The following is a 57,487-nucleotide window of genomic DNA, read 5'->3' as shown; positions in this document are numbered from 1 at the left end:
GAGCTCTTGAATTCGGCTGATGTGACCAGCGCCTTGCAGCCGACCTTGTTCAGCGCATAGTCCAGCTCGACCAGCCGATAGGCTGGGTTGATGTTGACCAGGATAAGGCCGATGCGCGCGGTGGCGAACTGCGTCACCAGCCATTCCCAGCGGTTGGGTGACCAGATGCCGACCCTGTCGCCTTTTGCCAGGCCGAGCGCCAGGAAGCCGGCGGCCAGCGCGTCCACCGTGTCTGAAAGCTCGCTCCAGGTGAAGCGCTTGTCCTGCTCGACGAAGACGGCGGCATCGAGCGTGCCGTATTTGCTGACGGTGTCGGAAAGCAACGCCGGGATCGTCTGCTGCAGCAGCGGCACGGTGCGCTCGCCCGACACATGCGCCCTGCCGTCTACCGGCGCGACAAACGAGGCGCCATTGCGCGGGTGGCGGCTGCGCAGATTGGTGGCATTCTTCAACTCGTCGAGATTGATCGGCATCGCCGTCTCCTCCGCAGGCGACCGAGTCTATCAGCCTGCCGGGGTGGTGGAAATCCCGTCGATGGTATGGCCGGAGCTTCGAAGTCAGGTCGCGCCGCCAAGTTGGTGCGGAGTCCGGTGAGGATAGCTCCGGAAACAAAAAACCCGCCTCGATGGCGGGTGGCGGCGCAGATCAGCACCATGCGGGGTTTGGTAGCATAAGTGCCGGCACAAAGCAAGAACAAATATGCTCTGCCCCAGGACGATCCTTCCCACCCCTCTGCCGCAGCTCCCCACAAGGGGAAGAGATTTACGCCACCGAAGCCATCTTCGCAGCGATGTCGCGCAACACTGCTTCATCCGCAGCCGCACGCGTCTTCCTCGATGAAACAAGGCAGGCCTGCGAGCGCAGGATGACGCCGTCGGCCAGCACCTTCAGATGGTTGGCGCGCAGCGTCGAGCCTGATGTGGTGATGTCGACGACGATATCGGCCAATCCCGCCGCCGGCGCGCCTTCGGTGGCGCCCAGGCTCTCGACGATGCGATAGACCTGGATGCCGTGCTTTTGCGAAAAGAACTGCTGGGTCAGCCGCCAGTATTTGGTGGCGATCCTGAGTCGCCGGCCATGGCGCTGGCGAAAATCGGCGGCGACGTCGTCGAGATCGGCCATGCTGTCGACGTCGAGCCAGATGTCGGGCACCGCCACCACGACATCGGCGTTGCCGAAGCCGAGGCGGGCGACGATTTCGGCGCGCGCCTCCCAGTCGGCGAGGCTTTCGCGCAACAAATCCTCGCCGGTGATGCCAAGATCGACCGAGCCCTGGCCGATCTCGCCTGCGATTTCGGACGCCGACAGGAACGCCACCTCGACGGCTTCCTCGCCTTCGATACGGGCGCGGTATTTGCGCTCGTCACCGGGCAGGCTGACGGCGAGCCCGGCCTGAGCCAGCATCTCCAGCGCCTGCTCCTTCAGCCGACCTTTCGACGGGATCGCCAGCGTGATCATTGCGCCGGCTCCCGCAACGCTTCGATGCGGTCGAGCCAGACGGAAAAGCCGACGCCGGGGATCGGCGTTTTCGCGCCGAGCAGTGTCAGCAGCCGGTCATAGCGGCCGCCGCCGGCCAGCGGCCGGTCGCCGTCTTCCGCCGCGATCTCGAACACCAGACCGGTGTAGTAGTCGAGCGGGCGGCCGAAGGCGGCATCGTAGCGGATTTTTTTGACTGGCAGGCCATGCGCTTCGATCGCCTTGGCGCGGGCCGCGAAACTGTCCAGCGCCGCTCCCAGCGAGAGACCAGAACCGGCCGCGAAGGTTTCGAGCGCTTTTGCTGCGCCGTCGAGCGGCACGTCGATCGCCAAAAAAGTCTTCAGCGCCGAAAACGCCTCGTTCGACAGCCGCACGCTGCGCAACTCGGCCTTCTCGATCAAGCGCCGCGCAATGTCGGATGGCGAGCGCCCGGCCGACGCCGACAGCCCGGCCTGCTCCATGCCGCCGGCGATGTGCGTCGAAAGCCCTTCCAGATCGCCATCGAGCACAAGGGCAGCGACCGCACCGGCGAGCTGGCCGTTGCGCGGCGGGTTGGCGAGGTCGGCAAGCGCTGCCTCCAGCATCGCCGCCGAGCCGAAGGCGCGGGCCAGCCGCATGCGCCAGCCACGCGGCAGGCCGAGGGCTGCCAGCACCGCTTCGAATATGGTCTGGTCGCCGAGCGTGACCGCCAGAACTTGACCCGGCAGCACCAGGGAAAGCAGCGCATGTGCATCGGCCAGCGAGCGGGCATCGGCTTGCGGCATATCACGATCGCCGAGATCCTCGATGCCGGCCTGGAAAAACTCATTGCCGCCCTCGCGGCGCTGGCGAAACACCTCGCCGAGATAGGAGTAGCGGCGCGGCGTGCCGGCCTGGCTGGCAATGTGGTCGAGGCAGACCGGAATGGTGAATTCGGGCCGCAGGCAAAGCGTCTGGCCGGTTTCGCTTTCGGTGAGAAAAATGCGGCGGCGCAGATCCTCTCCCGCCATGTCGAGGAACGGGTCGGCCGGCTGCAGCACCGCGACTTCCACCGCATGGGTGTTGCGCGCGGCGAAGAGATTGGTGATGTCTGATGCGATGGCGGGGTAGCGGGAGGTCACGAGACGCCACCTTGCCTTCTCCCCCTGTGGGAGAAGGTGGATTGGCGCGCAGCGCCAAGACGGATGAGGGGTGCTGGAAGAAATGAGGCGTCGGCGTTCCCTGGAACACCCCTCATCCGACCGAGCTTCGCTCGGCCACCTTCTCTCACAAGGGGAGAAGGGAGCGGCGCCCTACTTGCCACGCGCCCGCTCCTCGGCCTGCGCCGCCAGTATCTTCCTCACCTCGGCAACCAGCTCGCTTTCCGCCACCGTCACCTGCGCTGGCCGCGCTGCGCGCCATTCGGCGTTGTCTGATATCTCGGCCGACATGCGTGCGCCTTCGATCAAATCCTTGATCTGCACCTCGCCCTTGGCGCGCTCGTCGCCGCCCTGGATGATGGCGACGGGGCTGCCACGGCGGTCGGCATATTTGAGCTGCGCCTTCATGCCGGCGCCGCCGAGATACATTTCGGAACGGATGCCGGCGGCACGCAGCTCGGCGACCATCTTCTGGTAGCGGCCGAGGCTTTCGGTGTCCTTGTCCATGGTGAGCACGACGACCGGAGCGACGACATCAGAGGTGTCGAGCTTGCCGAGGTTCTTCAGCGCGGTCATCAGCCTGGAGACGCCGATGGAAAAGCCGGTCGCCGGCACCGGTTCGCCACGAAAGCGCGAGACGAGACCGTCATAGCGACCGCCGCCGCCGACCGAGCCGAAGCGCACGATCTGGCCATCCTCATTGGGGATTTCAGCCAGAAGCTCGGCCTCGTAGACCGGGCCGGTGTAGTATTCTAGGCCGCGGACGACGGAACGATCCATAATTATGCGGTCTTCGCCATATCCAGCTGCCCTTACCAAGTCTTCAATGATTGATAGTTCGGCAACGCCTTCGTTGAAGGACTGGCTGGCTTTCACCGTGGAATCCGGGTGCCCTAAATCACCTAGCTGAGGCTTCGCCGTAGCGTAAAGAACGGCCTCAGCTTGAACGTTGTCCAGCCCGGCGCCCTTGGTGAAATCACCGCTCTCGTCCTTGCGTCCGGTGCCAAGCAGTAGGCGCACGCCTTCGACACCCAATTTATCCAGCTTGTCGATCGCCCGCAGCACGGTCAGCCGGCGTCCGATGTTCTCGTCGCCACCAAGGCCGATCGCCTCCAGCACGCCGTCCAGCACCTTGCGGTTGTTGACCCTGATGACGTAGTCGCCGCGCTTGATGCCGAGCGCTTCCATCACGTCGGCCATCATCATCGCCATTTCGGCATCGGCCGCGACGCCCGGCGTGCCGACCGTGTCGGCGTCGAACTGCATGAACTGGCGGAAGCGGCCGGGACCGGGCTTTTCGTTGCGGAACACCCAGCCGGAGCGATAGCTGCGATACGGCTTCGGCAGCCTGTCATAATTCTCGGCGACGAAACGCGCCGTCGGCGCGGTCAGGTCGTAGCGCAGCGACAGCCACTGGTCGTCATCGTCCTGGAACGAGAACACGCCTTCGTTCGGCCGGTCCTGATCAGGCAGGAATTTGCCCAGCGCATCGGTGTATTCGATCAGCGGCTGCTCGACGGGCTCGAAGCCGTAAAGCTCGTAGACGCCACGGATCGTCGCCATCATCTTTTCGACGGCGCGGATGTCGTCGGCGCTGCGGTCGGCAAAGCCGCGCGGCAGCCGCGCTTTCGTCTTTTCCGATTTGTCGGCCATGGCATGGGTACTCGGTGTTTCGTGGCGCTCCGTGGATCGGCAAAACTCCTGAACTCCACAGCGCGGGTGTCCTAACCGATGCAGCCGGGAGCGGCAAGCGTTTGCACGTTTCCTGAAACAAACCGGACCCAAAACGAAACAATTCCGCCATAAGCGCGGCATCGTGCCGACACAATCGCAGCCGATAAAGCGCGCCGAAACAAGGGGTTCGGGCCATGACCACGGCACGGCAATTCGATATCATCGACAGTGGCGCCCGCGAGCTGCCCGCTCGTTTGCGGCCGGCCGACGGCCATGCGCCGAGACCGGCAGGCCAAACGGCGGGACCATTCGAGGTCGCGGCGGACGAGCGCAAGGGACCGACCATGCGTGATGCGCTGGTGACCAGCCTGCTAGTGATCTATCCGGCTTTTGCCACGCTTGCGGCCATTGTCGCCGGACTTTTCCTGGCCGGCGCCAGCGGCGCTTGAGTTTTTGAGCGCCCCTTTCCTTCTCCCCCTGTGGGAGAAGGTGGCCGAGCGAAGCTCGGTCGGATGAGGGGTGTTCCAGCTTGGCTGCGACAGCACTCCGTCCAACACCCCTCTTCCGTCTCGGCGCTGCGCGCCGATCCACCTTCTCCCACAAGGGGAGAAGGAAAGAAGGAGCTCACTTCGGCCGCTTGAACGCATTCCGTTCCGCCTCGACCTGCTCGCGGCAGACGCAGCCTTCAAGGTGGTCGTTGACCAGCCCCATGGCCTGCATGAAGGCGTAGACGGTGGTCGGGCCGACAAAGCTCCAGCCGCGTTTCTTCAGCTCCTTCGAAATCCGCACAGAAACCGCCGTGGACGGATTGGCGCGCAGATGGGCGAGATCGACGATTCCGGGCCGTTCGTCCGGGCCGGGTTCGAACTTCCAGAACCAGGCGGCCAGCGAGCCGGCCTCGTCCGCCATTTCACGCGCGCGCGTGGCGTTGTTGATGGTGGAGACGATCTTGCTGCGGTGGCGGATGATGCCGGCATTGCCGAGCAGGCGCTCGACATCCTCGTCGGTGAAGGCGGCGATCTTGTCGATATCGAAGCCGGCGAACGCCTCGCGGAAATTCTCGCGCTTGCGCAATATGGTCAGCCAGGACAGACCCGACTGAAAGCCTTCGAGGCAGATCTTTTCGAACAGTCTGCGGTCATCGGTGACCGGCCGGCCCCATTCATGGTCGTGGTAGTGCAGATAATCCGGCAGATTGCCGTGCCAGAAGCAGCGCGCGATACCATCGGGGCCGGCGAGCAGGCCTGTCTTCTCATCCATGGCGGAATTCCATTCGTTAATGCGCCTTAGCGCGCCTTTTACTCCGGCTTTACCAGATTCCTGAACCGGCCAGTAACCACACCGAAAGGTTTACTGACAATGGAGCATTTTACGCATTCCGATTCACGTTTCGGTTGCCGCTCCGCGCCCAATGTCCACGAAATCGGGGACGCTTTTGCGCCCCTGGATGTTCGACGATCAAGGTGCGTTCCAATGAAGACATTTTTGTTTCCGCTGCTCGGCGCCGCAGCCGCGCTGGCCGCTACCGCTACATCCTCCAGCGCCAATGACCGTTATGCCGACAGGCCGCCGGTGATGGTGAGCCCCGACCTTTCGGCGCCTTGGGTGCTGCAGCTTGGCCGCGCGCCGGGCATCGTCCGCCAAAACCGGCAAGAGATGCAAAAGCCGCAGCGCCGTTCTCAACGGCAGGCGCAACCGGCTCAGCTGCATACGGCCGCGGTGCAGGCGCCGTCCAAGAAGCGCATGGTCGCGCGCCCGCAGATCGACCCGATCTACCTGCCGCAGGAAGTCGCCTATGACGGTCCGCACAAACCGGGCACGATCGTCATCGATACGACAGAGAATTTTCTCTATCTGGTCGAGAACAACGGCAAGGCACGGCGCTATGGCGTCGGCACCGGCAAGCCGGGCTTCGAATGGGCCGGCAAGCACAAGATCTCGCAGAAGAAGGTCTGGCCCGAATGGCGGCCGCCGGCGGAGATGATCACGCGCGAGGCCGCCAAGGGCCGTTATCTGCCGACCTATGTCGCCGGTGGCAGCGAGAACCCGCTCGGCGCACGCGCGCTTTATCTTGGCTCGACACTCTACCGCATCCACGGCACAAACCAGCCATGGACGATCGGCGGCGCCGTGTCGTCGGGCTGCATTCGCATGCGCAACGAAGATGTTGTCGACCTCTATGAACGGGTCAATGTTGGCACAACGGTTGTGGTGATATAGTTGCGGTCACGAATCATCTCGGCTAGAAAGACATTAGCTTTGGCTTTTTGAGGCCGGACGAAAGAACAACGGGGGACGGGCCGTGTGGGGATGCGGCCAGTCACGAAAGGGCAGCGCGGCAAGCCGTGCTGCCCTTTTTGTTTCTGCTGACATCCCTTGGCGGGCATATCTTCGCGCCGGTACGTCGCGCGACAGTCATAGCGGTTCGCTTTCGAGCTGCCATTATCCCAAGAGTTTTGCTATGTCGGCAGCAACACTTTCAGACAGAAGGTTCACGCATGTCCCTGTCCGATGACAACCGCTATCTCAGGGGCGGCCCGGTCGCCCAACGCATCATCGCCTCGGTGCGCGTGGATGCAGCGATCGCCACCGCCGAAGGCTTTCCGCCCAAACTGATATCGATCACCGTCGGCGACACAGCTGCGGTGGATGTCTATGTCCGGAACCAGCGCGCCAAGGCAGCATTGGCCGGTATCGGTTTCGAGGAAAGGCGCTTTCCCGCCGACATCACCGCCGGCGAACTGGAAGCGGCGATCCACGGCCTTAATGCCGATCCGCGCGTCACCGGCATCATCATCCAGCGGCCGGTGCCGGCGCATATCCCGATCAAGACGCTGCAGGCGGCGGTGCATCCGCTCAAGGACGTCGAGGGCATGCATCCAGCTTCGATCGGCAACATCGTCTACAACCAGCTCGACCTCGCGCCGTGCACGGCCGCCGCTTCGGTCGAGCTGCTTAAGGAAACCGGTCTCGATCTCAAGGGGCTCGAGGTCGTCATCGTTGGCCACTCCGAGATCGTCGGCAAGCCGATCGCCTTCCTGCTGATGAGCGAGGGCGCGACAGTGACGGTCTGCCACCACATGACGCGCTCGGTGGCAGCGCATGCCCGCCGCGCCGACGCGCTGTTCGTCGCGGTCGGCAAGCCGCGGCTGATCAAGGCCGACATGGTCAAGCCCGGGGCGGCCGTCATCGACATCGGCATCAATGCCGAGACGGGACCCGACGGGGAGAGCCGCATCGTCGGCGACGTCGATACCGAGAGCGTCAAGGAGGTGGCGTCCTGGATCACACCGGTGCCGGGCGGCGTCGGTCCGATCACCGTGGCGATTCTTTTGCGCAATACGATGGTGGCGCTCAGCCGCCAGCGCGCACGCTACCAGGCGACCTACGGTGTGGTGGACAAGCTCGCTGCTGAGTAGAAAGCAGCCTGAACCACGTCATTCCGCTGCCACGACTGCCCTGCTGTCCGTAACGCCCTCCGGCTGCGGTCCGCCATAGGCCCAGTCGAGCAGTTTTATCGTGTGCACCACCGGCATCTTCGCCGCCGAAGCGATCTGGGTGATGCAGCCGATGTTGCCGGTGGCGACGATTTCAGCACCCGTTGCCTCGATATTCCTGACCTTGCGGTCACGCAGTTGAACCGAAATCTCGGACTGCAGGATGTTGTAGGTGCCGGCCGAGCCGCAGCAGAGATGGCCCTCGCGCGGCTCGCGCACGACGAAGCCGGCTTTGGCCAGAAGCTCCTTCGGCTGGCGGGTGATTTTTTGGCCATGCTGCATCGAGCACGCGGAGTGATAGGCGACGATGGTGCCCGGCTTGCGAACGGGTTCCGGCAGGTCGAGGCTCGCCAGATATTCGGTGATGTCCCTGGCCAACTCCGATACCCGCGCCGCCTTGTCGGCATAGGCCGGATCGAGGCGCAGCATGAAACCATAATCCTTGATCGTGGTGCCGCAGCCGGACGCGGTAATGACGATGGCGTCAAGGCCGCCTTGGTCGATGGCTCGCGTCCAGGCGTCGACATTCTGCCTGGCCGAGGCAAGCGCTGCCTCCTCGCGGCCCATGTGATGCACCAGCGCGCCGCAGCAGCCCTCGCCCTCGGGGACCACGACCTCGACGCCCAGCCGCGTCAGCAGCGCGATCGTCGTGTCGTTGATGGCGGGATCGAGCACGGATTGCGCGCAGCCGGTGAGTATGGCGACGCGGCCTATTTTTCTCGTGCCCTGCCCGGCATGGATGCCCGGCGAAGCCATTGGCGAGGCCGCCGGGACTGATGCCGGAGCGAGCTTGAGCATCGCGCCCAGCGGCTTCAGCGCCGGGATCTTTTCGAACAGTCCGGCGAATGGCTGGCCGAGCTTCGCCAGCTTGAGCGCAGCGCGAAAGCGCTTGGGATAAGGCAGGACAAAAGCCAGCATGGCGCGTGTCAGGCGATCGAGCAGCGGGCGCTTGTAGGTCTCTTCGATATGGGCGCGGGCATGATCGACCAGATGCATGTAATTGACGCCCGACGGACAGGTGGTCATGCAGGCGAGGCAGGACAGGCAGCGGTCGATATGGGTGACGATCTCCTTGTCGGCGGGGCGACTGTTCTCCAGCATGTCCTTGATCAGGTAGATCCGCCCGCGCGGCGAATCCAGCTCGTTGCCAAGCGTCACGTAGGTCGGGCAGGTGGCTGTGCAGAAGCCGCAATGCACGCATTTGCGCAGGATCTTTTCCGATTCCGCGACATGCGGATCGGCAAGCTGGGCAAGCGAAAAATTGGTCTGCACGCAAAGAGTCCTTACCGTTTGAGCATGATCTTTTCCGAAAACCGGTTCCCACTTTTCGGGATCATGCTCTAAAGTCCGAGGAACCAGCTTTCCGGGTTTTTGACCGGCTCGCCGCGCTGCAGCGCCTGCAGGCCGAGAATGCAGCGGGCGATGAACCAGACGGCGACGGCGAACATCAGCACGACGCCTATCGCCACCATCATCAGCACAACCGAGATCAGCGCGTAGAGCAGGCCGATCCAGAAGGTGCGGATCAGGAATGTGTAGTGGCTCTCGACGAAGCCGCCCGATTTGCCGCGGTTGATATAGGCAAGAACGATGCCGACAAGGCCGGTGACGCCGATCACCAGGCCGGCGAGATACAGAATGTAAATGATCAGTGCGTTGGTCGGACCGGGCTCCAGCCAGCGGTCGGTCTGGCGCGGCGCGGGTTTGCTTGAGTCGGTCGGGCCTGGATTGATGTCGCTCATGATGCTCCTCCCTCGGTTGCCGGGCCGAGAGTAACAGAGCTTGCAGCCGACGCCATACGGCCGGGATTGAGGATATTCTTAGGATCGAACTCGGCTTTGAGCCGCGCCGCCAACGCCGCCAGTTGCGGCGCCTGCGGCTCGAACACCGGCAAAGCGGCGCGATGCGACGGGGCGGCGCGCACCAGCGTCGCATGGCCGCCGCCATGCTGTCTCACCAGTCCGCGCAGAAGATCGGCTTCGGGATCGCCATGCTCCATGCGCAGCCAGATCAATCCGCCCTGCCAGTCATAGAAGGCATCGACCGCCGCCTGCATGCGCAGCGCCAACACCATCTGGTGGCCTTGCGCCGGCGCCATCGAGACGCGCCATACCGGCTTTGCCAGGCCGTCGACGAAAGGCGCACAATCTCTGATATCGCGCCAGACAGAATGCGAGATATCGCCCGAAATTTCCTCGAGCGGGCCGGCATTCCTGAGCAGATCTTTCAGCGCAGTAATGCGGTAGGCGACCGACGGACCGAAACCCTCGACGCGCAGCAATGTAGCGGCAGCGCTGCCGAGACTGCCACCGGCGACCCGTCCGGCAACGCGTTCGGGAAGATGGGCAGCGCTCGACACTTCGGCACTGGAGCCGAGCGCCAGCGCCATGGCGGCTGCGGCGTGATCGTCGAGCAGGCCGCGCAGAGTGAGCGTGACTTCGGTCTCGGCGGCTGGCAGCACCTTGAAGGTGACGTCGGTGAATACAGCCAGCGTGCCCCAACTGTTGGCCATGAGTTTGGACAGGTCATAGCCGGTGACGTTCTTGACCACGCGGCCACCGGACTTGAACGCCTCGCCGCGACCAGAGACGGCTGCTATGCCGAGGATGTGGTCGCGCGCCGCCCCCGCCTTCAGCCGGCGCGGGCCGGACAGGTTCGAGGCCAGCACGCCGCCGATCGTGCCTTTTCCCTTTTCGCCGCCGAGCAGCGGGCCATAGTCCAGCGGCTCGAAGGCCAGCTGCTGGCCGTTTTCGGCAAGCAATTTTTCGATCTCGGCGAGCGGCGTGCCGGCCTTCGCCGACAGCACCAGTTCGGCCGGCTCGTAAAGCGTGACGCCGGACAGTTTCGACAGGTCGAGCGTGTGCTCGGTCTGCAGCGGACGGCCGATGCCGCGCTTGGAGCCATGGCCGAGGATTTCGAGCGGCGATTCTTCTGCCGCAGCCCAGGCGACGGTGGAGAGGGTTTCGGTTGCGGTCGAAGGGGTGAAGATGGTCATGGCGATCTCTGGTTCCTCGCCCCCGCGAAGCGGGGGAGAGGTGGCTCGGGCGAAGCCCGAGACGGAGAGGGGGCAATCATAGAGCGCCACCCCCAACCTTCTTGGCCGCAAAAACGAACCTCAGGTCCGAGGCGATCACGTCTTCGGCCAATCGCCCTTCCAGCACCGCAAGGATAGTCTCGCAAACGCTCGTCCGGCCCTTGAGTACGTCGACATTCCAGAACCGCACGACCGAGAACCCTTCGCCACGCATGAATTCGTCGCGTCGCCTATCGTAGGAACTCCCGGCATGCTGACTTCCGTCCAGTTCAACGACCAGCTTTTCGCTTCGGCAGGCGAAGTCGGCGAAATATGGCCCGATCGGCATCTGACGCACGAATTTGTATCCGCCCAGCTTCTTGGCCTTCAGCTCGTTCCAGAGGGTTGCTTCCGCCGGATTGTTGCCATGGCGAAGCGCGCGGGCACGCGCGATCCTTTCAGGTGAGCGTCGGCTTGGCACGTCGGCCGCAGGCCCCCTCTCCGTCTCGGGCTTCGCCCGAGCCACCTCTCCCCCGCTTCGCGGGGGCGAGGAACCGTCATTTTGAGACGTTGCCATCAAAACCTCGGAATGTCCGGAAACGCCATTTGCCCGCGATGCACGTGCATGCGTCCGAGCTCGGCGCAGCGGCGCAGCTGCGGAAACACCTTGCCCGGATTGAGCAGATGGTTGGGATCGAAAGCGCATTTGACCCGCATCTGCTGGTCGAGGTCGATCTGGTTGAACATTTCCGGCATCAGGTCGCGCTTCTCCACCCCTACCCCGTGCTCGCCGGTCAGCACGCCGCCGACCTTGACGCAGAGCCGCAGGATGTCGGCGCCGAAGCTTTCCGCCTTGTCGAGCTCGCCCGGCATGTTGGCGTCATAGAGGATGAGCGGATGCAGGTTGCCGTCGCCGGCATGGAAGACATTGGCGACGCCGAGCCCGTATTTCTCGGAGAGCTCGCGCATGCCGGCGAGCACGCGCGGCAGTTCCTTGCGCGGGATGGTGCCGTCCATGCAGTAATAGTCGGGTGAGATGCGGCCGACCGCCGGGAAGGCTGCCTTGCGGCCGGCCCAGAAGCTCAGCCGCTCCTGCTCCGACTGCGAAATGCGGCAGGTGGTCGAGCCGTTCCTGTAGGCGATGGCTTCGACAAGGCCGATCAAATGATCGACCTCGACGCCCGGCCCGTCGAGCTCGACGATCAGCAGCGCCTCGACATCCAAGGGATAGCCGGCATGGACGAAATCCTCGGCTGCGTGAATCGCCGGGCGGTCCATCATCTCCATGCCGCCCGGGATGATGCCGGCGCCAATGATGTCGGCGACGCATTGGCCGCCCTGCTCGCTGGTCGGGAAGCCGATCAAAAGCGCGCGCGCCGTCTCCGGCTTCTTCAGGATGCGCACGGTGACCTCGGTGACGACACCCAGCAGCCCTTCGGAACCGGTCATGACCCCGAGCAGGTCGTAGCCTTCCGCGTCGAGATGCTTGCCGCCGAGCCGCACCACCTCGCCATTCATCAACACCATCTCGATACCGAGCACATTGTTGGCGGTAAGGCCATATTTCAGGCAATGCACGCCACCGGAATTTTCCGCGACATTGCCGCCGATCGAGCAGGCGATCTGGGAGGATGGATCGGGGGCGTAGTAAAAACCCTCCTGCTCGACGGCGGTGGTGATGCCGAGATTGGTGACGCCCGGCTGGGCGACGACGATGCGGTTGGGAAAATCGATCTCGAGAATGCGGTTGAACCGGCTCATGACTAGCAGCACCGCGTCTTCGAGCGGCAGCGCCCCGCCGGACAGCGACGTGCCGGAGCCGCGCGGCACAACGCGGATGTTGCGGTCGTTGCAATATTTCAGCACGCGCGAAACCTGCGCCACCGTTTCGGGCAGCACCACGACCAGCGGCAATTGCCGATAGGCGGTGAGGCCGTCGCTTTCGAAGGCGCGCATTGAATTGGCGGCGTCGACGACGCCTTCGCCCGGCACGATGATGCGCATATCGGCGACGATCTCGTCGCGCCGGCGCATCGTGGCGTCGTCTGGCTTCGGCATCAGCAGGCCGGACATCAACAGCCTCCTTCGATTGACTGGTAAAAATCTTTTACCAGTGGCGGGTGCGTGTTGCAAATCCTGCTTGGCCGAAATCGGAAGCCGACGCCGGGACCGGCTTCTGCGGCGGCAATCTGCCGCTGGCTTTCTCCCCCCTTGAGGGGGAGATGGCCGCGAAGCGGTCAGAGGGGGTCCAGGCGCGTAAAGTGCCAACGTCATTTCTTGTCGGTAGAGCGTTGGCGCTCCATGCGAGACGACCCCCTCTGTCGCCTTCGGCGACATCTCCCCCTCAAGGGGGGAGATTGCCTGCCTACTCGCCTGGATGCTTCGCCGGTTCTGAGTGCATGCGGCGGACACGGCGCACGCCCCACCAGACGAGCAAGATGGCAAGCGGCACCGAGGCGGCAGTGACGACCTCCGGCGCAAAGACATGGCCGAAGATCGAAACGCCCTTGGCGACGTAGCCGATGAGGCCGACGACATAATAGGAGACAGCAGCGACCGAGAGACCTTCCACCGTCTGCTGCAGGCGCAATTGCAGACGGGCGCGGTTGTTCATCGACGCCAGCAGACCGCGGTTCTGCTTCTCGACCTCGACGTCGACCCAGGTGCGCAGCAGCGTGGTGGCGCGGGTGAGCTTCGTCGACAGATTGGCCTGACGCTCCTCGACCGAACGGCAGGTGCGCATGGCGGGGGCGACGCGACGCTGCAGGAACCCGCCCCAGGTGTCGTAACCGGGCACCGCCTCCTCCTCCAGCGCCTCCAGGCGCTCGCGGACGATGCCGTCATAGGCGCGGCTGGCGCCGAAGCGGTAGAGGCTGGAGGCGGCGTCGGCCTCCAGCTCGGCGGCCAGCTCGGTCAGGTCGGCAAGCAGCGTCTGGCTGTCGCGGGTCTCGGCGACCTTCATTTCCAGCGTGGTCTGAGCCAGCCTGTCTTCGATGCGGCGGGCGCGACCGGACAAGGTCAGCGCCAGCGGCAGGCCAAGCATGGCCAGCGTGCGGTAGGTTTCGATATCGATCAGCCGTTGCGCCAGCGCGCCGGTGCGTGCCGGCGTCAGGCCGCGGTCGAGCACCAGCATGCGGGTCATGCCGTCGCCGTCCTGGCGGAAATCGGTGACGATAGCGGCGTTGCCGCGCTCGACCAGCGAATAGCACAGGCTGGTCGGGTCGAAGCCGGCGATCAGCTTTTCGCTCGCCTGCGTCCATTTGCGTATTTCGAGCCTGATGCCGGATATCACCGTTCCCGGCGGCGAAAACCCGTTGCCGAAAGGCGAATCTTCCTGGCGCTGGCCGCTCGCGGCCAGCGGCCCTTCCCACAGATAGGTCGAGAATTCCGTGTGCCGTTCCCAGCGCAGCGAGCCCTTGCCCCACTTCATCGCGTGGTGGCGGGCGTGGGGGTCGGGCGCGGCGATGCCGAGGCGTCGCGACAGTTCGGAAAGCACCGCCTGGTCGACGCCGGATCCGGCTTCGGTCATGAAGGAAAGCTGCACCAGCACGCGCGGTTTCTCGACCAGCGGATGCGGACGGGCGTGAACCTCGCCAAGCGCGCCAGGCCGTCCCTCATGCGCCGGAAAGCCCATGACGCTGCCCTTGACGCGGGGCTGAAATTCGAGCTTGGACGGGTCATCTGCCACGGCTAGTCCCCCGGGCTTGCGCAATCGTCGTCCCTCTAGAGCCAATTGCCAAGGGACGCAAACAACAAGTTAGCCGAACGCGATATGCGGCGACAGCAGCGAAACCGACTCGGTCGGGAAAATTGGATAAATAATTTGACCAGTTGGCGACGCTGGCTTTATCTTGCGACACCGCTTCAATCCCCAGGCATCCCCGTTGAGCGAAATTTTCTCCAGGATCGAGCATTCCCGCACCGCCGACGAGGTGGTGCAGCAGATCGAGAGCCTGATCCTCGAAGGCGTTCTGCGCACCGGCGACAGGCTGCCGGGCGAACGCGAGCTGGCACGCCAGTTCGAGGTGTCGCGGCCGATCCTGCGCGACGCGCTGAAGGCGCTGGAAGGACGCGGTTTGCTGACGACGCGGCCCGGCGGCGGCACACATGTCGCCGACGTCATCGGCCAATTGTTCACCAAGCCGGTGACGGACCTGATCTCCATGCACCGCAAGGCGGCGACCGACTATCTGGAATACCGTCGCGAGATCGAGGCGGTGGCGGCCGAGTATGCGGCGCGGCGCGCCACAGCCGACGACCTGGCGCTGCTCGACCGCATCATGGCGCGCATGGACGAGGCGCACCGGACCGGCAACTTCGACGACGAGGCGGAAATCGACGTCGAGTTCCACCACGCGATCTGCGAATGCGCGCACAACATCATCCTCCTGCACACGCTGCGCTCGTGCTACCGGCTGCTGTCGGAGGGCGTGTTCCAGAACCGGCTCTTGGTGTTCAACGTGCCGGGCGCGCGCGAGGCGCTGCTTTCGCAGCACCGGGCGATCTACGCAGCGGTGAAGGCCGGCGATCCGGCGGCCGCACGGCAGGCGGCGATGGACCACATCACCCATGTCGAACGCGCCATGGCCGAGGCGGAGCGCAGCGGCGACTGGCAGCGCGTGTCGCGGCTGAGGCTCATGCAGCGCTCCGAAGCCGGCGACGGCGAGCCGGCAAGGAAACGCACGTGAGCGCCGGGCAGACAAAATCAACAACGACGAATTAGCGAGAACCAGCGGGAAGCCCATGAGCATGATCCTCACCATCGCCGATCTCAAGGACCTGGCGCGCCGCCGCGTGCCGAAGATGTTCTTCGACTATGCCGATTCAGGTGGATGGACCGAAAGCACCTACCGGGCCAACGAGGAGGATTTCCAAAAGATCAAATTCCGCCAGCGCGTGCTGGTCGACATGAGCAACCGCTCGCTGGAATCGACCATGATCGGCGAGAAGGTGGCGATGCCGGTGGCGCTGGCGCCGACCGGCATGACCGGCATGCAGCACCCCGACGGCGAGATGCTGGCGGCGCAGGCGGCCGAGGAATTCGGAGTGCCGTTCACGCTGTCGACGATGAGCATCTGCTCGATCGAGGATGTCGCATCCGTGACCAAGAAGCCGTTCTGGTTCCAGCTCTATGTGCTGCGCGACAAGGATTTCGTCCTCGATCTCATCGACAGGGCGAAGGCTGCGAAATGCTCGGCACTGGTGCTGACGCTCGACCTGCAGATCCTCGGCCAGCGCCACAAGGATATCCGCAACGGGCTTTCGGCGCCGCCGCGCTTCACGCCGAAACACATCTGGCAGATGGCGACCAGGCCGGGCTGGTGCATTGGCATGGCGGGCACCAAGCGCCGGACCTTCCGCAACATCGTCGGCCACGCCAAGGGCGTCGGCGACCTCACCTCGCTGTCGTCATGGACGACGGAGCAGTTCGACCCGCATCTGTCGTGGAAGGACGTTGCCTGGATCAAGGAACGCTGGGGCGGCAAGCTGATCCTGAAGGGCATCCTCGACAAGGAAGACGCGCTGATGGCAGCCAAGACGGGCGCCGACGCGATCATCGTCTCCAATCATGGCGGACGCCAGCTCGACGGTGCGTCGTCATCGATCGGAGTGCTCGAAGAGATCGCCGACGCGGTCGGCGACACGATCGAGGTCCACATGGATGGCGGCATCCGCTCGGGCCAGGATGTGCTGAAAGCGCTGTGCCTCGGCGCCAAGGGCACCTATATCGGCCGGCCTTTCCTTTACGGCCTGGGCGCGCTCGGCAAGGATGGGGTTACAAAAGCCTTGGAAATTATCCGCAAGGAGATGGACATAACGCTGGCGCTGTGCGGAAAGCGTCTGGTAACCGACATGGGCAAGGATCAGCTTCGGCGTTAGACTCCCGTGACGGCATGATCACGGAGATGGAAGCATTGACCGCCCCCGGCATCCACTTTCTCGACGCGCGCGGACCGGAAGGCATGCGCCTTTATGCGGTCGGCGACGTGCATGGCCGGCTCGATCTGCTGGTCGCCATGTACCGCCGGATTGCGGCCGAGATCATCCAGGCGCGACCAGCCGACTGGCGTGTCATCTATCTCGGCGACTATGTCGACCGCGGCCCGGACTCCAAGGGGGTCCTTGATTTCCTGATCGAAGCGCGAAAACGCGACCCGCGCCACCTGATGCTCGCCGGCAACCACGACATCGGCTTCCTCGACTTCCTCGATGCCCCCGATGCGGACGGGCTTTTCATGCGCTATGGCGGCATCCAGACCGCGCAATCCTACGGGGTGGCGATCAATGAAGGCGGCGGCGCGTGGTTTGGCAGGTCCGAGGCGGCACTGCGGCAAGGCCATGCAGCACTTGTCGAGGCTGTGCCGAAAAGCCATGTCGACTTCTTGCAGTCGCTGCCGTTTTCACTGACGTTCGGCGACTTCTTCTTCTGCCATGCCGGCATCCGGCCAGGCATTGCGCTGGAAAGTCAGACTACGCAGGACCTGATCTGGATCCGCGATATCTTCCACAACCATCCAGGCCTCCATCCGAAGATCGTGGTGCATGGCCACACACCGGTGCCGGAGGCCGAGGTGATGATCAACCGCGTCAATATCGACACGCTCGCCTACCAGACGGGAAACCTCACCGCGCTCGTCGTGGACGGCGCGGACAAGCGTATCCTGGTGGTGTCAGGTGAAAGGGCTTAAAGGCGGGTCGCGCTTCAAGTCCTTGCTTGTTGATGTCGTTATCCCAAAACCGCTGAGCATCCTCGGATCAACTCCAAAGGCAGGCTTCTGGGTAACAAGCGCTAGCGAAGCGCGGCGGTGACGCCGTAGCCGTCGACGGCGTTGTGGTTGGCGGCTGCGTCGCCGGCATAGGTGCCGAGGCCGCACAACACGATGGCCGACAACATGGCAAAGGACAGAAGCGCTGCTTTCACGGACGTCATCTCTTGTTGAGCTTTCTGCATCTGTGCACGAGGCGGGTTACCAATGGGTTGAAACGGAAAGTACGATTTCGCGCTTCTAGGGATGTTCTGTATCGGCGATGTGTCGCGCGAGTGACACAAAGGGTTCATCGCGGTTGCACGGAAGATGCAGAGCGCGTGCCTTCTAGGGTGGCGGGCGGCCACAAGCCAAGGACGAAACAAGCTGTCCACAGCGGATTCTTGCCAGCGTGCCAAATATGCAACGTCGGCCTGACAAGCCGTCAGATCGTCGCCACCCAGGCGCGGGCGATGGCCAGCCCGACGGCATCGGCATCCGGTCCGTTGCGGGCCATTTCGTCGTCGAGCCGGTCACTCCAGTCAGGGTGCCGTTCGGCTATGAGCGGGGCGAAGGACCTGCTCCAGTCGCGGACCATCGGCCGATCCGCCTCGAAATGGAACTGAAAGCCATAGACGGCGCGACCGATGCGAAACGCCTGGTTCTCGGCGACATCGTTGCCGGCGAGCCGCACGGCATTTTCAGGCAGCACAAAGGTGTCGTCGTGCCATTCGAAGATGGGGAATTTTTCGGGCAGCGCGCCGAGCACCGGATCGGCTTTGGCGGCCGGCGTCAGCGAGACCTTGTGCCAGCCGAATTCCGAGGCGCCGCCGATCCGGTTCTCGCCGCCGAAGGCGCGCGCGACCAGTTGGCTGCCAAGGCATATACCGAGAACGGCGCGATCCTTGTCGGCGAAATCGCGCGTCAGGTCGAGCAAGCCCGGAAAATACGGGCAAATCTCGTCGTCCAACGCATTCTGGGCGCCGCCGAGCACGACCATGGCGTCGTGCGCATCGCTGTCCTGCGGCAGCGTCTCGCCACAATAGGGCCGGCGCAGATCGATGTCGGCACCCGCCTCGACAAGAGCTGCGCCGATCTGGCCAAGGCCCTCATTGTCGAAATTCTGGACCACCAGCACCCGCATTGAAAAACCTGCTGACATGAAAATGATGCGACGAGCGATACCATGCCGTCATCATTGCAGCCAAGATGCGTATTCGGGGAGAAAGCTATGCCACTGCAGAACCGCGTAGACCCGTTCGGCGTCCTCCATGCCGTGCCGGAGCGCGGCCTGTTCATGGGCAACCGCGGCATCATCCATGACCCCGAAACGAAGACACTGCTGAAAAAGCGCTGGGCGCTGCATGCCTGGATCATCTGCGTCTGCGAATTCCGCGATGTGCGGCGCGAGCCGATGGGCCGCAACAGGCCAGGGGGAAAACCCGGCTGGACCGAATTGTTCTTCCTGGACGAGGTGACCGCGCTCTCTGCCGGGCATCGGCCCTGCTTCTTCTGCCGGCGTGCGCGGGCGAGGGATTTCGTCCAGCGCTTCGGCGTAGCCTTCGCCATTGCTGAGCCACGCGCACCGCAGGTCGACAAGCGGCTGCATAAGGAGCGGCTCGCCGCAGGTGGGCGGGCACCCGTCGTAGCCGCAGAAGAACTTGCCGGGTTGCCGGACGGCGCCATGGTCGCGAACGGCGGCAGCGCCTATGCGATACGGGGCGGCGAGGTATTGCGCTGGTCGTTCGCCGGCTATGGCGAACCGGTGGGGTTCGGCGGTTTTGCAGGCCGTCCAATTCGCCTGCTCACGCCGGCAACCACCGTTTCGGTGCTGAGGCAAGGCTACGAACCGGTCTGGCATCCCTCGGCCGAGACTTGACGCCAAGAGCCGGCTCGCCCATTCCTCGGCGATGCGCGCCAATTACAAGATGCAGCGGCTGTTCGTGCCGGACGACCTCGGACCGGATATCGAGTTCGAGGCGAGCCCGCAGCAGGGCCACTACCTGATGCATGTGCTGCGGCTCGGCGAGGGCGCCGAAATCCTGTTGTTCAACGGCCGTGACGGCGAATGGTCGGCGGCAATCGCCGCCAGATCCAAGAAGGCGGTACGCCTGAAGGTGCTTACCTTGCAGCGGCCGCAGCCGCCGCTGCCCGATCTCGTCTATTGCTTTGCGCCATTGAAACAGGGACGGGTCGATTATCTGGTGCAGAAGGCGGTCGAGATGGGCGCCGGCGTCCTGCAGCCGGTCATCACCCAGCACACGCAAGTGGCAAAGCCCGGCATCGAGCGCCTGCGCGCCAATGTCGTCGAGGCTGCCGAACAATGCGGCATCCTGGCGGTGCCGGACGTGCGCGAAGCGGAAAAGTTCGAACGCCTGCTGACCGGCTGGGACAAGGAGCGGCGGTTGATCTTCTGCGACGAGGACGCCTCGACCAACAATCCTCTGCCCGCGCTGCAAGCGGTGCGGGAGAAGAAATTCGGGCTGCTGGTCGGGCCTGAAGGCGGGTTTTCCGACGAGGAACGACGGATGCTGAGGGCGCTGCCTTTCGTAACCGCCATCCCGCTCGGTCCGCGCATCTTGCGCGCCGATACGGCTGCGGTGGCGGCACTGGCGGTGATACAGGCGACGGTCGGGGATTGGTGATCAATCCCAGTTACCCTGTGGCTCAGGATTTTTCGCTTGATCGTCTACTGACATTTCGTCCATCTAGCGCCGGCGGTCGTCCGGCCGCCTACAGAGGACTTGTAATGGCGCGCGACACAACCGATTTCCGGCCCATCGAAGGCGTCGACGAGCTTGTCGAGCATCTGGCCGAAGGCAACAAACCGCGCGACAAATGGCGCATCGGCACCGAACACGAGAAATTCCCGTTCTATGTCGACGGCAATGCGCCGGTGCCCTATGGCGGCGAGCGCGGCATCCGCGCCATTCTCGAAGGCATGCAGGAGAAACTCGGCTGGGATCCGATCATGGATGCCGGTCGCATCATTGGCCTGGTCGAGCCGACCGGCCAGGGCGCGATCTCGCTGGAGCCCGGCGGCCAGTTCGAGCTGTCCGGCGCGCCGCTGGAGACAATCCACCAGACCTGCCGCGAAGGCAATGCACATCTGGCACAGGTGCGCGAGATCGCCGAGCCGATGGGCATCCGCTTCCTCGGCCTCGGCGGCAGCCCGAAATGGTCGCTGGCCGAGACGCCGAAAATGCCGAAATCGCGCTACGAGATCATGACGCGCTACATGCCCAAGGTCGGCACCAAAGGCCTCGACATGATGTACCGCACCTGCACCATCCAGGTGAATCTCGACTTCGAGAGCGAGGCCGACATGCGCCGCAAGATGCAGGTGTCACTGAAGCTGCAGCCGCTGTCGACGGCGCTGTTCGCCAACTCGCCCTTCACCGAGGGTCGGCCCAACGGATTCCAGAGCTGGCGCGGCGACATCTGGCGCGACACCGACAACCAGCGCTCGGGCCTGCTCGAATTCTGCTTCTCGCCCGACTTCGGCTTCGCCGACTATGTCGGATGGGCGCTCGACGTGCCGATGTACTTCGTCATCCGCGACGGCCACTACCACGACATGACGCACGTCACCTTCCGCCAGTTCATGGCAGGCGCGGCCCGCAACGAGATCCCCGACGGGCTGCCGACGATGGGCGATTGGGCGAACCATCTGTCGACGCTGTTTCCCGACGTGCGATTGAAGCGTTTCCTTGAAATGCGCGGCGCCGATGGCGGACCGTGGCGGCGCATCTGCGCGCTGCCGGCCTTCTGGGTCGGGCTGCTCTATGATGCGGCGGCGCTCGACGCGGCCGAGGCGCTGACCTCGAGCTGGAGCTATGAAGAAGTGCTGGCGATGCGCAACGCCGTGCCGGAGCGGGGCATTTCGGCGCCGTTCCGCAACACGACACTGCGCGAGATCGCCCGCGACGTGCTCGTCATCTCGCGCATGGGGCTGAAGAACCGCGGCCGCAAGAACCGCGATGGCTACGACGAAACTTCGTTCCTCAGCACACTGGACGAAGTCGTCGCACGCGGCACCACCAGCGCCGAAGAGCTGCTCTCCGCCTATCATACGCGCTGGGGCGGCTCGATCGAGCCGGTGTTCATGGAATATGCGTATTAAGGGTTTATGTCGGAGGAGGCGACTTAGCGTTTCCCGAATTTCTTTAAAGCTGCACGGAGACGCCCCGCCAAGGTCAATTCGACGGCCCCGCCAGTCATGATTTCCTGCGGCCGAGATCCGAACAAATCCGAACCGGCCAGGCGGGCTTGCGATGGCGTCTTGCGAATGATGATCTGATAACCTCGCCGCAGCTCCTCGAACTGGCCTTCTATCGACCCAAGGAACGCATCGATGCCAGCCTGCGGCCGATCCGCGGCAGGTCGATCCGGCATCCAGACATAGTCGTCCAGAATCATGATGCCGCCCGTTTCCAGAATCTGCCAGGCCAGCGACGCATCGGCAAAGCTGCTGGCGGCGTGGTGGTCGCCGTCGACATAGACCAGCCCGAATGTCCGGCCTTCACGACGAAGCTTCGGCAGGATTTCGATCGATAGTCCCTTGAGCTTCTCCAGCCTGTTTCCGAAGGGAGCGAGATTCTTGTCGAACCTTGATTCGACGGAACTCATATCCGCTTCATACTCAGAACCGCTCGTCACGTGTTCCTTGCTCCCGGCGAATGTGTCGACACAGCAAATCTTCGACCGTTTGAAAAACGAAAGGAAAAACACAGCCGACAGACCCTCGAACGAGCCTATCTCAAGTATTTCAAGATCTCTGTTCTTGATAGCCTTGAACAAGCGCTGCCATTTCGGGATATGCGTAGATGTCCAGTCATGCGAGAAGGACTTTTCGGCAAAGTAATCATGATGCATGGTCGGCTCGATCAAATACCGGGTTGCCCTCCTTTTCGTTCTCGCATCGTTTCGGAGCCCGGAGCAAGACGCAATGACCACCTGACGCTGATGGCGTGACAGGATCCTCAGATCCGCCATGTCGGAGGGCACCCGTGCACACCGATGTCAGAACTTCATTCAGGATGTTTGAAGTTCCGTAAGGCGATGGAGCACGCACGCTTGCGGTGCCCCCCTTCAACAAACGTGGGAAACGGTCTAGGTTTCTGCAGGCGCGGATTTTCGAGGAGAAACCAATGCCTTCCTTGTTCGACATTCTGACGCAGGCGCAGAACGGCAACGGCATGCAGGCCCTGGCCCAACAGTTCGGGCTTTCGCAGCAGCAAACGCAATCGGCGGTCGAGGCGCTGCTGCCGGCCTTTTCACAGGGGCTGAAGCGCAACACGTCCGACCCTTACGGGCTCGGCTCGTTCATGACGGCAATGGCCAGCGGCCAGCACGCCAAGTATTTCGAGGACGCGAGCCGGGCTTTCTCGCCGCAGGGCGTCGATGAAGGCAATGGCATTCTGGGGCATCTGTTCGGCTCCAAGGACCTGTCCCGCGCCGTTGCCAGCCAGGCTGCGCAGGCGAGCGGCGTCAGCCAGCAGGTTTTGCAGCAGATGCTGCCGGCGGTGGCTTCGATGGTGATGGGCGGCCTGTTCAAGCAGACCACAAATCAGATGCAGGCAGCAGGCGGATTCGGCGGCGGCAGCAATCCGCTCGGCGAGATCATCGAGCAGATGATGCGGCAGGCCGGTGGAGGCGCACAGGCGCCGGCACCACAGCAGCGCCAGGCGCCGCAGCCTGCAAGCCCAGCCGACAATCCGCTTGGCAAAGTGCTGCAGGACATGTTCGGCGGTGGCGCGCAGCAGCCGCAACCCCAACAAACGCAGAACCCCTATGGCGACAATCCGCTCGGCAAGGTGCTGCAAGACATGTTCGGCAGCGGCGCGCAGCAGCCGCAAGGCCAGCCACAGCAGACGCAAAACCCCAGTGGCGACAATCCACTTGGCAAGGTGCTGCAGGATATGTTCGGCGGCGGCATGCAGCAGCCGCAGCAGACCCAGCCGCAGCAGGCACCCAATCCCTATGGCGGCGACAATCCGCTCGGCAAGGTGCTGCAGGATATGTTCGGCGGTGGCGCGCAGCAGTCTCAGCCGCAGCCGCGTCAGGCGCCCCAGCAGCGCCAGGCGCCGCAGCCGCAGGCCAGCCCAAGCGGCAGGCCACAGAATCCGTTCGACGACTTGTTCGGCAAGATGTTCGAGACAGGCGCGCAGCAGCGCGACGATTACCAGAAGGGCATGGAATCGATCTTCGATCAGTTCAAGCGAGGCATGGATCGGCGGTAAACTGACGAGCCGGCCGATGCCTGATCTTCAGGGCCGCCCAAAAGAAAATGCCCGGTCCTTGTGAGAACCGGGCAGTGTGCAGGCGGGCCGGCGGGGAACCGGCAGGGAGTGGGCGCCTGCGAACTCCTACAGCGCGCCCCCTTAGGCCACCTTGCGGGCAAGATCCTCGATCGTGTCCATGCGATCGGTCGCGATGACGCGTAGCCTTTCGGTCGGATCGCGGCCAAACGGCACGTCGATAGCGACATGCAGGTCGGCGCGCGTGAGGCCGATATCGGCGAGTTCGGAGTCCGACATCTCGCCAAGGCGATAAAAGGCGCGGCGGTTTTTCCAGGCGCGGTAGACGTTGGAAATGGCATTGGCCGCGCGCGTCGCAATAGCCGGACGCGACGTGATGCGCGAAGTCTCGGTGGCGAAGTCGAACGTAGCCATATCAGCCTCCTTCATATTTGAACGGACGAAACGGGGCGATCGGCGCTGGCAACAGCGGCCGTTCCGGTCCCGATCCACGTAGAAGATGCACGTCGTCGTCCCAAAAACGGTGACCACTTAGGCGACATGCACTGCCTTGATGTGGACAATGCTGAATCTGCCACCGCTTGATTGATTAATCCAACGAATGTTTCTAATCTTTAGCATCAACACTAATGATGGATTGGACCGATGAAAGCGCCACTCGATCTCGATCAGTTGCAGACCTTCGTCTCAATCGTCGACACCGGCAGCTTTACCCGCGCGGCGGAAGAGGTGCATCGGACGCAGTCGGCGGTGTCCATGCAGATGCGCCGGCTGGAAGAACGGATCGGCAAGCCGCTGTTCGAAAAGGACGGGCGCACCAACAGGCTGACCGAGGATGGCGACAGGCTGCTCTCCTACGCAAGACGGCTGCTGTTCCTCAATCGGGAAACGCTGGCCGCCTTCGACGACCGGCGGCTCGAAGGCACGATCCGCATCGGCACGCCGGACGACTATGCCGATCGCTTCCTGCCCGAGATCATGGCCCGCTTCGCCCGTTCCAATCCACGTGTCGAGCTGACGGTCATCTGCGAGCCAACACCCGGGCTGGTCGACCATATCAAGCGCGGCAATCTCGATCTGGCGCTGGTGACCCACAATGACGCGCACGGCCAGTCGGAAGTGGTGCGGCGCGAACCGCTGCTGTGGGTCACTTCGGCCAACCACGCGACACATGAGCAGGACACATTGCCGATGGCTTTCGGCCGGCCGAACTGCATCTGGCGGCGGGCTGCTGTCGACGTGCTCGACCGGCAGAACCGCGACTACCGCATCCTGTTCACCAGCTTCTCGGCCACCGTCATCACAGCTGCGGTGCTTTCCGGCCTGGCGATCTCGGTGCTGCCGGAATGTGCGCTGCGGCCCGGCATGCGAGTTTTGGGCGACGCCGACGGGTTCGGCGCCCTGCCCGATTGCCGCATCGGCATCATGCGCGGCCAGACGTCGCGGCCGGAGATCGTCGACGCGCTAGCCCGTCACATTTCGGAAAGCCTCGATAATATTTCCGTGCCGCTCGGCGAAGAGACGGGAAGCTTCGACTTCGCCGCACTCGCCTTTTCGAAGATGAAGCGGAACAAGCCGAACCAGATCTTGCCGGGCTGGTGAAGGACCCGGGGGTCGGCGCTGAGCACCTACGGCTTGACGCGGACGCACAACCGCCCCCCAATCGGCCAATGAGCGACGCAGCATCCGAATCACGCACCAACGCCACCGAATACACGGTGAGCGAGATTTCCGGCGCGCTGAAGCGCACGGTCGAGGACGTCTTCGGCAATGTGCGGGTGCGTGGCGAAATATCCGGCTATCGCGGGCCGCATTCCTCCGGTCATGCTTATTTCTGCCTGAAGGACGACCGCGCGCGGCTCGACGCCGTGGTGTGGAAGGGCACGATGGGTCGACTGAAATTCCGCCCCGAAGAGGGCATGGAGGTGATCGCCACCGGCAAGCTCACCACCTATCCCGGAAAGTCCAACTACCAGATCGTCATCGACAATCTGGAGCCGGCTGGCGCCGGGGCGCTGATGGCGCTGCTGGAAGAGCGCAAGCGCCGGCTGCAGGCCGAAGGCCTGTTCGATGCCGGCCGCAAGCGCTTGCTGCCGTTCATGCCGCGCGTCATCGGCGTCGTCACCTCGCCGACAGGCTCCGTCATTCGCGACATCATCCACCGCATCAAGGACCGGTTTCCGCTGCATGTGCTCGTCTGGCCGGTGCGGGTGCAGGGCGAGACGACGGCCAAGGAAGTGACCGCCGCCGTCAACGGCTTCAACGCGCTGGCGCACGATGGCGTCATCCCGCAGCCCGACCTGTTGATCGTGGCGCGCGGCGGCGGCAGCCTCGAGGATCTTTGGGGGTTCAATGACGAGGCGCTGGCTCGTGCCGTCGCCGCCTCGCGTATTCCGGTGATCTCCGCTGTCGGCCATGAAACGGACTGGACGCTGATCGACCTGGCGGCGGATGTGCGGGCGCCGACACCGACGGGTGCCGCCGAGATCGCCGTGCCCGTGCGCGCCGACCTCGAAGTGACGCTTGCCGGCCTTGGTGCGCGGCTCAAGACCGCGGTATCGCGCAATTTCGAACGCAAGCGCCAGGCGGTCCGTGCCGCCGCCCGTGCACTGCCTTCGCCCGACCAGTTGCTGGCGCTGCCGCGCCGGCGCTTCGACGAGGCGACGAGCCGGCTTGGCCGGGCGCTGTCCGTCAGCGTCCAACGCAAGCGAGCTAGGCTTCAGGCACAGCGGCTGACGCCGGCCACTCTGTCGCGACGCATGAACGAGGCCCGTACATTGGCCGGCCGCGATCTCGCCCGCGCGCAAGCGGCGTTCTTCGCCATCGTGCGCGAGCGGCGAACGCGGTTTTCGCGCGCCGCCGCACGGCTGTCGCCCGCGCCGATCGCAAGGCGGCAGAAATTGCAGGTAGATATCTTGGCGGCACTGTCGCGGCGACAGGACCGGATGATTTCGGTGCGGCTCGAACGCTTGCGCGGGAAACTGACCCAGGCCGACCGGCTGCTGGCGACGCTGTCGCATAAGGCGGTGCTGGCGCGGGGCTTTGCCTTGGTGAAAGACGCCGACGGTGCGGTGATCAAGCAAGCGGCGGAAGTGACGTCGGGCATGGCACTTTCGCTGGAGTTCGCCGACGGAACCGCCGATGCGGTTGCGACCAGCGGTGCCGCACGGCCGAAAACAATTGCAAAGCCGGCCGCCAAAGCCAAGGAGCCTGGCAATCAAGGCTCTCTGTTTTGAGTGGCCATTATTTCCGAGCGCCCATGAATTCTGAGCGCGCATGACTTTCTGAATGGCAATGACCGACAATCATCACCAGACGACGCCTTCCGGCAAGCCGCGCGCGAGAGCCTTCGGCATAAGTTTTGACGGCACGCCCGGACCGTTCAACGCCATCACCGATGTGCCTGGCGTTGCAGTCGGTTATTCGACGCTGATTTCGGGCGATGGTGCGCTGGTGGTCGGCAAGGGACCGGTGCGCACCGGCGTGACCGCTATCCTGCCCAGACCGCACGCAGATCTCGCCACGCCGGTCTTTGCCGGGATCTTCAGCCAGAACGGCAATGGCGAATTGACCGGCTCGCACATCATCGAGGAGACGGGTGCCTTCAATTTCCCGATCACCATCACCAACACGCACTCCTGCGGCGTTTCACGCGACGCGACGCTGCACTGGATGCAGCGCGTGCTGCCGGCCGCGCTCGACAGCGCCTGGGGCCTGCCGGTGGCGGCGGAAACCTACGACGGCTTCCTGAACGACATCAACGGCCACCATCTCAGGTTCGAGCATGTTGCTGCGGCGCTCGATGGCGCGACCAGCGGATCGATCGAGGAAGGCAGCGTCGGCGGCGGCACCGGCATGATCGCCTTCGGTTTCAAGGCCGGCTCCGGCACGGCATCGCGCATCGTCGAATGGCAAGACCAGCGCTACACGGTCGGTGCGTTCGTGCAGGCGAATTTCGGCAAGCGGAGCAATTTTACCATTCGCGGCCTGCGCGCCGGGCCCGATCTCGTGGAACCGGCGATCCGCGAAAGCACGCCGCGCGCCGAGAAGGGTTCTATCATCGGGGTCGTCGCCACCGATGCGCCGTTCCTGCCGCATCAAGTGAAGCGGCTGGCCCGCCGGGTGCCGCTCGGCGTCGCCATGACCGGCGGCTTCGGCTATCATAGCTCGGGCGATATTTTCCTGGGCTTTTCGACCGCCAACCGCGAGGCGGCATTGGCGCCGTCAGGCCGCATCGCCAGCGCGGATTTTGTCCCGGATAGCGAGATCGATCCGTTCTTCGACGCCGTGATCCAAGGCGTGGAGGAAGCGATCCTCAATGCGCTGGTCGCCAATGACGACATGACCGGGCGCGACGGCAATTTCGTGCCGGCGCTGCCGAAGGCATGGCTCGAGGGCAGATTCGATGCAAGTCGTCAGGGGACGTAAGACTGCCTGGCGCGTCACACGCGCCGCACCGCTCTTGCATATGGTTGAGCCGGGTCAATAATGCTTTCCCCGGCCTTTCGCCGGGTCGGCAGATCACCCGGCAGGCTTGTCCGAATTCTTTTCGTCCTGGTCGGCCTCAGCCGCCTCTTCCAGCTTCGACGCTATAAGCTCCTTGATATCGCCGACCTCTTCCTGGATATCCTCCAGCGGTATGCCGGCCTCAGCCGCCTTGGCGGCACATTCCCTGGCGAGGGTCTCGGCTTGCTTCTCGATCCTGTCCGGCGAGGCGTGGCAGTGGACCTTTTCGCCGATCCATTCCTGCAAGAACTCGATCGCGTGTTCACTCATACTGCTGTTCCCTGGCGGCTGCGCCGGTTGGTAATCATAAACGCTGGTATCCCCGGAAAGATGCACGCTCCCATTCCAACCGAGTCGTCGTCACCCGGCAAGCCGATCTTGCCCAAGCTCCACAGAGCTGAAGGAAATCGAAGGTTCAAGGAGCACATTCTAATTCTTGAGGAGATTCTATTTTCTTGGGAGATTGGCACCGTTGGCTGGGATCAAGTCCCGGATCGCGCCATTGTTTCTACTTGCTTTTTTCCGGTATTCCAGTCAATTTGTATGACAATAGGTGTCACAATACGTAGCACGTTTGCGGCGCCGTTCGCTGCGCAACCCTAGGATACGCGGCCAAAGCCGCCGCTATATAGTGACATCCTCAGGCAATGTCGACTCTGCTCGCCATCCTGCTTATTTCCACTGCGCCGAGCGTATCTGGATGGCATTTTGTCATCGTTGGGAGCGAGCATATTTCGCCGGAAATCGACCGGGCGCATTGAGATGCTGAGCGGCTAGGCGCGGTAGCTGTGCCAGCGATCCTGTCGCGGTCGCTTCTCGCCGGAGAATTGCCGGCTTGGCCGGCTCGCCACCCGGAAAGCTGATTTGCTCGGGAAGTGCATTGTTTCAGCAGTCGAAAAGTTCGGCCTATCCGCCAACCATGAGCTTGACGACTTCGTCATGGTTGGTTTCCGAGATCTTGCGCTCGCCGGCCTGAACGCCCCGGCGCAGCACGACGATGCGGTCGGAAACGGCGAAAATGTCCTGCAGATTGTGCGAGATGAAGATCACGCCTCGGCCTTGCGCCTTGAGCTGGTGGATGAGCGAGATGACCTTGCGCTGTTCGGGAACGCCGAGGGCCGCAGTCGGTTCGTCCATGATCAGGATCTGCGCGTCCCAATAGACGGCCCGGCCGATGGCAACGGCCTGCCGCTGACCGCCGGAGAAATTGCTGACCGGGGCGTCGAGCCGACTGACATGGAAATCCAGCCGGCCCATGGTCTGCTTGGCGGCAACCGCCATGGCCTTGCGATCGAGCACCGGCAGGAAGCCGAAGGCCTTGCGCATGGGTTCACGGCCGAGAAAGATATTGGCGCCGATGGACAAATTGTCGGCGAGAGCGAGATCCTGATAGATGGTTTCGATGCCTTTTTCGCGCGCCTCATGCGGCGTCGCAAACGTCACCGGTTGACCCCTCAGCAGAATTTCACCGCCCGTCGGCTGAAAGACGCCCGATATCGCCTTGATCAGCGTCGTCTTGCCGGCGCCGTTGTCGCCCGCCAGGGCCACCACTTCGCCCGGCCGCACGACCATGGAGAAATCGTTGAGCGCGCGGACGGCGCCGAAGTGCTTGGAAAGGTTCCGGACTTCCAAGAGGGGGGTGGTTTGGGCTGGGCTATTCATCCTGACGGGCTCCACTGAACCGGCGCTGCGCCTGGTCGATGAGAACGGAAATGATGATGACGAAGCCGACGGCGATGAATTGCCAGAACGGCTCGACATTGACGAAAACCAGTCCGTATTGGATGACCGCGATCACCAGCGCTCCGGCGACCGTCCCGAAGATGGTGCCGGATCCGCCGAACAGGCTGGCGCCACCGATCACGACAGCTGCGACGCTGTCGAGCAGCAACGGCTCGCCGGCCTGTGCCGCGCCCGCAGTGAAGCGCGCTGCATAGAGCGCGCCACCGAGGCCTGCGCACATCGCCGAAAGCACATAAAGACGCAAGGTATGGCCCCTGATGTCGATGCCGGCACGACGCGCTGCCTGCACATTGGCGCCGATAGCGTAGTTGTGCTGACCGAATCGGGTCTGGCTCAGGATGTAGTGCATCACGACAACGAAAACGGCGGCGATGATGACGAGATAAGGCACGCCGTAGAACCTGCCGTTGCCGAGCAGCGCGAACCAGGAATTCTGGACCGGCACCGTCGTGCCGCCGGCCAACAGGAAAGCAACGCCGCGCGCCACGCCGAACATGCCGAGCGTGCCGATAAAAGGCGGAACTCTCAGGCGCGAGATCAGCAAGCCGTTGATGACACCAGGCAAGCCTGCGACAATCACGGCCGCCAGAATACCCGCCAGCATTGCCAGTGGCAGCGGGATTACGGCTCCCGCCATGTTCGTAGCGTGGGCCGCAACGACGGCCGCAAGGCCCATGATGAAGCCCAGCGAGAGGTCGATGCCTCCCGAAATGATGACGAATGTCTGTCCGGTCGCAAGCAGCAGCGGCGCCACGGCAAATATCGCGATGGACTGCACGTTAAACGGATTGAGCACGAAGGTCGCGCCGAAGGAGAGCCTCGACCAAACCTCGAAACAGATGATCAGGCCGGCGAGAAACAGCCAGGCGCGCCCTTCAGCGATGCGTCCGAGCCAGGTCCTGGCCGGATCACCATGGTCGGCCTGAGGGGCGACATGCGTTTCGCTTTGCTCGATTGGTGATGTTGAGGTCATTGATATATCCGATCCGCGGCGCGGCCTCCGTCAACGGGGTCCCAGAGACCCGGCGCAGATCTCCTCTCGGCAAGCCGGGAGGAGATCAAGCTGGTTTGGACTCATTCGGAATAGAGGTACTTTGAGATGTTCGGATCGGCGATGTTCGACTTGTCCATGATCGTGAAGCCGGTGCCGATCGCAACCGGGATCGACTGGCCTGTCAGGTGGGCATAGGCCGAAACGACACCAAAATAGCCGATCTCAGCCGGATGCTGGGCAATCGCCACGTCCACCAAGCCGGTGTTGATGTTGTCGACGATGCTGGTCGGCGCGTCGAACGCCACGACCTTGATGGTGCCGGTCTGCCCAGCTTGCTGGACGCCATTCGCCGCGCCGAGCGCCGAGAACAGGTTTGCACCGAACACGCCAACGAGATCGGAGTTGCGCGCGAACACAGCCTGCAGCTGCGAGGCGGCCTTGTTGGCGTCGTTGTCGTTGAACTGGGTTTCGAGGACGGTGATGCCGGGATGATTGGCCGCCATCTCCATCTTGAAGCCCTCTTCACGCTGATCGGTGGTCGAAATGCCAGGCTTGACGTTCGAAACGTAGACCTTGCCCTTGTCGCCTATGGCCTTGGCCAATGCCCGGGCGGCGATCTCGCCGCCGAGAATGTTGTCCGAGGCGATATAGGACAGCGGGAAATCCGCCTCGCCGGCACCGGTCTGATAGACGCCGCTGCCGATGAAGGTGTCGACGGTGATCACCGGGATGCCAGCATCATTGGCCTTGCGAAGCGGCTCGACCAATTGAACCTTGTCGGTCGGCGCAATCAGGATAGCGTCCGGCTTCTTGGCGATGACCGCGTCAAGCACGGGGACTTGCGTCACCGGATTGAAATCCGGGGCGCCCTGGAAAACCAGGGTCACGCCAAGGGCATCGGCCGCCGCCTGGGCTCCCTTGCGCATGGTAATGTAAAAGCCGTCGGTGGTAAGGCCGGGGACGAGAGCAACGGTGAACTTCTTGTCCTGCGCCAAAGCGGGCGTGATCAGCGCCGTTGCGCAGATGGCGAGAGCCGCAAGGGCGGCAACAATCTTCTTCATAACATCCTCCTCATAATGTTGGCAGATTTGCCGTTGCGATTGACATTGACATGGCCGTCAATCCGTTCCGGCTAAGTGAAATGCTGGCGGCGAGAAACGGGTTTCGCCTGCTTGCTGTTATGGGCAGCTTCCTCCCGAGCGCCCCCCAGTCGTTAGATCAGCCAGTCGAAACCCGACCAGCCTGATGCGCGCAGTCCCGTTCCTAGCCTCCGCAAGGTCGAGGGAATAGCGCCGCTCGGCGCACATGCGTGCCTAGCCGCAAAGTTGTAACACTTTGCTGAAAGAAATTGCAACCTGGTATTTCCTGGCTGGAAACGCTTTCAAACCGGACGACATTTGTCTGCTCCGCAGAGCCCCTTACGCAGACTATTGCCCCAACGCTTTGACGGCACAACTGATGATTTCGCGGCGGCGGACTCGCGAGCCGCGTTTGGTGCCGATCACGTGTGCCGATCGGCGCGCCCGCCTCTATTGAGGCAAGAGAGCCTCGAGAATGGCCTGGGCCGTCTTGGTATCCGTTACCAGAGCATTGATAAGCCGGGCGCGGACGGCACCGATGATGGCCGTCGCCTTCTCCGGCGAGGCGGCAACACCGATCACCAGGGGGACGGCTCGAAGCTGGGCCGGCGACATAGCGATCATCCGGCTCTCCCCTTCCCACGGGATAAGGGAACCTTCGGCGTCGAAATAATGCCTGATAACGTCTCCAGCCGCGTGGAACAGGGCTTGCTCGCTCAGCGTGGCCGCGCTCGCCTCGGGCGGATTGATGGCATGGGGCAGGCCGATGCCGACGATCGCAACGTCGGTCCTGTCCCAAAGCGCGACGCTGTCGCGGATGGCCGCATCGCCGAGGAAGACCTCACGCAACTCGGTGGACGGCAGATAGGGCGCATGGATGAAATGCGGCGTCCCGCCGAACTCTTCGGCGGCAAGCCGCACAAACTCGTTGATCTGAAAATGCGGCGCCTGCTGCTGCATGCCGCCGGTGGCAGCGACGGTAAGAACGCCGGGAATGCGCGGCAGGCCTGCCCGGATCACCTCGCGAATGGCTCGCCCCCAGCCGATGGCGACCACCGACCCGGCCGTCAGTTCCGCTTGCTTGAGCAAGGCGCCGAGCGGTGCTGCGAGCGCCGTCAGCGCGCCGGCTGCCGGCGTTTCGATGACTGCCGCGTCACGAAGTCCCAGCCCTTCGACCAGTTGCGTGGTGATGCCTTCGGGAGTTGCAAGATCGAGAACCTCGATCCGCACGATGCCCTCTGCCCTCGCCCGCTGCAGGAGACGCGATATGGTCGCGGTGGAGACACCAAGCCGCCGCGCGATATCGACCTGCGACATCTCCGCTTCGTAGTGCAGTTTGGCGACCGTATGCAGCATCGTCCGCGATGCGGCGGCTGCATCTTGTGCGGGAGGGACTGGCAGCTTGCAATTCCTTTCAGCAATGTGTTACAGACCCATCGACGGATGGGAGTTATCGCGCAAATTCGGCTGACTCGCAATGTGGGCCCGTTTCCACGGGCCAAGGCCAAATTTCTCGGTCGATAGCGCATCAAAGCGGCAAAAACTCGCTGCCGAGAGGCAGTTAAAAACTGAACCTTTCTTGTTCCACGGATCTGCGCCCTGGTGAATGGGCGCCAACATCGGACAGAAGATCATGACAAAGATGACGACCGCAGAGTTGCGCGGCTACCAGCAGATATGCGGCAAGGATGGGGCCATGATGGCCATCGCCTGTGACCAGCGCGGCGGCATGCGTACCTTGCTTGCGTCGGACCCTGCAGAACAGGCCAAGATCACCAACGACATGCTGGGCGACACCAAGTCGGACATCACGCGATACCTCGCCAGCCAGGCATCCTGCGTGCTGCTCGACCCGCTCTGCGCGGTGCCGCGGGTTGTCGATGAAGGGGTGCTGAACCGAGATACGGCTCTGCTCATCGGCCTCGACGCCTCAGGCTTCGACGTCTCGCCCGCCGGCTACCGCCTGTCGCGCCTCGTTCCCGGCATCGACGCGCGCCGCGTCCGCGAGCTCGGCGGCACCGGCGGCAAGATCATGGTCTATCTCAGGGCAGACAGGCCTGAGGCGAATGAGCACAATGTCGCCATCCTGCGCCAGTGCATCGCCGACTTCGCGCAAGAGGACCTCCTGCTTGTCGTCGAGTTCCTGACCTATCAGGTCGAAGGGGAACGCCTTGAAGACTATACGGCCAAGATCCCCTGGCTAGTCGAAGAGGGCACCCGGATTTCACTGGAATGCGGAGCAAAGGTGCTCAAGCTTCCTTATCCCGGAACGCCGGAAGCCTGCGCAAGGATCACCAGCATGGCCGGCCAAGTGCCATGGGCGGTCCTCTCCGCCGGCGTCAACCACGCAACGTTCCTGGGCCAGGTCGAGATCGCGATGAAGAACGGCGCGTCAGGCGTCATCGCCGGCCGGTCGCTGTGGAAGGACTGCATCTCGCTTGACCGTGACATTCAGCGGGAAAGGCTTAAGACCGTCGCAGTGGCGAGATTGCGCGAGCTTCAGGCGGTGATCGGAAACTACAGGCAGAAAGCAGCCTAGCCATTCGGCGTTCACACCAGGCACGCACGGGACGTCATGCCTCAGACCATGATCCCGAAAAGTGGGGACCGGTTTTCGGAAAAGATCATGGTCAAACAGCAAGATAGAGCCCCATTTCGATTTAGTCGAAATGGAACAGGCTCTAGTTCGATGGCCATCGGAATCGATATCGGCGGCACCAATCTGCGCGCCGCCCGTATTTCCGGCACAGGCGAAATCCTCGATCGTATTTCCGAGAAGAGCGCGCCGGACCCGGAGCTTGTGCTCTCCCGGATCGCCGAAATGGTGCGCCGGCTCGATTCTCCCGAAGTTGCCGCCATCGGCATCGGCGTCCCCGGACGCGTCGATGCGCGGCTTGGCGCAGTCTTGTCCGGAGGCTACGTCAACCTCGCCTCGATCCCCCTGGCGCAACGACTGGAAAGCCTGGCAGGCAAGCCCGTCTTGATCGACAATGACTGCAACATGGCACTGGTCGCGGAAATGGCTCTCGGCGCCGCCAGAGGCCATGAAAGCATCATCATGTTCACGATCGGGACCGGCATTGGTGGTGCCGTAGCTCTAGATCGGCAGATCGTCCGCGGCAAGGGGACGGCTGGGCAGCTCGGCCATATCACTGTCGACATATCAGGCGAAGCGTGCGTCTGCGGCCGGCGCGGCTGCGTTGAAACCACCAGCTCAGGCACCGCACTTGGCCGTTACATCGCGCGGGCAGGCCTCGGTCCGGATGTTTCGGTCGATCAGCTTTTTGCCCGGGATGCCGGCGGCGACACGCTGGCGCGCGGCATACTCGAAGCCTGGTCCAGGCCGCTGCGTGCGGCAATCGATTCGGCCGTGGCCATGTTCGCCCCCGATCTGGTCCTGCTCGGCGGCGGACTTGGCCTGGCGGCCCACAGGGCACTTGCCAACGCCCCGGCTTTGGCTCCCTGGTACCAATGCCCGGTGGAACCGGCGCAACTCGGCGACGACGCCGGCGTCATCGGCGCCGGTCTGCAAGCGCTCGCCGCCGAGGCGACGGTCACGCAGGCGTCGCCGGTGTCCCTGCCGTCCGCTCGGCTCGATCCCGGCCGGCGTGCCGTGCCCACCAGGCGCGCCGTGCTGGTCAACGGCATCCCTGCCAGCGGCAAAAGCATGGTCTCGCGCGGTATCGCCGACCGGATGGGATGGCCGTTGCTCACGCTTGATACGGTCAAGAACCCGTTCCTCGAAGCGCTCGGCGGCGGCGACCGTGAATTCAACCGCACGCTCGGCCGCGCCAGTTACGAGGCGATCTGGTCGATCGTCGGTGAAGCTCCGGCGGGCACCACAGTTATCGTCGATGCCTGGTTCGGTTTCCAGCCGCGCCAGGTGCTCGAGGATCACCTGCGCAGGGCTGGCGTCGAGCAGACCGCCGAAATCTGGTGTCACGCGCCCGGCGAGGTTCTGGCCGAGCGCTATCGCGCACGGCTCGACCAGCGCCCCGCCGGCCATCCCGGCGCGGCCTACATCCCCGAACTGATCGAACTGGCCAAGCGTGCCGCGCCGCTGCGGCGCGGACCGCTGCTTGACGTCGACACGACCAAACCGATCGCTTTCGATGCCATCACGCAGTGGCTAAAGGCGACGATTGCGGCTGACACATAGGCAGCGCAGCCGCCCTAACAAATTCAGTGATTTAACCGACAAGCCGATGGTACCGTTGGCTGGGATCGAACCAGCGACCTCCGGATCCACAATCCGGCGCTCTAACCATCTGAGCTACAACGGCACGTTTGCCCGAGCGGGATCGAGATGGACCGTTCATTCTCCGGGACCCGCTCTGTCGTTCGGCGATGCGTCCATACGGGCTATCGGAGTTTAATTCAAGGCTTTTGGCCGCGCATGACCCCGAAAATCAGATCGATTTTCGGAAAAGATCACGCGCAAAATCCAAAGTTCTACGCCGTCCTGTGCGCCTCCAAGAGGACGCGCGGTAGGCAAAGATCGCTCCGGCAACGGCGTCGCCTTTTCGCCGGGCAAAGAAAAAGGCCGGCGGGAGGAGGTGCCGGCCTTTTCCTGTTACGAGCCAGCGGGAGGAGGTGCTGGCTGGTCACCCCGGAGAGCAGAGGGAGGAGGTTCCACCCACCGGGTATTTCGCTTGACCACTATATTTCACATAATCCTATTCGAAGAAATGCGACCTTTTGTTGCATCTTCGAAATATGCGCAAATATTAGGCGGCCTTAATTTCCTTCATCGCCTTCTCGAAGGCGGTCTTTATCGGCTTGGAGACGTCTTCGGCCGCCTTGGAGGTGACGGTCTGGAAATCCTTTGCCTGCTCGACGGCCATCTCGACGCGCTTGCGCAGGAATGCGGTCTGCAGCTCGACGACTTCCGACAGCGACTTGGCGCCGATCAGGGCTTCGAAATGCGAAAAGCCGGCTTCGGTATTGGCGCGCAGAGCAGCGATGGTCTTGAGCGACAGGTCGTTGGAAACGGTCTTGGCGGTCTCAAAGGTCGACTCCAGAGCCTTCTGGGTCTCTTCCGCACCGGTCTTCAGCTTGGCATAGGCCTCTTTCGACTGCTCGACGCCCTTTTCGGCGAAAGCGCGGATCTGGTCGGTGGCCTTGGAAGCATCGAAGCTCGGGAATTCAACGTTTTCGATCGTTTCAGCAGTCTTGGTCCTGGACATTTTCCATCCTTTGCAGTGGCAGCGGCTTTGACAGAAAGCCGTCTCGTTCATGTATGATGGCAATATAAAGGCAATTTTTGTGCATTGCAATATCATTGTTGCAGTGCACCATAAAATTCTTTCCCTGCGTTAACCACGAGCCCAGAGATTCCAGCGGTTGCACGCTATGGCTTGTGGACCTTCGCGCCGTCGGCTTTTATTAACAAAACGTTAACTGGAAAATTGCCCGTTCCGTGAGGGTCCGCCAAGCGCATGCCGTCCGACAACTACTCCTTCCTCGACGTCGCCGTGCTCGACGCGGTCCGCCAGCGCTTTGCCGCCGGCGACGCGATCGCCCTTCTATCGGCAGACCTCGAACAGGTGATCTGGGCAAACGGGCCAGGGGCGGCAGTGTTCGGCTACCCCGACATCGAGGCCATCATCGGCGCCTCGACAGGGCTGCCGCTGATCGCCAGGCGCCAGATCATGGCGACAAGCGGTTTTCCACAGATCGGCCGCGACCGCGCCATCACGGTGCGGCTGGCAACCGGCCTAACCAGCCGCGCGGTTGGCTTTCTGGCCAGCGCCGTGACCATGCCTGACGGCGAAAACGCGATCATGCTGGCGGTGCCGGCGGCACAGACCGGCTCGCGCAGCGCTGCCGAGATCGCCGCTCGGGCCATCAGCGGCTTTACCGAAGACGGTCATTTCATCGCCTTCGTCGACGCCAAGGGCAATATCGAGGCCGCTTCCGATGGTTTTTCGGCGCTCGGCATCTTGCCCGAGACGCTGGCAGCGCTCGTGGCCGATGTGGCGAACGAGAGCGATCGCATCGTCAAACGCCTCGTTCCAGGCGGCACCACTTCCTATCCGGCCGGTCTCGCCCGGCTGACGGATGAGCGGCACCTGCTGGTGGTGATCGACGAGAACCAGCTTGACTCCGAAGAAGCCTCCGCTGGCGAGCACACCTATGGCGCTGCGGCCGATGCCGTAGTCCAGCCAAAAGCAGAACAGGACAACGCGCCGGCAACAGTCGCGAAGGCGGATGCGGCAGCGGAGACTGCTCCGGCAGCCGGCGAAGACACTGCGGTGTCGGTGGAGCATGACATTCCCAGTTCGCCCCAACTCGATGCGACTGGGCCCGATGCGACCGAGCAGAGCCCGGAAGCAGCTGATAGCGCCCGCCCTGCGGCCGGCGGAGCCCCCACGCAGCTTGACCATTGGTATTTCAGCGCCAGCGAGGGTGAGACACAAGAGCCGGGCCGACCGAACGCATCCGGGCCTGTCGAGGCACCGGCCGCGTCGGACGCTTCGGCGGAGAATACCGCGCAGGATGCCACCAGGGCCGCCTCCCCGGCCGGCCGTGCCATCCCCCCGATCGACCGCGCGGCGGCGCCCCTGCGTTTCGTCTGGCGCACCGACGCCGAGGGCAGGTTCAGTGCCCTGTCGCCGGAATTCGCGGAACTCGTCGGCAAGCCTGCCGCCGATGTGATCGGCCGGCGCTTCAGGGACGTCGCGGCCACCTTCGACCTCGATGCGTCCGGCGAGATCGCGGGCCTGCTCGATCGACGCGACACCTGGTCCGGCCGCTCGGTGCTGTGGCCGGTTGCCGGCACCGATTTCAAGATACCCGTCGACCTGGCGGCGCTGCCTGTCTACAGCCGAAGCCGTGCCTTCGAAGGTTTTCGTGGTTTCGGCGTGGCCCGCTCCAGCGATGCGGTGGTCGATCCGGAAGCGATCGGCACGGCGCTTGTCCCTAATGCCGAAACCCCCGCAGCCGTCGAGCCGGAAGTCGCCGAAACGCCTGAGGACACCGACCCATTCAAGGGTGAGGTGCCGGCGCTGACCATCGTGCCGAAGCCGGAGCGGCGCTTTGCCGACAAGGTGATCCGGTTGGCCGAGCACAGGCAGCCGGCCAATGACAAAGGCCTGTCGACGCTGGAACGCAGTGCATTCCGTGAAATCGGCGAGCGGCTCAAGAAGGACAATCCCCCGACCGAACAGCCCGACGCTGCAAAGCCGGCAGAACCGGCTGCGGCGGAACCGACCGAAACCGATGGCGAAGACGAGAAGGATGTCGCAAGGCTCGAAGGCGAGCAGCCGGAATCAACCGTGCGCGACATCTCAGGCTCGCTGCTCGACTATGCCGACCGGGATAATGTCGCCGACAACAGCGGCGGTGCGCCGGTTGCAGAGCCGGACAGGGCGACGCAGGAAATCGCTGACTCGGACAGTCGATCGATCGCCGCCGAAGACGACGACAGCATGACGGCTGCCGATTTCCGTGACGCAGAAGACAGCGAGGACTGGGCGCGGTCCGATGACGATGAAACCGATTCGTCAGCCGATGACATCGGCCATGCCGGTGACATGGAGCCGGCGCCCGTCGAGCGGCCGCGCCTGCAGGTGCCGTCGCTCAAGCTCGAAGGGTTCGTGCCATCGGCTTTTTCGACCGCAGACGACAACAACGCTGCGGACATTTCGATTCTCGGCAAGCTGCCGGTGCCCCTGCTCATCCATTCCGGTGACGATCTTCACTATGCGAATGAGGAATTCCTCAGCCTGACCGGCTATGACACGCTCGACGATCTGGAGGATGCAGGTGGCCTCGGCGCGCTGTTTGCCGATCCTTATGACGACAGCGCCTCCGATGGCACCGATCACGCGCTGCGGTTGAAGACGCATGACGGTCAGGAGTTCCCGATCGAGGCTATTCTGCGCTCGGTACCGTGGCGTGGCGGCAAGGCGCTGATGCTGGTCGTGCGCCGTTCCGGCGACGACGAGGCAGCGGCTATTCCGCAGGGTGGCGCCGACGACCAGACGCAGCCTGATGTTTCCGAGCTCAAGGCGCGCATCGCCGAGATGCGCACCATCATCGACACCGCGACCGACGGCGTCGTGCTGATCGGCCGTGACGGAACGATCCGCTCGATCAGCCGCCCGGCCGAAGCGCTGTTCGGTTTTGACAGCGATGAGGTGACCGGCAAACCCTTCTTTTCGCTGTTTGCGATCGAAAGCCAGCGCGCGGCACGCGACTATCTCGACGGACTGTCCGAGCCCGGCGTGGCGAGCGTGATGAATGACGGCCGCGAGGTGATCGGACGCGAGGCACAGGGGCGCTTCATTCCGCTGTTCATGACCATCGGCAGGCTGCCCAACGACAGCGGGTTCTGCGCGGTGGTGCGCGACATCACCCAGTGGAAGCGAGCCGAAGAGGATCTGACCCAGGCGCGCGCCGTGGCCGAGCGCGCCTCCTCGCAGAAGACCGACTTCCTCGCCCGCATCAGCCACGAGATCCGCACGCCGCTCAACGCCATCATCGGGTTTTCCGAGCTGATGGTCGACGAGAAATTCGGGCCGGTCGCCAATGACCGCTACCGCGACTATCTGCGCGACATCAACCGGTCGGGCAACCACGTGCTCGACCTGGTCAACGACCTGCTCGACATCTCGAAGATCGAGGCCGGCCAGCAGGAGATGGCCTATGAGGCGGTGTCGCTCAACGACACGCTGGCCGAGACGGTGGCGATGATGCAGCCGCAAGCCAACCGCGAACGTGTCATCATCCGCTCCAGTTTCGCCTCACGGCTGCCGGAAGTGGTGGCCGACCTGCGCAGCGTGCGCCAGATCGCGCTGAACATCCTGTCGAATGCCATCCGCTACACGCAGGCCGGCGGCCAGGTAATCGTGTCGACCGCCTATGAGATCTCCGGCGACGTCGTGATGCGCGTGCGCGACACCGGCATCGGCATGAGCCAGTCCGAGATCGAGCAAGCGCTGAAGCCGTTCAAGCAGATCAACGCGCTGAAGCGCGGGCGCGGCGACGGCACCGGTCTCGGGCTGCCGCTGACCAAGGCCATGGTCGAGGCGAACCGCGCTCGATTCACCATCAACTCGACGCCCGGCGAGGGCACTCTGGTCGAAGTCGCTTTTCCGTCGACCCGCGTGCTCGCGGATTGATCTAAAAGAAAAGGCGTCCAACAGGACGCCTTGAATGATGGGATTGCTGTTACAACGGGGGCTTGAGCGAATTCAGATCCTCTGGGGATTTCGAGGAACGGGATTTCTCCCTCAAGTTACGCACGACTATCGGTGCCGGCCCTTAACAAAACCTTACCGGCGTCGCCGAAAATTTACCAATGTGTACCACTCATGAAATCTAGGTAAATTCGAGCGAGATATTTCGTTAACCATGCTCGACCAGCACCTATCAAGCCGAATGGCGGCGCCGCTCTGTTTGCTTAGTCGGCAAGCTGCGGCAAATCGCTGAACAGCTCGAGCGCTTCTGGATTGGCCAGCGCCTCCTTGTTCTTGACGGCGCGGCCATGCACCATGTCGCGCACCGCGAGTTCGGTGATCTTGCCCGATTTGGTGCGTGGGATGTCGGCGACGGCGACGATCCTGGCGGGAACGTGGCGCGGGCTCGCCCCGCTGCGGATTTTCGCCCGGATACGTTTTTCCAGCTCGGCGTCGAGCTCAACGCCGGCAGCCAGCCGCACGAACAGCACAACGCGCACGTCATTGTCGAAATCCTGGCCGATGCACAGCGCTTCCAGGATTTCCGGCATCTGCTCGACCTGATTGTAGATCTCCGCCGTGCCGATCCGCACACCGCCCGGATTGAGCGTCGCGTCGGAGCGACCATGGATGATCAGGCCGCCATGGGCGGTCCATTCGGCGAAGTCGCCGTGGCACCAGATATTGTCGAAGCGCTCGAAATAGGCTGCGTGGTATTTCTTGCCTTCGGGATCGTTCCAGAAACCGATTGGCATAGCAGGAAACGCCTTGGTGCAGACGAGCTCACCCTTCTCCTGCCTGAGCGGGCGGCCATCGTCGTCCCAGACATCGACGGCGAGACCGAGACCGGGTCCCTGGATCTCTCCGGTCCACACCGGTTCCGTCGGCACGCCGAGCACGAAACAGGATACGATGTCGGTGCCGCCGGAGATCGAGGCGAGATGCACGTCGTGCTTAATGCCCTCATAGACGAAGCGAAAATCTTCCGGCGACAATGGCGAGCCGGTGGAGGAGATCGTGCGCACGGTGGAAAGATCATGCGTGCGGATCGGTTTGAGGCCGGCCTTGCGCACGGAATCGATGAATTTGGCCGAGGTGCCGAAATAGGTCATCTTCTCGGCGTCGGCAAAATCGAACAGCACATTGCCGTCGGGGTAGAAGGGCGAGCCATCATAAAGCAGAAGGGTTGCGCCCGACGCGAGGCCGGACACCAGCCAGTTCCACATCATCCAGCCGCAGGTGGTGAAATAGAAGAAGCGGTCGCCGTCGAGCAGGCCGGCATGAAGCCGCTCTTCCTTGACATGCTGGATCAGCGTTCCGCCGGCCGAATGGACGATGCATTTGGGGATGCCGGTCGTTCCGGAAGAAAACAGGATGTAGAGCGGATGCGCGAACGGCAACCGTTCGAAAGCGACCGCCTTGGCCGCGAAGGATGAGAGTGCCTCGTCCAGCGCCGCAGCCTTCTCGACGGTCGCCGCGACATCGCTCGAAGTGCCGAGATAGTCGACGATCAGGACCTTGCGGACGGTGGGAAGCTTTGCCGCAACGGCCGCGATCTTGTCGGCGACCTCGATCGCCTTGCCATTGTACCAATAGCCGTCGGGCGCGATGAAGACGACAGGCTCGATCTGGCCGAACCGGTCCAGCACGCCCTGTTCGCCGAAATCTGGAGAGCAGGACGACCAGACCGCGCCAATCGAGGCTGTCGCCAGCAAGGCGGCGACGGTCTCCGGCATGTTGGGCATCATGGCGGCGATGCGGTCGCCCTTTTTCACCCCAAGCGACAGGAAAAGCTGCTGCAGCCGCGAGGTCAGCGCATGCAGCTCATTCCAGGAGAGCCGGCGCTCGACCTTGTCCTCGCCGCGAAAGACGATAGCGTCACTGGGCCCGGTCTTCTTCAGGAGGTTCTCGGCGAAGTTCAGCTTCGCGTCGGGAAAAAACGCGGCGCCGGGCATCTTATCGCCATCGACGAGCACGCGTTCGCCCCCGCTGGCGCCCTTGTCGCCCACGATCCCGCAAAAATCCCAGACCAGGCTCCAGAATGACTCGCGATCGTCGATCGACCAGCGGTGTAGATCGGCATAGGATGAAAAACCCTTGCCGGTTCCAGCCGCGGCGGCCGTTATAAAGGCGGTCATCGGCGCCGCGTCGACCTGGTCTTTCGTCGGTGCCCAGAGCGGTGCTTCGCCAGCCATGATCAATCCTCCCGCGGTCACCGTCGCTTATGCATATCGCAGCGCAGCAGAGCAAGATTTTGTTCGGCCGAGCGATGTGGATGTGCGCAAATGCCATCGCTGGGCCATAAAGACTTGAAATGCGTCAGCCGTGGGTTACACCCGTCGGGCGATTTTGTCGGAACGGAAGCATACGGGGCGACATGTCATCATCTTTGATCCGGCGCGGAATATGGGCCATCGGCGTTGCCGTGCTCGTCACCGCGCTGGCCGTCGCCGCGCTGCCGCTCGTTGCCTCGACCCGCATCGTGCGCGATCGCATCGCCTGGGAAATGAGTGCGTGGAGCGGTTTCAGGGTCACCATTGACGGCGCGCCGCGGATCGAGGTCTGGCCGAATTTTCGAGCCATCCTGGCCGACGTGACGCTCTCGCAGTGGACAGAGACCGACGCGCCGCCTGTGATCGAAGCCGAACGGGTCGAGGTCAATCTCTCGGCCATGGCGGCATTGCGTGGCGACGTGGTGTTCTCGACGGCGCGGCTGATCCGGCCGACGATCAGGGTTCAACGCGCAGCAAATGGGCTTTTCCTGCCCGCCTTGCCGTCGGGCGGGCGCATCACGCGTTCCATCGACACCGCTCGCGCCGTGGTCAGCGCCAATCCAGCCAAGCCGGACTTGAGCAAGCTGCCGGCAGATCCGTTCGGCACCGTGGAGTTCAGGAACGGCCGCGTGGTGACCTCCGTCGATGGCAAGGACACTGAGATACTGAGCAGCCTGAGCGGACAGGCGAACTGGGCCGCAATGAACAGCAATGCGACGCTGTCGGCGACCGGGATCTGGCGCGGCGAAAGCGTCGCCGTGGACGCCGCTTCGTCGAACCCGCTGGTGCTGTTTGGCGGCGGTGCTGCGCCGATGACGCTTTCCTTCAAGGCGGCCCCTGCCAGTTTTTCGTTCGACGGCGTGGCCAGCATGTCCGAGAACGCCTATTTCGACGGTCAGGCGAAATTTGCCGCGCCCTCGCTCAGGCGCGTGCTCGAATGGTCGCGGGCCGGCATCGCGCCGGGCGCGGCAATCGGCTCGGTTTCCGTTTCCAGCAAGGTCACCGCGACCTCCGGCCGCATTAAACTCGAAAACACTGAGATCGCTCTGGACGACAATCCAGGGATGGGTGCGCTGGACTTCTCCTTTGGCGAGGCGCGGCCGGTGATCGCCGGAACGCTCGCCTTCGACACGCTCGACTTGCGATCGTTTCTTTCCGCCTTCACACCCTTGGCGCCTGCGGACGGCGCTGGTCCCGGCGAAATCGACATAAGCGTCGCCGACCGCATCGATCTCGATCTCAGATTGTCGGCAGCGCAGGCCACCGCAGGCACCATCCAGCTTGCCGACGTCGCCGCCACCGCCCAGGTCAAGGACGGTCTTGCGGTCTTCGATATTTCCGATGCATCGGCCTTTGGCGGCAACATCCAGAGCAGTCTTCGTTTCGACCGCATGCCGGGCGGCACGCAGGTCGAGATCAGGCTGCTCGCCTCCGATGTCGATGGCGGCGCTTTTGGCACCGCAGCCGGAATGACGCGGCTGGTGCCGATCGGCAGGGGAACCGTTTCGGTCATCCTCAAGGGCCCGGGCAGAACCTGGGATTCCATTTTCGAAAACGCCGACGGCTCGGTTTCAGCGAAATTCGGCCAGGGCGCCTTGAGCCGGCTCGACCTGCCGGCGTTTCTCAAGCACAACGAACAGGGCGGGTTCTTCGCGCTCGACGATGTCTCCGACGGAACGCTGCCGATCGACGGGGCCGAACTCAAGGCGAGCATTTCGAACGGTGTGGCGAGGATCGACAAGGCCGAAGCGAATTCGGCGAAGTACAAGGTCTGGCTTTCCGGCATCGCCTCCTACGCCGGGCGCGGGCTGGCGCTGTCCGGCGGCATCATTCAGGCGGACCAGCCAGCCACGCAGACAAACAACCAGGGTCCCAACCAATCTTCGTTCTTCGTCGGCGGAACGTGGAGCACGCCGTTCATTTCGCCGATAAGCCGCGGGGTTTCCGGAGAATAGGCAACGAGGCTGCTGCGGGCGTCGTCGGAAGTGCGTCCTGCCGGCTTTTTCTGGGTGCCGCTTCTTTCGTCACCCCCGCTGAGCGGCCTGCTCGTCGCGCTGGCGCTGCACCTCGCGACGCTTGTTGGCGAGCGAGGCGATGATGACCCCAACCGCCACGACCGCGATCAGGATGGTGCAGGCGGCGTTGATCTCCGGCGTCACACCGAGACGAACCTGGCTGTAGATCTTCATCGGCAGCGTGGTGGCGCCAGGCCCTGAGGTGAAGCTGGCGATGACCAGATCGTCGAGTGACAATGTGAACGCCAGCATCCAGCCCGACACGATCGCAGGCATGATGACGGGCAGCGTGATCTGAAAGAAGGTCTTCACCGGCGGCGCGCCCAGATCCATCGCGGCTTCCTCCAGCGAGCGGTCGAAGGTGACCAGGCGCGACTGCACGACGACGGCGACGAAGCACATTGTCAGGGTGATGTGGGCAAGCGTGACGGTGAGGAAGCCGCGGTCGAGACCGACGGCGACGAAGAGCAGCAGCAGCGACAGGCCGGTGATGACTTCCGGCATGACCAGCGGCGCAAAGACCATGCCGGAAAACAGCATCCGGCCCTTGAAGCGCGTGTAGCGCGTCAAGGTGAGAGCCGCCAGTGTGCCGAGCACTGTCGCCACGGTGGCCGAGATGACGGCGACGCGGGCCGTTACCCAGGTAGCGTCCATGAGGCCCTGGTTGTGGAACAGCGCGACGTACCATTTGGTCGAGAAACCGCCCCAGACGGTGACCAGTTTCGACTCGTTGAAGGAGAAGACGATGAGCAGGACGATCGGCAGGTAAAGAAAGGCAAAGCCCAGCACGATCGAGGTGATGTTGAAACGGCTCCAGGTCGGGTTCATTTGTCTTGTTCCTGGGCGCGGGCCTGCGCCCGCTGGAAGAGCATGATCGGCACGATCAGCAGCAACAGCAGGATGACAGCGACGGCCGACGACACTGGCCAGTCGCGATTGGCGAAGAACTCGTTCCACAGCGTTTTGCCGATCATCAGCGTCTGCGATCCGCCGAGCAGGTCGGGAATGACGAACTCGCCGACGGCGGGGATGAACACCAGCAGGCAGCCGGCGATGACGCCGGGCACCGACAGCGGAAAGGTGATCTTCCAGAACGCGCTGGTCGGCGGGCAGCCAAGATCCTTGGCCGCTTCGATCAGCGAGTAATCCATCTTTTCCAAGGACGAATAGAGCGGCAGCACCATGAACGGCAGATAGGAATAGACGATGCCGATGAAGATCGCCGTGTAGGTGTTGAGGACGATGAGCGGCTGGCTGATGACGCCGGTGGCGAGCAGCAGCTGATTGAGCAGCCCCTCGGGCTTGAGAATGCCGATCCAGGCGTAGACACGGATCAGGAACGAGGTCCAGAACGGCAGGATCACCAGCATCAGCAAGGTCGGGCGAAGCGTCGCCGGCGCGCGGGCCATGCCATAGGCGATCGGGTAGCCGACAAGCAATGTCAGCACCGTCGAGATGGCGGCAACGATGACGCTCGTCACATAGGCATTGAAGTACAGCGCATCCTGCGTCAGCCATGTGTAGTTATCGACGCTGAGCTGTTTCAGCTGGGCAAGAAAACCGGAAAGGCCGTCGCCGAAGCCAAGCACCGGCGTGTAGGGCGGTATGGCGATTGCCGTCTGCGACAGCGAAATCTTGAGGACGATGATGAACGGAATGAGGAAGAAGAACACCAGCCAGAGATACGGGATGATGATGACGAGACGGCCAATGAAGGCGGCACTCAATCTGGCCAAGGCGGATTTGCCAGCATCGGTGGCCTGAGAGCTTGCTGCAGCGGTGACAGCGGCGTTCGACATGACCGTCCCCTATCGCGTCAGCACGACGCCGGCGTCCGGCCGGAACGACACCCAGGCACGGTCGTTCCAGCTCAGCGGATCCTCGGTGATGCGGGCCGCATTCATCGTGCTCGCCCGCACTACATGGCCATCGTCCAGCCTGACGTGATAGACGGTCATGTCGCCGAGATAGGCGATATCGTAGACCTCGCCCTCAATGGCATTGACGGCACCGGCCGGCTTCTTCGACGATATCTTGATCTTCTCCGGCCTGATCGCGAAGGCGACGGCCGCGCCGGTGGCGGCATCGCCGGCATTCTCGGTCCGGATGGTGATGCCGTTGCCCGCGTCGATGCTTGCCGCGCCAGCCTCGCCACGCGCGATCTTGCCTTCGAACATGTTGACGTTGCCGACAAAGCCGGCGACGAAGCGGGAACCGGGCGCCTCGTAGACTTCCGCCGGCGTCGCCACCTGCATCACCTCGCCCTTGTCGATGATGGCGATGCGGTCGGCCATGGTCATCGCCTCTTCCTGGTCGTGGGTGACGACGACGAAGGTGAGGCCGAGTGACTGCTGCAGATCCATCAGCTCGAACTGCGTTTCCTCGCGCAGCTTCTTGTCCAGCGCGCCAAGCGGCTCATCGAGCAGCAGGACCTTCGGCCTTTTGGCGACCGAGCGGGCAAGCGCGACGCGCTGGCGCTGGCCGCCGGACAATTGGTGCGGCTTGCGCTTGGCGAACTGCTCGAGCTTGACCAGCTTCAGCATCTCTCCAACGCGCGCCGCGATCTCGGGCTTCGGCATGCCGTCCTGCTTGAGGCCGAAGGCGATGTTGTTCTCGACCGTCATATGCGGGAACAACGCGTAGGACTGGAACATCATATTGACCGGCCGCCGGTATGGCGGGATGCCGCGCAGATCCTGGCCATCGAGCAGAATGCGGCCGGCGGTCGGCTCCTCGAAGCCGGCGAGCATCCGCAGAAGCGTCGATTTTCCGCAACCCGACGCCCCGAGCAGGGCAAAGAACTCGCGCTCGAATATGGTCAGCGACAAATTATTGACGGCGGTGAAGTCACCGAACTTCTTGGTGACCTTGTCGAACTGGATGTATGGCTTGGCGTTCGGATCGTTCCATGGCGCGAAATCCCTGCGGATGCTGCCAAGCGATTTCATGTCCCACTCCGTCCTGGTTCTATCCCCAAAAAAGATTTGACCCCGGCACGCTGTGCCGGGGTCCTTGATCGTCTCTTATTGCCCGGTGACGATCCTGGTCCAGGTGCGGGTGACCACGCGCTGGGTCTTGGAATCGTAAGGGGAGATGGTGAACAGCTTCGCCAGCGTCGCCTCGTCCGGGTAGATCGCCGGGTCCTCGAGTATCTCCTTGCTGATGAACTGCTGCGACGCCTTGTTGCCGTTGGCGTAGAAGACATAGTTGCTCGACTTGGCGATCACTTCCGGCTTCATCATGTAGTTCAGGAATTCATGCGCCTCGGCGACATGCGGCGCATCGGCAGGGATTGCCATCTGGTCGAACCACATTTCGGCACCTTCCTTCGGCACGGAATAGCTGATCTCGACGCCATGGTTGGCCTCGGTCGCACGGTCGCGCGCCTGGAACACGTCGCCCGACCAGCCAACTGCCAGGCAGATGTCGCCATTGGCCAGTGCGTTGATATATTCCGACGAGTGGAACTTGCGGATGTAAGGCCTGATCTTAAGCATCAGTTCTTCCGCCTTGGCGAAATCGTCCAGCGACGTGGTCTCGGGATCGATGCCCAGATATTTGAAGGCGTTTGGGAGGATGTCGCTCGGGGAGTCGAGGACATAGACGCCGCAATCCTTCAGCTTGGCCAGTTTTTCCGGATTGAAGAACACGTCCCAGCTGTCGATCTTGTCGGTCCCGAGCGCTTCCTGCACTTTCTTGACGTTATAGCCGAGGCCGACCGTGCCCCACATGTAGTTGATCGAATATTCGTTGCCCGGATCGTACTTGGCTGTGCGCTCCGAGACGATGTCCCACATGTTGGAAATGTTGGGCAGCTTCGACTTGTCGAGCTTCTGGAACACACTTGCCTGGATCTGGCGTGCGAGGAAATTGGCGGTCGGCACGACAACGTCGTAGCCGCTGCCGCCGGCAAGCAGTTTCGTCTCCAGGAGCTCATTGGAATCGAACGTGTCGTAGGTGACCTTGATGCCCGTTTCCTTGGTGAAATCCTCGATAATCGAGCTGTCGATGTAATCCGACCAGTTATAGACGTTGACGACACGGTCCTGGGCATGAGCGCCGAGGGTGAAAAGCGTCAGAAATGCCGAGGTCGCCGAAAGCCAGAACGCTTTGCGGGTCATTGAGTCTCTCCTTTGATGAGTGTTCCATCGCCAGCTCGTCGCGGGGCTGCGCGGCTGGACATTTGCTTCAGATTATTGGGCTTTCCGGCAAGCGACAAGCACGAACCGCCGACACCTTGATGGTTCGATGTGCAGCGGCCAAGGCTCCCGTTCCCATGTCGTGATCCGGATGGCGTTCTGGCGCCGTCAGAGGCTCTCGCCACGACGCGGGCAGGGATACGACGATGTTGTCCGGTCTCGATCGGGCCGGAGGGGAGACTTGGCAAGATACGCCTGTCTTGTTGTTGCCGTATTGGCAGCCTGCCCGCGCGGCTGCGGCGTTGTCAATGGCTCATCTCGCTTTGGCGCGTGCGCTGCATCAATTAGGCGACGGCATGCCGGTGACACCCGGCCGCACGGGCCGCGCCTGACGCTTGAATTCGAGGCCGATATGGACGAGCAGCGCCGTGACCACGACCGTGCCGCCAAGGATGGTGCGTCCCGACGGCACCTCGGAATGGATGAGCCAGACCCAGATCGGGCCGAGGATCGGCTCGAAGGTGCCGAGGAGTGCCGCGACCGCCGCCGGAACAAGCCGGGCGCCGGTGGCGAAGAAGGCAAGGCCGAGACCCAGATTGACCACGCCGAACGCGAACAGGAAGCCCATGTCGCTGCTGGAAACGCCGAATTGCGATGCCTGGGACGCCGCGAATGCGGCGGCAAGCATCGTGCCGAGGCAGGTCGCTGGCGTCATGCGCACATGGGCAAAGCGCCGCGTGATGACGGTGGCGATCGAAAACATCACGGCGATGAGCAGCGCCAAGCCGTCGCCGATGGGTGACACGGCGCCATCGAGCGATTCTGATACCATGATGGCAACGCCGGCAATGACGGCTGCAATCGCTACCCAGGTCGCCATGCCGACCCGTTCGCGAAACAGTACCCACGCAAACAGCGCTGCCAGCAGCGGCACGCCGGCCTGCATCAAAAGGATGTTGGCGACGGTCGTGTAGGCAAGCGCCGCGACAAAGCAAGTCGATGCAGTGGCGAAGCAGAACGCCACGGCAAGGCCGGGCAGGCCCATGCCGCGGAACAGCTTCACCGTGCCGTGCCAGCCGTCGCGCCAGATCATGAAGCAGATCAGGAAGGCGGCGGCCCAGACCGAGCGCCAGAACACCACCGTCCAGCTGTCGCCCGCTTCGATGAAGCGGGCGATGGCGCCGCCGAAACTCCACATCAGCGCCGACAGAAATATCAACAGAAAGCCGACGCGCTCCTCACGCGGCGAGACGGCAATCGGTGATGATGCGGTATCGGTCATGGGCGCGACTGTCGACGATTTGAGGGCGGCACGATGCGCAACGGACGACAAGAACGTGCTTCATTCGCGTAGCGCAAAGGCAGCGGCGGAGCGTGGTCCACCGGACGGCGACGGTTGTGGCAAAGGCGGCAGTCGGCGATCTGGGGCCTCACTGGAAATCGAAGGCGCTCAGCCCGGTCACCATTTCGTCGAGGCCGAGCGGGCGCGTCACCGGCGGCTCGGCGCGGGCGAGGCAGCCGATGCGCTCACACAGCCGGCAGGCCGGGCCTATCGGTGTGGCCGGATTGATGCCCTGTCCGGCTTTTCCTGTCGTTGCGGCGGCTGGCCCCGGCAGTGCCGTGCCGTAGACGATCTCGTCACGAAAGCCGATGTCGCAGCCGAGCAGAAGTGCGGTACGGCGCGGGCGCTCCGAAAACGAGCCTTGCGGCCCTTCGAGCGTGCGGGCGACGCAGAGGAACTCGGCGCCATCGGGCATTTCCACCGCCTCGACGAAGATCTGGCCGGGCTGGGTAAAGGCGGCATGCACCGGGAGCTTCGGACAGCCGCCGCCGAAGCGGCTCTGGGGAAAACCCTGGCTGCCCGCCTTACGGAAGCGGTTGCCGGCACTGTCGACCTCGAGCATGAAGAACGGCACGCCCGGCGTGCCCGGCCGCTGCAGCATGGTCAGGCGGTTCGCCGCCTGCTCGAAGGAGACGCCGAAGCGCGAGCGCAGCACGTCGATGTCGTACCGCGCGCGGGTCGCGGCCGCATGGAAGGACTGGTAGGGCATCATCAGCGCGTGGGCGGCGTAGCGGCCAAGCTCGAAGCGGGCGAGCCGGCGGGCCTCATCCGTGGTCAGCTTCAGCGCCTGGATCTCGCCTGCCACCGCGACCGTCATGCGGATCAGGCAGGCCTCCATCGCCACCTCGCGCAGCTGGTCGAACGGCGACAGGCGCTCGGACAGAAACAGACGCTGCGAGTGGCGGTCGTAACGGCGGCGCCAGTTCGGCATGGTGGCGACCGGCAGCACCTTGACCACGATGCCGTATTCGCGCTTCAGCCAGGCCTTGAGCGCACCGAGCAGATCGTCGCCGGGATCGAGCACCGACGTGAATGCCTCGGCCTCCTCTTCGAGCGCGGCAAAATGGTTCGGCCGGCGCTCGAAGATCTCGTGCACCTCGTCAATCGGCAAGCGGGCGCCGGAGAGTGCCGTCGCTTTGCCCTCACGCGCGAGAAGCTCGTTGAGGTCGGAAAGGCGCTCGGCCTGCTCGCGATAGGCGCGAAACAGTTTTATCACCGCGGCGGAAGCGTTGGGCGCTGCCTCGGCAAGCTCGATCAGCTCCTGGTCACCAGGCAATTCGCCGACCAGCAGCGGGTCTGAAAACACTTCCTTCAGGGCGGCGACCGACCCCCTCGCCTCGCCCTGCAATTCATGCGGGTCGACCTTGTAGACAGATGCCAGCTTTAGGATCAGCTGGACCGTCAGCGGCCGTTGGTTACGCTCGATGAGATTGAGATAGGACGGCGAGATGCCGAGCCCTTCGGCCATCGCCGTCTGGGTCAGGCCCTTGGCGCTGCGGATACGGCGGATGCGCGGCCCGGCGAAGATCTTTTGATCGGCCACTCGACTGTCCTTGACAGAAATTTACATTGCTTCTGCACGGCGATGTCACGCCGGTATTTTACAATCATGACAAATTTACAGCGCCTGGCTGTCAAACGCAACACAGGTTTTCTCTTATTCCTCAGCCAAATCTACGGTTTCTCTCGCCTGTTTCGCGCCGAAATGTAAATGCTGTCACACCAAAACGGCGCGAAATCTGCATGAGGCGGCGTTCTCTATCCCAGTAACGATTTATCCGGAGCGACCAATGACCGATTTTTACAACCTCGTCCCCTCGGCGCCGGAAGGCCGCTTCGACGGCATCGAGCGGCCCTATTCGCCGGACGATGTGAAGCGACTGCGCGGTTCGGTCCAGATCCGGCAGAGCCTCGCCGAAATGGGCGCCAACCGGCTTTGGCAGCTCATCCACGAGGAGGACTTTGTCAACGCGCTCGGCGCCATGTCGGGCAACCAGGCGATGCAGCAGGTCCGGGCCGGGCTGAAGGCGATCTACCTGTCTGGATGGCAGGTCGCCGCCGACGCCAACACCGCCTCCGCCATGTATCCGGACCAGTCGCTTTATCCCGCCAATGCCGCGCCCGAACTGGTCAAGCGCATCAACCGCACGCTGCAGCGTGCGGACCAGATCGAGACCTCCGAAGGCAAGGGGCTTTCGGTCGACACCTGGTTCGCGCCTGTTGTCGCCGATGCGGAAGCCGGTTTCGGCGGGCCGCTCAATGCCTTCGAGATCATGAAAGCCTTCATCGAGGCGGGTGCCGCCGGCGTCCACTACGAGGACCAACTGGCGTCGGAAAAGAAATGCGGCCATCTCGGCGGCAAGGTGCTGATCCCGACCGCCGCACACATCCGCAACCTCAACGCCGCGCGGCTTGCTGCCGACGTCATGGGCACGCCGACGCTGGTCGTCGCGCGCACCGATGCGGAAGCGGCAAAGCTGCTCACCTCCGACATCGACGAGCGCGACCAGCCCTTCGTCGACTATGGCGCCGGCCGCACGGTGGAGGGCTTCTATCAAGTCAGGAACGGCATCGAGCCTTGCATTGCGCGGGCCGTCGCCTACGCGCCCTACGCCGACCTGATCTGGTGCGAGACCTCCAAGCCCGATCTGGCGCAGGCCAAGAAGTTCGCCGAGGGCGTGCACAGGCATCATCCCGGCAAACTTCTCGCCTATAATTGCTCGCCGTCGTTCAACTGGAAGAAAAACCTCGACGACGCCACGATCGCCAAGTTCCAGAGGGAGCTCGGCGCCATGGGCTACAAGTTCCAGTTCATCACGCTGGCCGGTTTCCACCAGCTCAATTTCGGCATGTTCGAACTCGCCCGCGGCTACAAGGCGCGGCAGATGGCGGCTTATTCCGAGTTGCAGGAGGCTGAATTCGCGGCGGAAGCCCACGGCTACACCGCGACCAAGCACCAGCGCGAAGTCGGCACCGGCTATTTCGACGCCGTGTCGATGGCGATCACCGGTGGCCGGTCTTCAACCACGGCCATGCATGAATCGACCGAGCACGCCCAGTTCAAACCGGCGGCGGAATAGCAGGAACGCAACGAACAGAGGAACGCCCCCGAAGGGGTATAAATACGCAGAAGGAGAAGACCAATGGCATCGATAAGCCGCGTCAAGGAACGGGCCGAAGAACAGGCCACCACCATGAGCGTCGACCAGCAAGCAACCATCCGCATGCTTGCGAACGACCTGCACAGGCTCAACCAGTCGGTGATGAAGGCGGTCGAGGCCGGTGTGTCGGTTGAGCTCGTGCGCTCGGCACGGCACCATGGCGGCGACGGCAACTGGGGCGATCTGCTGATCCCGGTGATCGTCACGCAGCGGAGCCACGGCTGACCGAAGTCCAAGCAAAGCCTATTGTGGATCCGGAATCACCTGCGCAGTCTCTGCGCAGGTGATTTGCGTTTGCACGGCCAGTTTGCATACGGGCAAAAAACAGAACTTGCTTTAAATTTTAACGTTTCTTGCGATATTCTCGATGTTCGCCATTTCAGCTTGACATAGGCAGCGATCTCACGGCAATTGTCTCTAGAGTTTCAACCCTGCATTGAAACCAGTCGAGTGCCCGCCCCGCTCATGCGCCCCGTGAATCGCGATACCAAGACTGTAAACCACCTGAGTTTGGTGAGCCGGAATGTGGATCCCGAGATGCTCACGGATTTCACCCGCGTGCTCGTCGTCGGAAAGTCGCCGGTCAACCGGGTGGTGGTTTCGAAAATCGTCGAACGATCCGGGCTCAAGCCGATCTCGGAATCGCCCGAGACGGCAGCAACGACGTTGCGATCGCTCATTCCCGGAGCTGTCGTCCTCGACGGCGGCGCGGACAACAAGGACTGCGACGCGCTGATGTCGGGTATCGACGCGCTGCGACGCACTTCTGGCAAGTCGCTCCCCTCGGTGATCCTGCTTTCGACCAAGAACGGCACACCAGAGAGCCTCGGTCTGTCGAGCGTCGTCGATGCGGTGGTCGTCAAACCGATCACGACCGAACGACTGCAGCCGGTGATCGACCGCCTGGTCGAGCTCGGACGTAACTAGCCAGCACCCGGCCCGACGCCAAGACGATCAGCCGGCTTTCCCGATGTTTTCGATCAGCCGGGGCAGTTCCGAGAGATCGGCTATCTGGCGGAAGCGAGGCGCGGTGACCGGCGGCTCGACATGTTCCAGCACCCAGGTCAATTCATGCGGCACGTGGATGCCCCAACTGCCCGCCTCGATGGCCGGCACCACATCCGACTTGAGCGAATTGCCGACCATCATGCTTTTTTCCGCGCCATCCCCATGGCGGCCGAAGATCCTGGTATAAGTGGCAGGGCTCTTGTCGCTGACGATCTCGACGGCGTCGAACAGGTCGCCGAGGCCCGATTGCGCCAGCTTGCGCTCCTGATCGAAGAGGTCGCCCTTGGTGATCAGCACCAGGCGATATGCGCTCGCCAACTTTTCCACGGTTTCGCGCGCATGGGGCAGCGGCTCGATCGGATGGCCGAGCATCTCGCGGCCTGCGGCAAGAATTTCGGCGATGACCGAGGCCGGCGCCCGGCCCCCGGTAATCTCGATCGCCGTTTCGATCATCGACAGGGTAAACCCCTTGATGCCGAAGCCGTAGACGGCGAGGTTGCGCTTCTCCGCCTCCAACAATCTTGCCGAGATGTGCCCCTCCTCGGCATGATCGGCGAGCAGCGCGGCAAAGCGCCTCTCGGTGATGCGGAAGAACTGCTCGTTCTGCCAGAGCGTATCGTCGGCATCGAAGCCGATAGTGGTCAATTCATGATTGTTCTGCATTCGACGTCTTCACCGAGGTCATTTAATTTGCGTCGAACCTAAGCTGCTCGGAGCGGTTTTCAACTGCCAGACGAACGCAGGGCCGGCTCCCCTTCCCTTCCATCACCGCCCACGGCTATACTCCAAAATCCGCAACCCAATCTGGTGAATGATGCCGCCTGCAAAAAAGGAAGTCCGTCCGTCGAGCCGCGGAGGACGTATCCGCACGCCTGCCTTCGTGAAAAATCAGCGCGGCGTGAAGAACTGGAAGGAAGTCAGCGCCTGGCTGGAGTGGCGCGGCATCGAGGATATCGAGTGCATCACGCCCGATCAGGCGGGTGTTGCGCGCGGCAAGATGATGCCGTCGAAGAAATTCACCTCAAACACCTCGCTGGCGCTGCCCTCGGCGGTGTTCATGACGACGATCTCCGGCGGCTATCCGGAGGACGGCAACGGCTTCCACTATCCGGAGGACGACGGTGACCTCAAGCTGATGCCGGATCTTTCGACACTGACCGTGGTGCCGTGGGAAGAGGACCCTACGGCGGCGGTCATCTGCGACCTCGTCCACCAGGACGGCCGCTCGGTCGAGTTCACGCCGCGCAACGTGCTGAAGCGCGTGCTTGCAGCTTACGACAAGCGCGGGCTGAAGCCGGTGGTGGCGCCCGAGATCGAGTTCTACCTCGTGCGCAAGAATCCCGATCCGGACTACCCGCTGACGCCGCCGGTCGGGCGTTCGGGACGAGCGATCGGCGGCGGCGCCGGCTATTCGATCGCCGGCGTCAACGAGTTCGACGAACTGATCGACGACATCTATCATTTCTCCGAAAGCCAGGGCCTGGAAATCGATACGCTGATCCACGAGGAAGGCGCCGGCCAGCTCGAGATCAATCTGCGCCATGGCGATCCGATCGAGCTCGCCGACCAGGTGTTCATGTTCAAGCGCACCATCCGCGAGGCAGCGCTGAAGCACGATATCTATGCTACCTTCATGGCCAAGCCGATCCAGGGGCAGCCTGGGTCGGCCATGCATATCCACCAGTCGATCATCGACAAGAAAACTGGCAGGAATGTCTTTTCTGCCGAGGACGGCTCGGAAACCGAGGCCTTCTTTCATTTCATCGGCGGCATGCAGAAACACGTGCCGAACGCGCTGGTGATGTTTGCGCCCTATGTCAATTCCTACCGCCGGCTGACCCAGTCGGCTTCGGCGCCGGTCAACAACAAATGGGGCTACGACAACCGCACCACCGCCTTCCGCGTTCCGCGTTCCGACCCGGCGGCCAGGCGCGTCGAGAACCGCATCCCCTCTTCCGACGCCAATCCCTATCTGGCGCTGGCCGCATCGCTCGCCTGCGGGCTGATCGGCATGACCAACAAGATCAAGGCCGAGCCGCCTGTCCTCACCACCGCCAACGATGCCGAGATCGACCTGCCGCGCAGCCTGCTCGAAGCCGTCGACCTATTGGAAGCCGACGAGGAACTCTGCGCGCTGCTCGGCAAGTCGTTTGCCGCGACCTATGCGGCGATCAAGCGGGCGGAATTCGAGACCTTCATGGAAGTGATCAGCCCGTGGGAGCGGGAGTATCTGCTGCTAAATGTTTAGGGGAGTAGGGGAG

50 protein-coding genes and 1 tRNA gene (1 of these 51 cut by a window edge) are annotated in these 57,487 nt (G+C 63.2%); 21 read left to right on the top strand and 30 right to left on the bottom strand.

Annotation, left to right across the window (positions count from 1 at the left end; all coding sequences use genetic code 11):
- The 4 genes from EOC94_RS06480 to hisS all read right to left on the bottom strand — a co-directional run.
- Nucleotides 1–473, bottom strand: the start of a protein-coding gene (locus EOC94_RS06480) for an AMP-binding protein (RefSeq protein ID WP_127289272.1). Its footprint begins 1,300 nt before the window's first position; the window shows 473 of its 1,773 coding nt (coding positions 1–473); the start codon lies at nucleotides 471–473; its stop codon lies beyond the left edge, outside the window.
- Nucleotides 474–762: 289 nt separating this feature from the next.
- Nucleotides 763–1,458: an ATP phosphoribosyltransferase gene (gene hisG, locus EOC94_RS06475; RefSeq protein ID WP_127289270.1), complete on the bottom strand. Its 696-nt coding sequence runs from the start codon at nucleotides 1,456–1,458 to the stop codon at nucleotides 763–765.
- Nucleotides 1,455–2,576 (bottom strand): ATP phosphoribosyltransferase regulatory subunit, encoded by a 1,122-nt coding sequence (locus EOC94_RS06470; protein WP_127289268.1) that lies wholly within the window; start codon nucleotides 2,574–2,576, stop codon nucleotides 1,455–1,457. The genes hisG and EOC94_RS06470 overlap by 4 nt, the downstream gene beginning before the upstream one ends.
- A gap of 171 nt (nucleotides 2,577–2,747) precedes the next feature.
- Entirely contained in the window at nucleotides 2,748–4,247 is a 1,500-nt protein-coding gene (hisS, locus tag EOC94_RS06465) for a histidine--tRNA ligase (RefSeq protein ID WP_095483580.1), read from the bottom strand.
- A 215-nt stretch (nucleotides 4,248–4,462) separates the two neighbouring features.
- Between hisS and EOC94_RS06460 the strand changes: the two genes are divergently transcribed.
- Nucleotides 4,463–4,717 (top strand): hypothetical protein, encoded by a 255-nt coding sequence (locus tag EOC94_RS06460; RefSeq protein ID WP_095483579.1) that lies wholly within the window; start codon nucleotides 4,463–4,465, stop codon nucleotides 4,715–4,717.
- 175 nt (nucleotides 4,718–4,892) lie between these two features.
- Here EOC94_RS06460 and EOC94_RS06455 read toward each other — a convergent pair whose 3' ends face one another.
- Nucleotides 4,893–5,528, bottom strand: a complete 636-nt coding sequence (locus EOC94_RS06455; protein WP_127289266.1) for a DNA-3-methyladenine glycosylase I — start codon at nucleotides 5,526–5,528, stop codon at nucleotides 4,893–4,895.
- A 213-nt stretch (nucleotides 5,529–5,741) separates the two neighbouring features.
- Here EOC94_RS06455 and EOC94_RS06450 point away from each other — a divergent pair, with 213 nt between their 5' ends.
- Nucleotides 5,742–6,488 carry a L,D-transpeptidase gene (locus tag EOC94_RS06450; RefSeq protein ID WP_127289264.1) on the top strand — a complete coding sequence of 249 codons (747 nt, stop codon included), beginning with the start codon at nucleotides 5,742–5,744 and terminating at the stop codon, nucleotides 6,486–6,488.
- A 278-nt stretch (nucleotides 6,489–6,766) separates the two neighbouring features.
- A complete protein-coding gene (locus EOC94_RS06445; protein ID WP_127289262.1) occupies nucleotides 6,767–7,687 on the top strand; it encodes a bifunctional 5,10-methylenetetrahydrofolate dehydrogenase/5,10-methenyltetrahydrofolate cyclohydrolase in 921 nt (306 codons plus the stop codon).
- Nucleotides 7,688–7,705: 18 nt separating this feature from the next.
- Here EOC94_RS06445 and glcF read toward each other — a convergent pair whose 3' ends face one another.
- The 6 genes from glcF to EOC94_RS06415 form a co-directional block, all read right to left on the bottom strand.
- Nucleotides 7,706–9,037: a glycolate oxidase subunit GlcF gene (gene glcF, locus EOC94_RS06440; RefSeq protein ID WP_127289260.1), complete on the bottom strand. Its 1,332-nt coding sequence runs from the start codon at nucleotides 9,035–9,037 to the stop codon at nucleotides 7,706–7,708.
- Nucleotides 9,038–9,105: 68 nt separating this feature from the next.
- Nucleotides 9,106–9,507 (bottom strand): DUF4870 domain-containing protein, encoded by a 402-nt coding sequence (locus EOC94_RS06435; protein ID WP_127289258.1) that lies wholly within the window; start codon nucleotides 9,505–9,507, stop codon nucleotides 9,106–9,108.
- Nucleotides 9,504–10,760: an FAD-binding protein gene (locus tag EOC94_RS06430; RefSeq protein ID WP_127289256.1), complete on the bottom strand. Its 1,257-nt coding sequence runs from the start codon at nucleotides 10,758–10,760 to the stop codon at nucleotides 9,504–9,506. Before EOC94_RS06430 ends, EOC94_RS06435 begins: the two co-directional genes overlap by 4 nt.
- Before the next feature lie 76 nt (nucleotides 10,761–10,836).
- Nucleotides 10,837–11,304, bottom strand: a complete 468-nt coding sequence (locus EOC94_RS06425) for a DUF559 domain-containing protein (protein WP_127206720.1) — start codon at nucleotides 11,302–11,304, stop codon at nucleotides 10,837–10,839.
- A gap of 50 nt (nucleotides 11,305–11,354) precedes the next feature.
- Nucleotides 11,355–12,851, bottom strand: coding sequence for an FAD-linked oxidase C-terminal domain-containing protein (locus EOC94_RS06420; RefSeq protein ID WP_126103628.1), 1,497 nt, complete (start codon nucleotides 12,849–12,851; stop codon nucleotides 11,355–11,357).
- A gap of 292 nt (nucleotides 12,852–13,143) precedes the next feature.
- On the bottom strand, nucleotides 13,144–14,466 hold the full coding sequence (locus tag EOC94_RS06415) for a DUF3422 family protein (RefSeq protein ID WP_127289254.1): 1,323 nt from the start codon (nucleotides 14,464–14,466) through the stop codon (nucleotides 13,144–13,146).
- A gap of 196 nt (nucleotides 14,467–14,662) precedes the next feature.
- On the opposite strand from EOC94_RS06415, the gene EOC94_RS06410 reads away from it, so the two are divergent.
- From EOC94_RS06410 to EOC94_RS06400, 3 genes are read left to right on the top strand one after another with little or no spacing between them, the layout of a single operon-like run.
- Complete coding sequence (locus EOC94_RS06410; RefSeq protein ID WP_127289252.1) at nucleotides 14,663–15,466, top strand: FCD domain-containing protein; 804 nt, start codon at nucleotides 14,663–14,665, stop codon at nucleotides 15,464–15,466.
- 55 nt (nucleotides 15,467–15,521) lie between these two features.
- Nucleotides 15,522–16,658, top strand: a complete 1,137-nt coding sequence (locus EOC94_RS06405; protein WP_095483569.1) for an alpha-hydroxy acid oxidase — start codon at nucleotides 15,522–15,524, stop codon at nucleotides 16,656–16,658.
- Nucleotides 16,659–16,693: 35 nt separating this feature from the next.
- Complete coding sequence (locus EOC94_RS06400) at nucleotides 16,694–17,467, top strand: metallophosphoesterase (protein ID WP_127289793.1); 774 nt, start codon at nucleotides 16,694–16,696, stop codon at nucleotides 17,465–17,467.
- A 101-nt stretch (nucleotides 17,468–17,568) separates the two neighbouring features.
- On the opposite strand, the gene EOC94_RS35050 is transcribed toward EOC94_RS06400, so the two are convergent.
- Nucleotides 17,569–17,700, bottom strand: coding sequence for a hypothetical protein (locus EOC94_RS35050; protein WP_281032964.1), 132 nt, complete (start codon nucleotides 17,698–17,700; stop codon nucleotides 17,569–17,571).
- 269 nt (nucleotides 17,701–17,969) lie between these two features.
- The gene (locus EOC94_RS06390) at nucleotides 17,970–18,668 is read right to left on the bottom strand and encodes a type 1 glutamine amidotransferase (RefSeq protein ID WP_127289791.1); all 699 of its coding nucleotides are present in this window, start codon (nucleotides 18,666–18,668) and stop codon (nucleotides 17,970–17,972) included.
- Nucleotides 18,669–18,755: 87 nt separating this feature from the next.
- Here EOC94_RS06390 and EOC94_RS06385 point away from each other — a divergent pair, with 87 nt between their 5' ends.
- The 3 genes from EOC94_RS06385 (at nucleotide 18,756) to EOC94_RS06375 (ending at nucleotide 21,647) form a co-directional block, all read left to right on the top strand.
- Nucleotides 18,756–19,403, top strand: coding sequence for a hypothetical protein (locus EOC94_RS06385; protein ID WP_127289248.1), 648 nt, complete (start codon nucleotides 18,756–18,758; stop codon nucleotides 19,401–19,403).
- 31 nt (nucleotides 19,404–19,434) lie between these two features.
- Nucleotides 19,435–20,169: a 16S rRNA (uracil(1498)-N(3))-methyltransferase gene (locus EOC94_RS06380; RefSeq protein ID WP_126103632.1), complete on the top strand. Its 735-nt coding sequence runs from the start codon at nucleotides 19,435–19,437 to the stop codon at nucleotides 20,167–20,169.
- A gap of 104 nt (nucleotides 20,170–20,273) precedes the next feature.
- Entirely contained in the window at nucleotides 20,274–21,647 is a 1,374-nt protein-coding gene (locus EOC94_RS06375; protein WP_127289246.1) for a glutamate--cysteine ligase, read from the top strand.
- Between the two features lie 23 nt (nucleotides 21,648–21,670).
- On the opposite strand, the gene EOC94_RS06370 is transcribed toward EOC94_RS06375, so the two are convergent.
- The gene (locus EOC94_RS06370; RefSeq protein ID WP_185928182.1) at nucleotides 21,671–22,414 is read right to left on the bottom strand and encodes a class I SAM-dependent methyltransferase; all 744 of its coding nucleotides are present in this window, start codon (nucleotides 22,412–22,414) and stop codon (nucleotides 21,671–21,673) included.
- Between the two features lie 260 nt (nucleotides 22,415–22,674).
- Between EOC94_RS06370 and EOC94_RS06365 the strand changes: the two genes are divergently transcribed.
- Nucleotides 22,675–23,766 (top strand): DUF937 domain-containing protein, encoded by a 1,092-nt coding sequence (locus EOC94_RS06365; RefSeq protein WP_127289242.1) that lies wholly within the window; start codon nucleotides 22,675–22,677, stop codon nucleotides 23,764–23,766.
- 141 nt (nucleotides 23,767–23,907) lie between these two features.
- Here EOC94_RS06365 and EOC94_RS06360 read toward each other — a convergent pair whose 3' ends face one another.
- Nucleotides 23,908–24,198, bottom strand: a complete 291-nt coding sequence (locus tag EOC94_RS06360; RefSeq protein ID WP_095483982.1) for a DUF1127 domain-containing protein — start codon at nucleotides 24,196–24,198, stop codon at nucleotides 23,908–23,910.
- Nucleotides 24,199–24,429: 231 nt separating this feature from the next.
- On the opposite strand from EOC94_RS06360, the gene EOC94_RS06355 reads away from it, so the two are divergent.
- From EOC94_RS06355 to EOC94_RS06345, 3 genes are all read left to right on the top strand, one after another.
- Nucleotides 24,430–25,386, top strand: a complete 957-nt coding sequence (locus EOC94_RS06355; RefSeq protein ID WP_127289240.1) for a LysR substrate-binding domain-containing protein — start codon at nucleotides 24,430–24,432, stop codon at nucleotides 25,384–25,386.
- Between the two features lie 68 nt (nucleotides 25,387–25,454).
- Complete coding sequence (gene xseA / locus EOC94_RS06350; protein ID WP_126103637.1) at nucleotides 25,455–27,020, top strand: exodeoxyribonuclease VII large subunit; 1,566 nt, start codon at nucleotides 25,455–25,457, stop codon at nucleotides 27,018–27,020.
- 58 nt (nucleotides 27,021–27,078) lie between these two features.
- A complete protein-coding gene (locus EOC94_RS06345; RefSeq protein WP_127289238.1) occupies nucleotides 27,079–28,212 on the top strand; it encodes a P1 family peptidase in 1,134 nt (377 codons plus the stop codon).
- Between the two features lie 93 nt (nucleotides 28,213–28,305).
- Here EOC94_RS06345 and EOC94_RS06340 read toward each other — a convergent pair whose 3' ends face one another.
- From EOC94_RS06340 to EOC94_RS06320, 5 genes are all read right to left on the bottom strand, one after another.
- A complete protein-coding gene (locus EOC94_RS06340; RefSeq protein ID WP_095483559.1) occupies nucleotides 28,306–28,560 on the bottom strand; it encodes a DUF768 domain-containing protein in 255 nt (84 codons plus the stop codon).
- Between the two features lie 636 nt (nucleotides 28,561–29,196).
- Nucleotides 29,197–29,952: an ATP-binding cassette domain-containing protein gene (locus tag EOC94_RS06335; protein WP_127289236.1), complete on the bottom strand. Its 756-nt coding sequence runs from the start codon at nucleotides 29,950–29,952 to the stop codon at nucleotides 29,197–29,199.
- Complete coding sequence (locus tag EOC94_RS06330; RefSeq protein ID WP_095483557.1) at nucleotides 29,945–31,006, bottom strand: ribose ABC transporter; 1,062 nt, start codon at nucleotides 31,004–31,006, stop codon at nucleotides 29,945–29,947. Before EOC94_RS06330 ends, EOC94_RS06335 begins: the two co-directional genes overlap by 8 nt.
- Nucleotides 31,007–31,107: 101 nt before the next feature.
- A complete protein-coding gene (locus EOC94_RS06325) occupies nucleotides 31,108–32,088 on the bottom strand; it encodes an ABC transporter substrate-binding protein (protein WP_127289234.1) in 981 nt (326 codons plus the stop codon).
- Between the two features lie 468 nt (nucleotides 32,089–32,556).
- Nucleotides 32,557–33,462: a sugar-binding domain-containing protein gene (locus EOC94_RS06320; protein WP_095483555.1), complete on the bottom strand. Its 906-nt coding sequence runs from the start codon at nucleotides 33,460–33,462 to the stop codon at nucleotides 32,557–32,559.
- A gap of 277 nt (nucleotides 33,463–33,739) precedes the next feature.
- On the opposite strand from EOC94_RS06320, the gene EOC94_RS06315 reads away from it, so the two are divergent.
- Together EOC94_RS06315 and EOC94_RS06310 are read left to right on the top strand one after the other, a co-directional pair.
- Entirely contained in the window at nucleotides 33,740–34,645 is a 906-nt protein-coding gene (locus EOC94_RS06315) for a tagatose-bisphosphate aldolase (RefSeq protein WP_127289232.1), read from the top strand.
- A 150-nt stretch (nucleotides 34,646–34,795) separates the two neighbouring features.
- Nucleotides 34,796–36,265 (top strand): ROK family protein, encoded by a 1,470-nt coding sequence (locus EOC94_RS06310; RefSeq protein WP_127289230.1) that lies wholly within the window; start codon nucleotides 34,796–34,798, stop codon nucleotides 36,263–36,265.
- Between the two features lie 47 nt (nucleotides 36,266–36,312).
- On the opposite strand, the gene EOC94_RS06305 is transcribed toward EOC94_RS06310, so the two are convergent.
- Together EOC94_RS06305 and EOC94_RS06300 are read right to left on the bottom strand one after the other, a co-directional pair.
- A tRNA-His gene (locus EOC94_RS06305) sits at nucleotides 36,313–36,389 on the bottom strand.
- 444 nt (nucleotides 36,390–36,833) lie between these two features.
- A complete protein-coding gene (locus EOC94_RS06300) occupies nucleotides 36,834–37,292 on the bottom strand; it encodes a phasin (RefSeq protein WP_095483553.1) in 459 nt (152 codons plus the stop codon).
- A gap of 252 nt (nucleotides 37,293–37,544) precedes the next feature.
- Here EOC94_RS06300 and EOC94_RS06295 point away from each other — a divergent pair, with 252 nt between their 5' ends.
- Nucleotides 37,545–41,231: a PAS domain S-box protein gene (locus tag EOC94_RS06295; protein WP_127289228.1), complete on the top strand. Its 3,687-nt coding sequence runs from the start codon at nucleotides 37,545–37,547 to the stop codon at nucleotides 41,229–41,231.
- A gap of 281 nt (nucleotides 41,232–41,512) precedes the next feature.
- On the opposite strand, the gene EOC94_RS06290 is transcribed toward EOC94_RS06295, so the two are convergent.
- Nucleotides 41,513–43,483 (bottom strand): acetoacetate--CoA ligase, encoded by a 1,971-nt coding sequence (locus tag EOC94_RS06290; protein ID WP_127289226.1) that lies wholly within the window; start codon nucleotides 43,481–43,483, stop codon nucleotides 41,513–41,515.
- A 182-nt stretch (nucleotides 43,484–43,665) separates the two neighbouring features.
- Between EOC94_RS06290 and EOC94_RS06285 the strand changes: the two genes are divergently transcribed.
- Nucleotides 43,666–45,516: an AsmA family protein gene (locus EOC94_RS06285; protein WP_127289224.1), complete on the top strand. Its 1,851-nt coding sequence runs from the start codon at nucleotides 43,666–43,668 to the stop codon at nucleotides 45,514–45,516.
- Nucleotides 45,517–45,585: 69 nt separating this feature from the next.
- On the opposite strand, the gene EOC94_RS06280 is transcribed toward EOC94_RS06285, so the two are convergent.
- From EOC94_RS06280 to EOC94_RS06255, 6 genes are all read right to left on the bottom strand, one after another.
- The gene (locus EOC94_RS06280; protein WP_126103645.1) at nucleotides 45,586–46,404 is read right to left on the bottom strand and encodes an ABC transporter permease subunit; all 819 of its coding nucleotides are present in this window, start codon (nucleotides 46,402–46,404) and stop codon (nucleotides 45,586–45,588) included.
- On the bottom strand, nucleotides 46,401–47,375 hold the full coding sequence (locus EOC94_RS06275) for an ABC transporter permease subunit (RefSeq protein ID WP_126103646.1): 975 nt from the start codon (nucleotides 47,373–47,375) through the stop codon (nucleotides 46,401–46,403). Before EOC94_RS06275 ends, EOC94_RS06280 begins: the two co-directional genes overlap by 4 nt.
- A 9-nt stretch (nucleotides 47,376–47,384) precedes the next feature.
- Nucleotides 47,385–48,524, bottom strand: a complete 1,140-nt coding sequence (locus EOC94_RS06270) for an ABC transporter ATP-binding protein (RefSeq protein WP_095483547.1) — start codon at nucleotides 48,522–48,524, stop codon at nucleotides 47,385–47,387.
- A 75-nt stretch (nucleotides 48,525–48,599) separates the two neighbouring features.
- Nucleotides 48,600–49,697, bottom strand: coding sequence for a polyamine ABC transporter substrate-binding protein (locus EOC94_RS06265; RefSeq protein ID WP_095483546.1), 1,098 nt, complete (start codon nucleotides 49,695–49,697; stop codon nucleotides 48,600–48,602).
- Nucleotides 49,698–50,055: 358 nt separating this feature from the next.
- On the bottom strand, nucleotides 50,056–50,997 hold the full coding sequence (locus EOC94_RS06260; protein ID WP_127289222.1) for a DMT family transporter: 942 nt from the start codon (nucleotides 50,995–50,997) through the stop codon (nucleotides 50,056–50,058).
- Nucleotides 50,998–51,145: 148 nt separating this feature from the next.
- Nucleotides 51,146–52,600: a helix-turn-helix domain-containing protein gene (locus EOC94_RS06255; RefSeq protein WP_126103648.1), complete on the bottom strand. Its 1,455-nt coding sequence runs from the start codon at nucleotides 52,598–52,600 to the stop codon at nucleotides 51,146–51,148.
- A gap of 247 nt (nucleotides 52,601–52,847) precedes the next feature.
- Between EOC94_RS06255 and aceA the strand changes: the two genes are divergently transcribed.
- The 3 genes from aceA to EOC94_RS06240 all read left to right on the top strand — a co-directional run bounded on the left by aceA (nucleotide 52,848) and on the right by EOC94_RS06240 (nucleotide 55,145).
- Entirely contained in the window at nucleotides 52,848–54,137 is a 1,290-nt protein-coding gene (gene aceA / locus EOC94_RS06250; RefSeq protein ID WP_095483543.1) for an isocitrate lyase, read from the top strand.
- Nucleotides 54,138–54,200: 63 nt separating this feature from the next.
- Complete coding sequence (locus EOC94_RS06245; protein WP_095483542.1) at nucleotides 54,201–54,443, top strand: hypothetical protein; 243 nt, start codon at nucleotides 54,201–54,203, stop codon at nucleotides 54,441–54,443.
- A 312-nt stretch (nucleotides 54,444–54,755) separates the two neighbouring features.
- On the top strand, nucleotides 54,756–55,145 hold the full coding sequence (locus tag EOC94_RS06240) for a response regulator (RefSeq protein ID WP_245465510.1): 390 nt from the start codon (nucleotides 54,756–54,758) through the stop codon (nucleotides 55,143–55,145).
- A gap of 27 nt (nucleotides 55,146–55,172) precedes the next feature.
- On the opposite strand, the gene EOC94_RS06235 is transcribed toward EOC94_RS06240, so the two are convergent.
- The gene (locus EOC94_RS06235) at nucleotides 55,173–55,889 is read right to left on the bottom strand and encodes an HAD family hydrolase (RefSeq protein ID WP_126103649.1); all 717 of its coding nucleotides are present in this window, start codon (nucleotides 55,887–55,889) and stop codon (nucleotides 55,173–55,175) included.
- A 148-nt stretch (nucleotides 55,890–56,037) separates the two neighbouring features.
- On the opposite strand from EOC94_RS06235, the gene EOC94_RS06230 reads away from it, so the two are divergent.
- Entirely contained in the window at nucleotides 56,038–57,474 is a 1,437-nt protein-coding gene (locus EOC94_RS06230; RefSeq protein ID WP_164547036.1) for a glutamine synthetase family protein, read from the top strand.
- Nucleotides 57,475–57,487: the final 13 nt, after the last annotated feature.

The organism is Mesorhizobium sp. M6A.T.Ce.TU.016.01.1.1, assembly GCF_003997065.1.
Lineage (GTDB): Bacteria > Pseudomonadota > Alphaproteobacteria > Rhizobiales > Rhizobiaceae > Mesorhizobium > Mesorhizobium mediterraneum.
The sequence above is the reverse complement of the archived record's forward strand: the minus strand, read 5'-3'. Positions and strand labels throughout refer to the sequence as shown.

Coding starts and splice junctions, on each gene's coding strand:
- EOC94_RS06300 (WP_095483553.1), bottom strand. CDS start 37,292: ATGTCCAGGACCAAGACTGCTGAAACGATCGAAAACGTTGAATTCCCG.
- EOC94_RS06295 (WP_127289228.1), top strand. CDS start 37,545: ATGCCGTCCGACAACTACTCCTTCCTCGACGTCGCCGTGCTCGACGCG.
- EOC94_RS06330 (WP_095483557.1), bottom strand. CDS start 31,006: ATGACCTCAACATCACCAATCGAGCAAAGCGAAACGCATGTCGCCCCT.
- EOC94_RS06320 (WP_095483555.1), bottom strand. CDS start 33,462: ATGCTGCATACGGTCGCCAAACTGCACTACGAAGCGGAGATGTCGCAG.
- EOC94_RS06260 (WP_127289222.1), bottom strand. CDS start 50,997: ATGACCGATACCGCATCATCACCGATTGCCGTCTCGCCGCGTGAGGAG.
- EOC94_RS06280 (WP_126103645.1), bottom strand. CDS start 46,404: ATGAACCCGACCTGGAGCCGTTTCAACATCACCTCGATCGTGCTGGGC.
- EOC94_RS06365 (WP_127289242.1), top strand. CDS start 22,675: ATGCCTTCCTTGTTCGACATTCTGACGCAGGCGCAGAACGGCAACGGC.
- EOC94_RS06335 (WP_127289236.1), bottom strand. CDS start 29,952: ATGAATAGCCCAGCCCAAACCACCCCCCTCTTGGAAGTCCGGAACCTT.
- hisS (WP_095483580.1), bottom strand. CDS start 4,247: ATGGCCGACAAATCGGAAAAGACGAAAGCGCGGCTGCCGCGCGGCTTT.
- EOC94_RS06445 (WP_127289262.1), top strand. CDS start 6,767: ATGTCCCTGTCCGATGACAACCGCTATCTCAGGGGCGGCCCGGTCGCC.
- EOC94_RS06290 (WP_127289226.1), bottom strand. CDS start 43,483: ATGGCTGGCGAAGCACCGCTCTGGGCACCGACGAAAGACCAGGTCGAC.
- EOC94_RS06230 (WP_164547036.1), top strand. CDS start 56,038: ATGATGCCGCCTGCAAAAAAGGAAGTCCGTCCGTCGAGCCGCGGAGGA.
- EOC94_RS06285 (WP_127289224.1), top strand. CDS start 43,666: ATGTCATCATCTTTGATCCGGCGCGGAATATGGGCCATCGGCGTTGCC.
- EOC94_RS06245 (WP_095483542.1), top strand. CDS start 54,201: ATGGCATCGATAAGCCGCGTCAAGGAACGGGCCGAAGAACAGGCCACC.
- EOC94_RS06435 (WP_127289258.1), bottom strand. CDS start 9,507: ATGAGCGACATCAATCCAGGCCCGACCGACTCAAGCAAACCCGCGCCG.
- EOC94_RS06265 (WP_095483546.1), bottom strand. CDS start 49,697: ATGACCCGCAAAGCGTTCTGGCTTTCGGCGACCTCGGCATTTCTGACG.
- xseA (WP_126103637.1), top strand. CDS start 25,455: ATGAGCGACGCAGCATCCGAATCACGCACCAACGCCACCGAATACACG.
- EOC94_RS06345 (WP_127289238.1), top strand. CDS start 27,079: ATGACCGACAATCATCACCAGACGACGCCTTCCGGCAAGCCGCGCGCG.
- EOC94_RS06430 (WP_127289256.1), bottom strand. CDS start 10,760: ATGACCATCTTCACCCCTTCGACCGCAACCGAAACCCTCTCCACCGTC.
- EOC94_RS06240 (WP_245465510.1), top strand. CDS start 54,756: ATGCTCACGGATTTCACCCGCGTGCTCGTCGTCGGAAAGTCGCCGGTC.
- EOC94_RS06310 (WP_127289230.1), top strand. CDS start 34,796: ATGGCCATCGGAATCGATATCGGCGGCACCAATCTGCGCGCCGCCCGT.
- EOC94_RS06380 (WP_126103632.1), top strand. CDS start 19,435: ATGCGCGCCAATTACAAGATGCAGCGGCTGTTCGTGCCGGACGACCTC.
- EOC94_RS06235 (WP_126103649.1), bottom strand. CDS start 55,889: ATGCAGAACAATCATGAATTGACCACTATCGGCTTCGATGCCGACGAT.
- EOC94_RS06390 (WP_127289791.1), bottom strand. CDS start 18,668: ATGCGGGTGCTGGTGGTCCAGAATTTCGACAATGAGGGCCTTGGCCAG.
- EOC94_RS06375 (WP_127289246.1), top strand. CDS start 20,274: ATGGCGCGCGACACAACCGATTTCCGGCCCATCGAAGGCGTCGACGAG.
- EOC94_RS06360 (WP_095483982.1), bottom strand. CDS start 24,198: ATGGCTACGTTCGACTTCGCCACCGAGACTTCGCGCATCACGTCGCGT.
- EOC94_RS06460 (WP_095483579.1), top strand. CDS start 4,463: ATGACCACGGCACGGCAATTCGATATCATCGACAGTGGCGCCCGCGAG.
- EOC94_RS06270 (WP_095483547.1), bottom strand. CDS start 48,524: ATGAAATCGCTTGGCAGCATCCGCAGGGATTTCGCGCCATGGAACGAT.
- EOC94_RS06355 (WP_127289240.1), top strand. CDS start 24,430: ATGAAAGCGCCACTCGATCTCGATCAGTTGCAGACCTTCGTCTCAATC.
- EOC94_RS06325 (WP_127289234.1), bottom strand. CDS start 32,088: ATGAAGAAGATTGTTGCCGCCCTTGCGGCTCTCGCCATCTGCGCAACG.
- EOC94_RS06405 (WP_095483569.1), top strand. CDS start 15,522: ATGAGCATGATCCTCACCATCGCCGATCTCAAGGACCTGGCGCGCCGC.
- EOC94_RS06450 (WP_127289264.1), top strand. CDS start 5,742: ATGAAGACATTTTTGTTTCCGCTGCTCGGCGCCGCAGCCGCGCTGGCC.
- EOC94_RS06315 (WP_127289232.1), top strand. CDS start 33,740: ATGACAAAGATGACGACCGCAGAGTTGCGCGGCTACCAGCAGATATGC.
- EOC94_RS06340 (WP_095483559.1), bottom strand. CDS start 28,560: ATGAGTGAACACGCGATCGAGTTCTTGCAGGAATGGATCGGCGAAAAG.
- aceA (WP_095483543.1), top strand. CDS start 52,848: ATGACCGATTTTTACAACCTCGTCCCCTCGGCGCCGGAAGGCCGCTTC.
- EOC94_RS06420 (WP_126103628.1), bottom strand. CDS start 12,851: ATGTCCGGCCTGCTGATGCCGAAGCCAGACGACGCCACGATGCGCCGG.
- EOC94_RS06455 (WP_127289266.1), bottom strand. CDS start 5,528: ATGGATGAGAAGACAGGCCTGCTCGCCGGCCCCGATGGTATCGCGCGC.
- EOC94_RS06275 (WP_126103646.1), bottom strand. CDS start 47,375: ATGTCGAACGCCGCTGTCACCGCTGCAGCAAGCTCTCAGGCCACCGAT.
- EOC94_RS06385 (WP_127289248.1), top strand. CDS start 18,756: ATGCCACTGCAGAACCGCGTAGACCCGTTCGGCGTCCTCCATGCCGTG.
- hisG (WP_127289270.1), bottom strand. CDS start 1,458: ATGATCACGCTGGCGATCCCGTCGAAAGGTCGGCTGAAGGAGCAGGCG.